The sequence below is a fragment of the Shewanella sp. SACH genome (assembly GCF_001887095.2).
Classification (GTDB): Bacteria; Pseudomonadota; Gammaproteobacteria; order Enterobacterales; family Shewanellaceae; genus Shewanella; species Shewanella baltica.
Genome location: NZ_MPDG02000012.1, coordinates 1 through 46,043, shown reverse-complemented (window position 1 = coordinate 46,043; position 46,043 = coordinate 1). Strand labels below are relative to the sequence as shown.

Here is a 46,043-nt window from a genome sequence, read left to right as displayed (position 1 = left end):
ACACTGAGCGCCGAACGCTTCCAGGTGGCTAGGGCTGCGTATTCTACGCATTTCCCGTTTCGCGTCAAGGAGTTTTTGCAAACTTTCTCAACACTCATCAATTAGTAAACTCATTGATGAACTGTCACATCAGGCTGCTTAACGCTGTCTGCCGTGTCAGTGGATGCGCATTATAGGGAGCAGGAGATTTTGTGCAAGGGCTTTTTTAATGAAAAAAGATCGCATGGCGATCTTTTAAACGATGGTGATTCTTTTACGTGCAGAGTGCCGATTAATTGGGCTTTTTACTGCCTTTATCGATAAAATCTTGGATTAGTGAGACAGCTTTGGCATCGTCCCAATCGACATAAGATCGAACAAAAGCTATCAATTGGCCCTGTTGATCAAGAATAAATGTCGCTGGAATCGTATCGAGCGGGAAAACATCCCCAAGACTTTGTGACTGATCGTAGTAAGAGTTGAAATTTGGCATACCTAACGAGTTTAAGAACGGTTGAACCTGTTGCTTACCTTCTGCATCAATAGAGATAGGTAATAGTACAAAGTCTTCAGCTTTGAACTTGGTCGCGAGTCTTTCGATTGCTGGCAGTTCCCTTACACAGGGTGGACACCAGGTCGCCCACATGTTCACCATGATGATCTTGCCTTTAAATTGACTGAAGTCGATGGCTTTACCATCGACGTCATTAAAGGCGACAGGCTCAATCGGGAAAGTCTTTGGCAAGACATTGATCAAATCAACGGTTGATTCCATCGGTTTAGTCGCCTGCTGCATGCCGGGGTACGCATGCGCGACCCCACCAGCAAGTAACGAAAAGAGGGATGACAACAATAATGCCTTTATGACTTTATGCTTCATTTAGTATTACGCTTTAGCAAGGTATCTAACTCTCGCTGATCTTCTTCGCTAATTTCGTTCGGCACATTACCGCTGATACGTTGTTTACGAATGAAGATAAAACCAATCACGAGACCCATAAGTAACAAACCGATAGGACCTAACCAAAGAATGTAGGTTTTGGTTTCCATCTTAGGGTTATAGAGTACGAACTCACCGTAACGGCTGGTCATAAACTCGATAATCTCATCATCGCCTTTACCTTCGTCTACCATCTTGAAGACTTCAAGACGCAGGTCGCGCGCAACCGGTGAGTTTGAGTCGATCAAGTTTTGATTTTGACACTGTGGGCAACGTAGCTCATGTGCTAAAGACAAACCGCGCTTTTGATTTTCAGGCGTTTTGAATTCGTAAGTATCAACCGGTGTTGCCATAACGGCGGTCGTCATGCTGAATAACAGCACTAGACCACCAATGATTTTTGTCAGCGTTCTCATGATGCGCCATCCTTCGCCGCTTCAGCTTGTAATTGTTGGATCATAGGGTAAAGGGTTTCGCTCCATACGCGTTGGTCGATTGGACCCGCATAACGGAAGCGGATAATACCGTTGTGATCAACCACAAAACTTTCAGGTGCACCATAGACGCCAAGGTCTAATCCTAAACGGCCATCTTTATCATAGATATTGACGTTATAGGGGTCGCCCTGACGCTTCAACTCTTCTAATGCGGGAGCACGCTCATCGCGATAGTTGATCCCGTAAATTGGCAGAAGATTTTTACGCTTTAGCATCACTAAGAAAGGATGCTCATATTTACAAGATGGACACCAAGTCGCCCACACATTAAGTAATGACACCTTACCTTTTAGTTGCTCATTCGTAATGATCTCAGCTGGTGTTTCTAAGCGTTCCAGTTGGAAAGCCGGAATAGGCTTTCCTTCCAGTGCCGAATCCAATTGCTGCGGATTCAGGAATAAGCCTTTATATAGAAACACCCCCATGGCGAGAAATATGACCAATGGGATAAACAGAACCAACTTCTTCATACATTCCCCAATTATTGAGCCGTTGCCAATTTTGCCTTTTCGGCCGAAGGCGCGACAGCTGCAGTGACTTTCGCACGGTAACGTTTATCCGATGCCGCGAAGAATCCACCAATCATCATGAAAATTGCCCCAAACCATAACCAACGCACGAACGGTTTGTAGTTCAAACGAACCGCAAATTCAGTGCTGGTAATTGGATCGCCCATGGTCACATATAAGTCACGGAATAGACCCCAGTCGATACCCGCTTCTGTCATGTCCATAGTACGCACATTATATTGACGACGGTCTGGCTTGAGTAATGTCAGCAGCTCATCACCTTTGTAGACTTCTATCTGTCCCTGCATTGCAGTGTAGTTAGGACCCACTACGTTTTTGGTCTCGAGATACTTAAAGGTATAACCCGCAAGCTCTTGGCTGATACCAGGTCCCATGCGAACACTTTTCTCAATCGAGTAATTCGACACCATAGTGGCACCAATCACAGACACAGCAATACCAAGATGCGCGAAGATCATGCCCAGCTGACTACGGCCCATACGGCTGATGCTGATATCACCTTCTTTCGACTTGACCATGTTATAGGCCGCTCTTGCTGTTGCTAGGATAATCCAAGAAGCCGCCGCAATACCAAAGGCAACCCAAATGTTGAATACACCATCGACGATAAATGGCGTCACAATACCGATAGCCGCAGCAACCATTGCAGGGATCAATAGCTGACGCTTAAGCTCGCCTGCTTTCGATTTTTTCCAACGGATAATTGGACCAATACCCATAAAGCCAAATAAGACTAATACGATAGGCACAAATACAGCGTTGAAGTATGGAGGTCCTACAGAAATTTTACCCATGCCGAGTGCATCGATGAGCAATGGATAGAGTGTACCCAATAGCACAGTACCTGCGGCAACAGTCAGTAACACGTTACAGACCAGTAGCATGGTTTCTTTAGACTTCAGCTCGAAACGGGCTGGACTGCTCATTTCACTGGCGCGGAAGGCAAACAGTGTTAATGAACCGCCAATCGCTAAGCCAAGTAACAACAGAATAAACATACCGCGGCTTGGATCGGCTGCGAATGAATGTACTGAGGTTAATACGCCTGAGCGAACAATAAAGGTACCAAGCAAACTTAAAGAGAAAGCGAAGATAGACAGTAATACGGTCCAGTTACGGAAAGCGCCGCGTTTCTCGGTCACAATCAAAGAGTGAACGAGCGCAGTACCCACTAACCAAGGCATGAAAGAGGCGTTCTCAACAGGATCCCAGAACCACCAACCGCCCCAGCCTAATTCATAATATGCCCACCAAGAACCTAGCGCGATACCTCCAGTTAGGAAGATCCAAGCGGCTAAGGTCCAAGGACGCGTCCAACGAGCCCATGCAGAATCGAGACGACCGCTCATCAGCGCGGCAATCGCAAATGCAAAGCTCACTGAGAAGCCCACATAACCTAAATACAGCATAGGTGGATGGAAGATTAATCCCACATCCTGCAGCATTGGGTTCAAGTCACGGCCTTCGGCAGGTATCGGGAACAAACGTTCGAATGGGCTAGAGGTGAGTAGCATGAATAAGCTAAAACCAATCACGATCAGTGCTAATACTGCCAGTACACGCGCAGTAAACACTTCCTCTAAACCTTTACTAAATAAGGCAACCGCTGCAGCCCAAGTCGATAAAGCAAACACCCAGAACAACAGTGACCCTTCATGACCGCCCCATACGGCCGAAATCTTAAAGAAGATAGGTAACTGAGAATTAGAGTGATGTGCCACATAAGCGACTGAGAAATCATCGACGGCAAAGCTATAGGCCAGCACGACAACAGATACAGTGATAAAAAAGAACATTCCGTACGTTAACGGCCAAGCATACCTAACAAGGTATTGATCTTTACGGGCAACACCTATTAGGGGGACGCTGATTAATAAGAAGGCAAAAGCCACCCCTATTATCAGCGCAAAGTGTCCAAGTTCTGGGATCATGGGTTTTCCTCAGTCTTCAATAATATGTTGATTTAGAAAGACTCTATCTCAACGCACAACATGTTATTCACGCAAATGCACGAAATGTTGCTCATTTTAGTATTTGCTATTGTTCCTGTCTGCCTCTTTCGTACAAAACTGGGTTACTTGTCTCATTCTCAATTTTAGAGGCTGATGAAAGTCACGGAAGAGGCTCAGTTCTGCATGTGACCGACAAATGACACTTAAGTTTCATACAATTTTTACAAGAAGAATCAATTTGTGAACCAGTGCCCAACTATAAGCTTTCGGTACAGGGATTACCTTATATTACTGTTCAATGAACAATCTTTACGTATAATCTTGCTTCCAAGCCTAGCGGTTACTCCGCTTTCTGCAAACTAAAGTGAATATAGAAACAATGACGACATTTTGGATTTTTATTGCGCTTGTTATGTTAGTCGGCCTGATGCTGATTTGGATCCCGCATTTCAGACAGCAGAAGTTGCTGAAAACTGAAGAAGCTGGAGTTCGTAAACAAACGAACCTTGAATTGTTCAATGAGCGCCTGGGCGTTCTTGAAAAAGAATTAAGCGAAGAGTTACTGGATCAAGCCGAATTCGATGCATTGAAAAAAGAGCTTGAAATCAGTCTACTCCAAGACATCAAAGAAGCGAGCGATGATTCACTGGTCAACCAAATCAAGCCAAAGACGATTCTGTGGCCGTCGATCATGTCAGTTTGTTTGATTGTTATCTCAGGCTATCTCTATCAGCATTTAGGTGCCTTCGAAAATATTGAAACTGCCCAACAACCTGCTAACCCACATGCGGGAATGGATACGGCTCAAATCATGGCGCAGCGCGTACAGATGATGGAAGCCCAAGTGAAAGCCGAGCCAGAGAACAGCCAAGTATGGTTCAGCTTAGGGCACGCTTATGTATCGGCAAACCAATACGACAAAGGGATTGCTGCTTTCGATAAAGTGATGGATTTAGTCGGAAAACACGCTGAATTATTAGGCCCTAAAGCAACAGCCATGTATTACAAAGCGGGTCAGCAAATGACACCGCAAATCAAAGCGATCATCGATGAGTCTTTAGCAATGGATGCTCAAGATCCTTCAACGCTATTACTTGTAGGTATGGATGCCTTCTTTACCGCTGACTACAAGCAAGCCATCGCCTCTTGGCAAACTATTCTTGATAGCGATCGTGCTGATGTTGATCGCGCAGCCCTAATGAATGCTATCGAAACGGCTAACTTACGTATGCAGTCTGAAACGGCTGGCATGCCAAATGATGATGCCCACAAGCAAGTTAAGGCGAGTGCGACTAAGTCTGTCAATGTGACTATATCTATCTCTGCAGAACTTGCCGCTAAAGCCAGCCCTGAAGACACTATCTTTATCTTTGCCCGTGCAACTGAAGGACCCAAAGTCCCATTAGCGGCAACCAAAGTCAGTGCTAAGTCGTTCCCAGTTACTGTGACATTAGATGATAGCAGCGGTATGGGTGGCGATAAGAAATTAAGTGACGCTACCAATGTGGAAGTAATTGCAGTGCTTTCTAAGCACGGTAATATCAAACCACAAGCGGGCGATCTTCAAGGTAAGATCAGCACAGTGGCTGTCGGCGATACCGCTAACCTAGTGCTTGATACCCAAGTGCAATAAACCCAGTTTATTGCAGACATAAAAAAACCGGCTTTGGCCGGTTTTTTATTAACACTGAAAAAATTACTGAGCTTTAGACATAAACTCGATAGCTGCTTTGTAATCTTCGTCAGTACAATCTGTACACATACCGCCTGGTGGCATTGCATTCAAACCAGTTTTCACACTGTGCAGTAGAGCATCAATACCCTTAGCTAAGCGTGGTTCCCATTCTGCAGCGTTATGCACTTTTGGAGCGCCAGCAACACCCATGCTGTGGCATACGGTACATGCCTTGTTGAAAATAGCTTCAGCTTCTTGAGCTGATACGTTGACTGACATAGTCAAAGCAGCGACTGCAGTCATTGCTAACAGTTTTTTCATGTTCAATGTTCCTAATGCAAATACGTACAAAGCTCGGCGCTGCCCTTACTTAGGCAGACTCATTATAGCCGACTAAGATTACTACAAACTTCAAGAAATCTCATCTTTTTGTGATTAGAATCTCAACACAAAATGAATCAGGCGACAAGGGTGACAAATTCGTTAATATATTAGCAAGTCGTAAAAAAGTTCGATAAATATTGCGGTTATTGGAACCACATCATATTGCTGACATCTAGTGCAAACCAAGGGTAAACCCCCAATAACGTTTGTGTTAGAATAACTTGTGTTTCCTTCCGGCTTGAGATAGAGGGTTCAGTGACAAATATAACTAAAGAAACCACATTAGTGTCAGCCAGCAAGCTGACCTGTATCCGCGAAGAACGCATCCTTTTTGATGAGTTAAGTTTTGATATTAATGCCGGTGATATTGTTCAAATTGAAGGCCCTAACGGCGCGGGCAAAACCAGTTTATTACGCATATTGGCAGGTCTTTCTCGCCCCTATGCCGGACAAACCTTTTACAGAAATGAAGACATAAACCGCAGCCGTGATGAATACAATGAAGATCTCTTGTATCTCGGCCATTTAGCGGGTGTGAAATGCGAGCTTACCGCCGAAGAAAACCTTAATTTCAATTTAAGAATCAGTGGCTATGATGACTTTGATACCTCAGCCATTTTAGCCAAAGTGAACTTAACTGGTTTTGAAGAGGCGCTTGCCGGACATTTATCCGCAGGCCAGCATCGCAGAACTGCGCTATCTAGATTGTGGCATAGCAATTGTAAAATTTGGATCCTTGACGAACCTTTTACCGCGATCGATAAAAAAGGCGTCGAAGAGCTGGAGCAATTATTTATTCAGCATGCGGATAATGGCGGGTGTGTGATCCTCACAACTCACCAAGATATGGGCATTATCAAAGATGATAGGCTTCGTAAAATTCGTCTAGATTATCGCTTCATATAAGGTCAGGCTAAATGAAAAGAGGCATCAGTTTTACCCAGGCATTTTTCACCTTGCTGCAGCGAGATCTTAAAATTGCCATTCGTCACCGCGGGGACATTTTTAACCCACTGCTATTTTTTATTATGGTTGTGACCTTATTCCCACTGGGGATTGGCCCAGAGCCACAGATGTTAGCCCGTGTGGCACCCGGGATAATTTGGGTTGCAGCGTTATTAGCCTCTATGTTGTCACTTGAAAGACTGTTCAAAGCGGACTTTAGTGATGGCAGCTTAGAACAAATGTTATTGAGTCCGCAGCCATTAGCCATTCTGGTATTAGCCAAAGTATTAGCCCATTGGATTTTAACCGGTGTGCCACTGATTATTATTGCGCCACTGTTAGCTGTGCTACTCAATTTAGATGGCAATAGTTATGGTGCGTTAATATCGACCCTTGCGCTAGGCACGCCAGTATTGTCGCTATTAGGTGCCATTGGCGTGGCATTAACCGTCGGCCTTAGAAAAGGTGGTGTGTTACTCAGCTTACTTATTTTGCCCTTGTATATTCCGGTTCTCATTTTTGCAACGAGCGCCATAGACGCGGCAGGAATGAATTTACCCTATGACGGTCAGCTCGCTATAATAGGCGCTATGCTGGTCGGATCGTTAACCTTAGCACCTTTTGCAATTGGTGCATCTCTGCGAGTGAGTACTAACTAAAATGTGGAAATGGTTACACCCTTACGCGGATCCTGAACGCGCATATAAGTTATCAGGAACATTATTTCCATGGTTTGCGATCTTAGCAGGTCTGTTTATTACTGTAGGCACAACATGGGGATTAGCCTTCGCGCCGACGGATTACCAACAGGGTGATAGCTATCGCATTATCTTTATCCATGTCCCCGCTGCCTCTATGTCGATGGCAGCTTACATGGGTATGGCGACAGCGGCCTTTATCGGTTTAGTGTGGCAGATCAAACTTGCCGACTGGGCTGCGGCTTCGATTGCGCCTATCGGTGCAGTAATCACCTTTATTGCCCTCTTTACCGGTGCTGCATGGGGTAAACCTATGTGGGGCGCTTGGTGGGTATGGGATGCACGCTTAACCTCAGAGCTAGTATTACTGTTCCTATATCTAGGTGTTATCTCACTCTATGCCTCATTTGAGGATAAAGTGCTCGCCGCTCGTGCTGCAGGGATCCTTGCGATCGTGGGTGTAATTAACATCCCTATTATCAAATACTCAGTTGAATGGTGGAGCTCATTGCATCAGCCATCGACTATCCGCATTACCGAGAAATCGACTATGTCGACGGAAATGCTCTATCCACTGTTAATCAATATGCTTGGCTTCGGTCTCATGATTGGTGCCATCACTATTGTGCGATTCAGAGCAGAAATTTTAGCAAGAAATGGCATGCGCCCTTGGGTGCGTGAACTAGCTAAGGCTGAGGAGGTCAAATAATGCAATTCGATTCAATCAGTGATTTTTTTAATATGGGCGGCTATGCATTTTACGTGTGGCTATCCTACGGAGTGACCTTCAGCTGCCTCTCGACGCTTATCATTACCAGCGCACGCCAAAAGCGTAAGGTGTTAATTGAAATCGCGAAGAAGATGGATAGAGAAGAACGCCTAAAAGAAACTAGGAGTACTAAATCGTGAACCCAAGACGCAAAAAAAGACTGACGTTAGCAGTGGCATTAATCGGTGGTGTTGCCGCGATTACTTCGCTTTTGCTTTATGCGCTGAACTCCAACTTAAACTTATTCTATACACCGTCTGAAATTGTCCACGGCAAAACAGATACTGGCGTCAAACCAGAAATTGGCCAACGCATTCGTGTCGGCGGCATGGTAACAGTTGGTTCTATGGTGCGAGATCCTAAGAGCTTACATGTGCAGTTCGCAGTGCATGACTCTCTAGGCGGCGAAGTACTGGTCACCTATGACGATCTACTGCCCGATCTATTCCGTGAAGGACAAGGTATTGTGGCGCAAGGCGTGCTAAGTGCTGATGGTAAGCTAGAAGCGACTGAAGTACTGGCTAAGCATGATGAAAACTACATGCCGCCAGAAGTTGCCGAAGCCATGGGCCAAAAGCACGAAAAGTTGGATTACAGCCAACAGAAGGCACCAGACACAAAGTAAGCGATTGATGAAGTAGCAACAGCATACACAATAAGCCTCCTAGCCTAATAGCTAGTGAGGCTTTTTTATTATCTCAATCTAGATAATTAAAGGTGAACTATACTCAAGGCAGCATCAAAACCTAAGACTGCGTATGATTCAAATAACATCATTAAACATAAACTTGCATTGTGTTGCCCTACTCTTATGCCTTGTGAGTCTCTCGCAGAACGCCAATGCAGCTAAAGTGATCGTGATCGAAAGCTATCACCATGGATATCAATGGGACCAAGAATACTACCGAGCGATTAATGACACGCTTAGCCCCCTGCACGATGTGAGTTATTTCGAAATGGATACCAAGCGTTTACCAAAGGAGCAATTTGCCGAAAGAGCTGATTTAGCGTGGAAGTACATCCAAAGCCAAGCACCTCAACTGGTTATTCTCGCCGATGATAATGCGGTTAACCTGTTGCATCAGCGCCTCAATGACAGCTTAATCCCAGTGGTCTATCTTGGGGTGAATATGAACCCTAGAGAGTATCATCTCAATGAGCACAAGCGCTTTACCGGTGTCATAGAAAGGCCGCTGCTACGACGCTCACTCCTCCTCATTCAACGCATACTCCCACAGACTGTGCACCGTAAAATACTAGTCCTATTTGACCAAGGAGTTACCTCAGACTCCGCTGCAGAATACATCAGCAAACAACACTCCAGTATTTTGGGCGATATCGAAGTGAATTTAGTGCAATTGTCACAGCTCACAGATTGGCAGCAACAGGTACTGACGGCGAAGGAGCAAGGCTATAACGCCATTGTCGTGGCGCTCTACCAAACAGTGAGGGATGCAGAAAATCGTTCTGTGGATGCGGATCAGCTCCTAAAATGGATATCAGAACATACACAGGTACCGAATTTCGGATTTTGGGGATTTAGCGTCTCCTCCGAGGGCAATATTGGAGGTTACGTACTCGATGGCTATCATCATGGCGAATTAGCAGCGAATATGGCGTTAAAAATACTGGCTGGCGAGAAACCCGAAAACATCTTTCCAGTGACGGATGATCTTGGGAAATACATGTTTAGTCAGCAAGGGTTGGCCAAATGGAATATTAGCCTACCGAAAGAAATCGAGAAAAATACACTCTGGGTGAAGTAACGAAAAAAAGACATAAAAAAGCCGAGCATTCGCCCGGCTTTTTAAAAGTGTAACCTTAATTACTCAGCAGCTTCAACATCAACAGCTTGAGCAGCTTCTGGACGGCCAACTAGCTCGATGTAAGCCATAGGGGCTTTATCACCAGCACGTAAACCGCACTTAAGGATACGGGTATAGCCACCAGGACGTTCCTGGTAACGTGGACCCAACTCAGTAAATAACTTACCTACGACTTCAGCGTCGCGAGTACGTGCAAACGCTAAACGACGGTTTGCAACGCTGTCACTCTTAGCAAGTGTTATCAGAGGCTCAACTACGCGACGCAGTTCTTTCGCTTTAGCCACAGTTGTCTTGATGATCTCATGACGAACTAGTGAACCGGCCATGTTGCGAAACATGGCTTGGCGATGACTGCTGTTACGGTTTAGTTGACGACCACTCTTACGATGGCGCATGACCTAATCCTTATAACCTAAATCTGTACAAACCTGAGACTTATAGGTCGTCTGCTAAACTGGCTGGAGGCCAATTTTCCAAACGCATACCTAACGACAGTCCGCGAGAAGCTAAAACGTCCTTAATTTCAGTAAGAGATTTCTTACCTAAGTTAGGGGTCTTCAGCAACTCAACTTCAGTGCGCTGTACCAGATCTCCGATGTAATGAATCGCTTCGGCTTTCAAGCAGTTAGCCGAACGTACAGTTAGCTCTAAATCGTCGACAGGACGCAGCAGAATCGGATCGAATTCCGGTTTCTCTTCTTTCAGCTCTGGCTCAGTCACGTCACGTAATTCAACAAACGCATCTAGCTGTTCAGCCAGAATAGTTGCAGAACGACGGATAGCTTCCTCAGGATCGATAGTACCGTTTGTGGTCATATCGATAACGAGTTTATCTAAGTCAGTACGCTGTTCTACACGTGCTGCTTCTACATTGTAGGCAATACGTGCAACTGGCGAGAAAGAAGCATCAACCAGCAAGCGGCCGATTGGGCGATCATCGTCTTCAGTCTGTGCACGAGCAGATGCTGGTACATAGCCACGACCACGCTCAACGCGAATACGCATGCTGATATCATTGTTACCTGTCAGGTGACAGATAATATGATCAGGATTCACGATAGTGACATCACCATCATGCGTGATATCTGCTGCGATGACAGGGCCTGCGCCGGACTTGCTCAACGTAAGCATAGCCTCGTCTTTACCCTCGATAGTCACTGCTAACCCTTTCAGGTTTAACAAGATCTCAAGGATATCTTCTTGAACGCCTTCCTTACTGCTGTATTCGTGCAGTACACCGTCAATCTCGACTTCGGTAACCGCGCAGCCGGGCATAGACGACAATAGGATGCGACGCAACGCGTTACCTAAAGTGTGGCCGAAACCACGCTCAAGTGGTTCCAATGTAACCTTGGCACGTGTTGAGTTAACCTGCTCGATATCAACGAGACGCGGTTTAAGAAATTCTGTAACAGAACCCTGCATTGTGTCCTCTCTTGTTTGTTAGCCTTACTTAGAGTAAAGCTCGACGATCAGCTGTTCGTTAATTTCCGCAGACAAATCGCTACGTTCTGGAACGCGCTTGAAAGCACCTTCCATTTTCGCATTGTCGACTTCAACCCATGTAGGCTTCTCGCGTTGAGCTGCCACTTCTAAAGCCGCTTTAATACGAGCTTGAGTACGTGACTTCTCGCGGATGCTCACAACATCATTCGCAGACACTTTGAATGATGGAATGTTAACAACACGACCGTTAACCATAATTGATTTATGGCTTACTAGCTGACGTGATTCTGCACGAGTTGCACCGAAGCCCATACGATAAACGACGTTATCAAGACGGGTTTCTAAAAGCTGAAGCAGGTTTTCACCTGTGTTGCCTTTAGTACGTGCAGCATCTTTGTAATAGTTACGGAATTGTTTTTCTAACACACCGTAAATACGACGAACTTTTTGTTTTTCGCGTAACTGAGTACCGTACTCTGACAAACGTGGCTTACGAGCGCCATGTTGTCCAGGTGCAGTTTCCAGTTTACACTTTGAATCGATTGCTCTCACACCGCTTTTTAAGAAAAGGTCTGTACCTTCTCGGCGGCTGAGCTTGAGCTTGGGACCCAAGTATCTTGCCATGATCTTTCTCCAACTATCCTAACGAAACGGCGTTATACACGACGCTTTTTAGGAGGACGACAACCATTATGAGGGATCGGCGTCACATCGGTAATGTTGGTAATTTTATAACCAACAGCGTTCAGCGCACGAATGGCTGACTCACGACCTGGACCTGGACCCTTCACAAACACTTCAAGGTTTTTTAAACCGTAGTCTTGAGCAGCAGCACCTGCACGCTCAGCAGCCACCTGTGCAGCAAATGGAGTAGATTTACGTGAACCACGGAAACCTGAACCACCTGAAGTAGCCCATGACAACGCATTACCTTGACGATCTGTAATGGTGACAATAGTGTTGTTGAAAGAAGCATGGATATGAGCCATGCCATCTGCAACCTGTTTACGTACGCGCTTACGCGGAGAACGTGACGGAACTTTAGCCATTGCTTTACCTTCCCGTTACTTTCTAATAGGTTTACGTGGACCTTTACGCGTACGCGCATTGGTCTTAGTACGTTGCCCACGGAGAGGCAGGCTACGGCGATGGCGGAGACCACGATAACAACCAAGATCCATAAGACGCTTGATGTTCATTGAAATCTCACGACGTAAGTCACCTTCTACAATGTATTTGGCGACTTCTTCGCGTAGTATATCTATTTGAGCTTCGCTCAATTCCTTGATCTTAGCAGTTTCAGCGATTGCTGTAGCCGCGCAGATTGCTCTAGCGCGAGTACGGCCGATGCCGAAAATAGCAGTCAATGCGATGACTGTATGCTTTTGATCAGGAATGTTAATGCCAGCGATACGGGCCACTATGCACTCCTTAAAGTTAAAGGCCAACTGCGAAAAGCCCGAAAGGATACTCGACAGTCAACAGATTTGCAAACTAAATTTTGTTCAGCCCAATTCATGGGCTGAACAAATTACTTTTTAGCCTTGACGCTGTTTGTGTTTTGGTTCAACACAGATAACGCGTACAACGCCACTACGCTTGACGATCTTGCAGTTACGGCAGATCTTCTTCACGGAAGCTCGAACTTTCATTTCATCACTCCGTAAAGCTACTTAGCGACCAAAGCGATCTAAATTCGCTTTGTTTACTAGGTTAGCTTTCTTCATCACAGACTCATACTGATGAGACATCATATGCGTCTGAACCTGAGCCATGAAGTCCATGATCACGACTACCATAATTAGTAGTGAAGTACCGCCAAAATAGAACTGTACTTTCCACGCGATTAACATGAACTCCGGAATTAAGCAGATAAAGGTTATGTATAACGCGCCTGCCAATGTCAAACGGGTCATAACTTTATCAATGTAACGCGAAGTCTGTTCTCCAGGACGGATCCCAGGGATGAATGCACCACTCTTCTTCAAGTTATCTGCTGTTTCGCGTGGGTTAAATACCAACGCAGTATAGAAGAAACAGAAAAAGATAATCGCTGTTGCATATAATAATGAGTAAAGCGGTTGTCCAGGTGACACAGCCAGTGAAAAATCACTTAACCATGACATGGATTCATTTTGACCGAACCACTGAGCCAGTGTTCCAGGGAACAAAATGATGCTTGACGCAAAAATTGGCGGAATAACACCTGCCATGTTTATTTTAAGCGGTAAGTGGGTGCTTTGCGCAGCGAACACCTTACGGCCCTGCTGACGCTTAGCATAGTTAACGACGATACGACGCTGACCACGTTCCACAAACACTACAAAATAAGTCACTGCAAACACAATTACCGCGAGCAACAACAATACTAACACATTCAAGTCACCTTGACGCGCCTGCTCAGCCGTTTGGCCGATAGCGGAAGGTAATCCAGCAACAATACCTGCGAAAATCAAAATCGAGATACCGTTACCTATACCACGTTCGGTAATCTGCTCACCTAGCCACATAAGGAACATGGTTCCCGTCACTAAGCTCACAACCGCAACAAAGTAGAACCCAAATCCAATGTTGACCACAAGGCCTGGCACTAAGTTTGGTAACCCGGTTGCAATACCGACCGACTGGAATGTACCCAGCACTAAGGTACCCCATCTGGTATATTGACTGATTTTCTTACGTCCTGATTCGCCTTCTTTTTTCAATTCAGCGAGTGCAGGATGTACGACAGTCAACAGTTGCATGATAATCGATGCCGAAATATACGGCATGATACCTAATGCAAAGATAGAGGCACGCGAAAGGGCGCCACCCGAGAACATGTTAAACATGCCCAGGATGGTCCCTTTTTGCTGAGCAAACAGCTCTGCTAATACAGCTGCGTCAATACCAGGAATTGGCACAAACGAACCGGCTCTAAAGACGATAATCGCACCAATCACGAACAGGAGGCGAGCTTTCAATTCTGAAAGTCCACCTTTCGCGCTTTTTAAATCAAGTCCTGGTTTTGCCATCGACGTATTATTCCTCGATCTTACCGCCGGCAGCTTCAATAGCTGCACGTGCACCTTTGGTTACCTTCAGACCTTTAACAGTCACAGGGCGCTCAATGGTACCTGAAAGAACAATTTTCGCAAACTGGATGTTGCGAGTTATAACGTTCGCATCTTTCAGAGCGTTTAAGTCGATAACATCACCGTTAACTTTTGCCAGTTCGAGTACACGAACTTCAGCTGTTACCATAGCGCGACGCGAGGTAAAACCAAATTTAGGTAAACGGATTTTAAGTGGCATTTGACCACCTTCAAATCCTGGGCGTACACCGCCACCAGAACGAGACTTTTGGCCTTTATGACCACGACCCGCTGTTTTACCTAGACCTGAGCCCATACCACGGCCTACACGCTTTGGTGCATGCTTAGAGCCTGCAGCTGGAGATAGAGTATTTAAACGCATCTATTAATCCTCCACCTTAACCATGTAGTAGACCTTGTTGATCATACCGCGAACTGAAGGAGTATCTTCTAATTCAACAGTGTGACCAATGCGACGCAAACCAAGACCCGTTAGGGTTGCACGGTGCTTCGGTAAACGACCGATACCGCTTTTAGTTTGAGTAACTTTTACAGTTTTAGTTGCCATGGTGCATTACCCCCGAATTTCGTCAACATTCAGGCCACGCTTAGCTGCGATTTGCGAAGGTGACTTCATGTGCACCAAAGCATCGACAGTCGCGCGAACGATGTTGATCGGGTTAGTAGAACCGTATGCTTTTGACAGAACGTTATGAACGCCTGCTACTTCCAATACGGCACGCATTGCGCCACCGGCAATAATACCAGTACCTTGTGATGCAGGTTGCATGTACACAAGAGAACCAGTATGACGACCTTTAACTGGGTGATGCAGAGTACCTGCATTCAACTCAACGGTCACAATGTTACGACGAGCTTTTTCCATAGCTTTTTGAATCGCTGCTGGAACTTCACGTGCTTTGCCATAGCCATAGCCAATCTTACCGTTACCGTCACCCACTACTGTCAGTGCTGTGAAGCTAAAGATACGACCGCCCTTAACTACTTTAGAAACACGATTAACTGCAATCAATTTCTCTTGCAGATCGTCTTTTTGCTGAGCTTCTAATTTAGCCATTTTATAACCCCTTAGAACTTCAGGCCAGCTTCACGAGCTGCATCTGCTAAAGCAGCTACACGACCGTGATACTTGAAACCAGAACGATCGAACGCAACTGAAGTTACGCCTTTTTCGATCGCGCGCTCAGCAACAAATTTACCTACTGCTTTCGCTGCGTCTACGTTACCGGTACTCTTCAGTAGCTCTTTAACCGCTTTTTCTACGGTTGAAGCAGCTGCCAACACCTGAGCTTCAGGATTGATCACCTGAGCATAAATGTGACGCGGTGTACGATGTACAACCAGACGGTTCACGCCCAGCTCTTGGATCTTCTTACGAGCGCGAGTAGCGCGACGTAAGCGAGATGTTTTCTTATCCATATCGCGTTACCTACTTCTTCTTAGCCTCTTTACGGCGTACTACTTCGTCGTCATAGCGAACACCCTTGCCTTTATATGGCTCTGGTGGACGGTATCCGCGAATCTCAGCAGCGACTTGGCCAATTAACTGTTTATCAACGCCACGTAGGACGATGTCAGTTTGGCTAGGGCACTCTGCAGTAACGCCTGCGGGCAGTTTGTGTACTAACGGATGAGAGAAACCTAAAGTAAGGTCAATGTCAGAACCGACGAGTTTCGCACGGTAACCAACGCCAACTAACTTTAATTTACGCTCAAAACCTTGAGATACACCAACAACCATGTTGTTTACTAATGCACGAGTTGTACCAGCCTGTGCCCAAGCGTTAGAAACGCCTTCAACAGGGAGGAACTTAACTACGCCAGCTTCAATAACAACATTGACCGCATTGTTGATCACTCGAGTCAGACTACCTTTTCCGCCTTTGACGGTAAGGGTCTGTTCGTTCAAGGTCACCTCTACGCCAGCTGGAATAGATACTGGTGCTTTTGCTACACGAGACATTCCTAGCTCCTTAAGCTACGTAGCAGATAACCTCGCCACCCATGCCTGCAAGGCGGGCGGCACGATCAGTCATCAAGCCTTTAGAAGTGGACACAATTGCGACACCCAGACCGCCCATCACCTTTGGAAGTTCGTTTTTACCTTTGTAAATACGAAGACCAGGGCGACTTACACGCTGGATAGTCTCAACGACTGGTTGGCCTTGGAAATACTTTAAAGTAACTTCCAGTTCAGGCTTGGCTTCATCTGCTACGGCGTAATCAGCGATATAACCTTCATCTTTAAGTAGTTTCGCAATTGCGACTTTCAACTTAGCTGAAGGCATCTTCACCGATACGTGGTTAGCAGCTTGGCCGTTACGAATACGGGTTAACATATCCGCAATAGGATCTTGCATGCTCATATTAGCTTACTCCGTGACAAGTGCTTACCAGCTGGCCTTACGCAGGCCAGGAACTTCACCACGCATGGTTGCTTCACGTAATTTGATACGGCTTAAGCCGAATTTACGTAAGAAGCCATGAGGGCGACCAGTTTGATTACAACGATTGCGTTGACGCGCAGCGCTGGAATCACGTGGTAGAGCTTGCAGCTTAAGTACCGCATCCCAACGATCTTCGTCAGAAGAAGCTGGACTTGCAATGATAGTCTTAAGAGCCGCACGCTTTTCAGCGTACTTGGCCACGAGCTGTGCACGTTTAGCTTCACGTGCTTTCATTGATGTTTTTGCCATTACGCTACCCTTATTTCTTGAATGGGAAGTTAAAAGCGTCTAACAAAGCACGACCTTCTTCATCATTCTTCGCAGTAGTAGTGATAACAATATCCATACCACGAATCTTATCGATTTTATCGTAATCGATTTCTGGGAAGATGATCTGCTCACGCACGCCCATTGCGTAGTTACCACGGCCGTCAAACGCTTTAGCGCTTAAGCCACGGAAGTCACGAATACGTGGGATTGCGATATCGACTAAACGCTCTAAGAATTCCCACATACGCTCACCGCGTAGGGTAACTTTACAGCCAATAGGGTAGCCTTCACGGATTTTAAAACCAGCAACTGACTTACGAGCTACAGTCACTACTGGTTTTTGACCAGCGATTGCAGTCATATCACGGACAGCATGGTCCATGATTTTCTTGTCTGCAACAGCTTCGCCAACACCCATGTTTAGGGTGATTTTCTCAATCCGAGGGACTTGCATGACACTGGTATAACCGAACTTTTTAGCAAGTTCAGCGACAACAGTCTCTTGGTATTTATCATGCAGTTTCGCCATCGTTTACTCCAATTACTTAACGAGTTCACTGTTCGATTTGAAGAAACGAACTTTTTTGCCGTCTTCAAAGCGGAAACCAACGCGATCAGCTTTGCCAGTGGCAGAGTTGAAAATCGCTACATTTGATGCTTGTATCGGTGCTTCTTTCTCAACAATACCGCCAGCTACGCCCAATTGTGGGTTTGGCTTTTGGTGTTTTTTGACAAGATTGATGCCTTCAACAATCAATTTACCAGTAGGAAGGACTTGAGAAACTTTTGCACGTTTACCCTTGTCTTTACCTGCTAATACAATCACTTCGTCTTCACGACGTATTTTAGCTGCCATTTTGAAGCTCCTTACAGTACTTCTGGTGCCAGCGAGACAATTTTCATAAATTGCTCATTACGCAATTCACGTGTCACTGGTCCAAAGATACGAGTACCAATCGGCTGCAGGTTGTTGTTCAAAAGAACAGCTGCATTCCGATCGAAGCGAATGACAGAACCGTCTGGACGACGTACGCCTTTCTTAGTACGGACTACCACCGCGTTATACACATCGCCTTTCTTCGCTTTAGCGCGAGGAATCGCTTCTTTAACAGAAACTTTGATGATGTCGCCGATACCGGCATAACGACGATGAGAGCCACCCAAGACCTTAATACACTGAACTCTGCGTGCGCCGCTGTTACAAGCAACGTCAAGAGTCGATTGCATTTGGATCATTTTAAGTGCTCCGCTATCGTTACTACACAATTCCCACTATGGGACAATAAAAACACTCATTTTTGCTATTAATTTAGTCAAAAATGGCGCGCAAATATAACACCATAAAAGTGGAATGTATAGTATTAAAAAACAAACGGCCCCACATTCTGGAGCCGTTTACCTAAATACCTAATTAACTTAGGCCTTTGATACTACTTCAACCAGGGTCCAAGACTTAGTCTTAGACAAAGGACGACATTCGCGAATCGCTACTAAATCGCCTTCATTGCACTGATTAGTTTCGTCATGTGCATGGATCTTCGTCGTACGCTTAATGTATTTCCCATAAATTGGGTGTTTCACTTGGCGTTCGATAGCAACAGTAATGGATTTGTCCATTTTGTTGCTAGTTACACGACCCTGCAAAGTACGGATTTTATCAGACATTATGCACCCGCCTTAGAAGTAATAATGGTCTTAACGCGCGCAATGTTACGGCGCACCAATTTCAGTTGATTAGTCTGAGTCAACTGACCAGTGGCGTGTTGCATACGCAGGTTAAACTGCTCACGCAGCAGACCAAGTAGTTCAGCGTTCAGTTCTTCAACGCTTTTTTCTCTCAGTTCGCTCGCTTTCATTACATCACCGTCTTAGTTACGAAGGTAGTCTTAATTGGAAGCTTGGCAGCAGCCAAAGCAAACGCTTCACGAGCGATCACTTCAGAAACACCATTCATCTCATAAAGAACCTTACCAGGTTGAATCTGACATACCCAGTATTCAACGTTACCTTTACCTTTACCCATACGCACTTCAAGAGGCTTAGAGGTAATCGGCTTGTCCGGGAAAACTCGAATCCAAATTTGTCCCTGACGCTTAATGTGACGTGTCATGGCACGACGTGCAGATTCGATCTGACGGGCAGTTAAACGGCCACGGCCGACTGCTTTCAGACCAAAAGTACCAAAGCTAACTTCGGTACCGTTCGCTAGACCGCGGTTGCGGCCTTTGAACATCTTGCGAAACTTCATACGTTTAGGTTGCAGCATTGCCGGCTCTCCTATTTACCACGAGGCTTGCGCTTAGGTTGCTGCTGCTTCGGTTCTTCAATCTGTGGCAGCATTCCATCTAGAACTTCACCTTTGAAGATCCAAACTTTAACGCCAATCACACCGTATTGGGTGTGACTTTCAGATGTAGAATAGTCGATATCAGCACGCAAAGTATGTAAAGGTACACGACCCTCACGATACCACTCGTCACGCGCAATCTCAGCTCCGCCTAAACGGCCACTAACTTGTACTTTGATACCTTGAGCACCAATACGCATTGCGTTTTGAACTGCGCGCTTCATAGCACGACGGAACATTACGCGACGCTCTAATTGCTGTGCAATTGAATCAGCAACTAATTTGGCATCTAGCTCAGGTTTACGGATCTCAGCGATGTTAATTTGAGCAGGAGTGCCAGCAAGTTTTGACACTGCAGCACGCAATACTTCAACGTCTTCACCTTTCTTACCGATCACAACACCTGGACGGGCAGTGTGAATGGTAACGCGGATGCTTTTCGCTGGACGCTCGATAACAATCTTAGATACTGAAGCAGCTTGTAATTTCTCTACAAGAAACTTACGCACTTCCCAGTCGCTGTTCAGGTTACTTGCGTAATCTGATTTATCTGCGTACCAGGTAGAGATCCAAGGCTTGGTGATACCCAGACGGATACCATTAGGATGTACTTTCTGTCCCATTGCTCTCTCCTAGCGATCTGATACAACCACAGTAATGTGGCTGGTACGCTTCATGATACGATCAGCGCGGCCTTTAGCACGTGGCATGATACGCTTCATAGTCGGGCCTTCATCTACGAAGACGGCTCCTACTTTAAGCTCATCAATATCCGCGCCTTCGTTGTGTTCGGCGTTTGCGATAGCTGAGTCAAGTACTTTTTTAACCAGTACGGCGGCTTTCTTGGGGCTGAAAGTCAAAATTTCGAGTGCCTTAGCAACAGGCAAACCACGAATTTGATCAGCAACCAGACGGGCCTTCTGCGCAGACGTACGGGCAAAACGATGTTTAGCTAAAACTTCCATCTTATTCCTCCCGTATTAACGCTTCTTCGCTTTCTTATCAGCGGCATGGCCACGATAAGTGCGAGTTGGTGAAAATTCACCAAGTTTGTGGCCGATCATTTCGTCAGTTACGAACACAGGAACGTGCTGACGACCATTATGGACAGCGATGGTCAAACCAATCATATTTGGAATGATCATAGAGCGACGTGACCAAGTCTTAATAGGCTTTTTGTCACCGGCTTCCATCGCTTTCTCTACCTTCTTCAGCAAGTGCAGGTCAATGAAGGGACCTTTCTTGAGAGAACGTGGCATGGCGAATCCTCTTACTATTTATTACGACGACGTACGATGTACTTGTCAGTGCGCTTGTTACTACGAGTCTTATAACCCTTAGTTGGCACACCCCATGGAGTCACTGGGTGACGACCACCAGAAGTACGGCCTTCACCACCACCGTGTGGATGGTCTACTGGGTTCATTGCAACACCACGTACTGTAGGGCGTATGCCTCTCCAGCGTTTAGCACCTGCTTTACCTAACTGGCGTAGCATGTGTTCGGCATTACCAACTTCACCAAATGTCGCGCGGCAATCAACTGGCACTTTACGCATTTCGCCAGAGCGAAGACGTAGAGTGGCATATGCGCCATCACGAGCAACAACTTGTACATAAGCACCTGCAGAACGAGCGATCTGAGCACCTTTACCTGGCTTCATTTCAACTGCGTGAACTACAGAACCTACTGGGATGTTGCGCAGTGGCATAGCGTTACCGGTTTTGATCTCGGCAGCAACACCAGACTGGATCTTATCGCCAGCTTGCATGCCTTTGGCAGCAAGAATATAACGACGTTCACCATCCGCATACAGTACTAACGCGATGTTAGCTGTACGGTTTGGATCGTATTCCAGACGCTCAATCTTTGCAGGGATACCATCTTTATCGCGTTTGAAGTCGATTAGACGATAATGCTGCTTATGACCACCACCTACGTGACGGACAGTGATACGGCCAGTATTGTTACGGCCACCACTTTTAGATTTTTTCGCCAACAGGCCAGCAAAGGGTTTACCCTTATGCAGGTCAGTGTTCACCACTTTAACAACGTGGCGACGACCTGGAGAGGTTGGCTTACACTTAATAACTGCCATGATAATTCTCCTTTGCTTACTCAGCGCCGCCGACGAAATCGATGTCAGCACCAGCAGCTAGAGTTACATAGGCTTTTTTCCAATCGCTACGACGACCAGTACGGCCACCAGTGCGTTTAGTTTTGCCTTTGCTTACTAAAGTGCGAACTGAATCAACTTCAACTTCAAATAGCTTAGCAACAGCAGCTTTAATTTCAGCTTTAGTTGCATCGATAGCTACGCGGAAAACAACAGTGTTGTGCTTCTCAGCGTTCACAGTGCTCTTTTCAGAGATGTGTGGAGCGAGAATAACTTTTAGCAAACGTTCTTCGCGGATCATCATGCTAGCATCTCCTCGATTTGCTTCACTGCGTCAGCAGTCACAAGCACAGTGTTGAACGCGATCAGACTAACTGGGTCAAGACCCGCTACGTCACGAACGTCAACTTTGTACAGGTTACGAGCTGCTAAGAATAAGTTCTCATCAACTTCTGCAGTCACAATTAGAACGTCTTCAAGGTTCATTGCTTTCAATTTAGCTTTCAGCTCTTTAGTTTTAGGAGCTTCAACACCGAAAGATTCAACAACAACCAGACGCTCTTGACGTACCAATTCAGACAGAATGCTTTTCAGCGCGCCGCGGTACATCTTTTTGTTAACTTTTTGGCTATGATCTTGGGTTTTAGCAGCGAATGTTACGCCACCGCCACGCCAGATTGGGCCTTTAACAGAACCAGCTCGAGCACGGCCAGTTCCTTTTTGGCGCCAAGGCTTTTTGCCTGAGCCAGTTACTTCCGCACGAGTCTTTTGAGCACGAGTGCCCTGACGCGCGTTTGCAGCGTATGCTACAACTACCTGATGAACCAGTGCCTCGTTAAAGTCACGGCCGAAGGTAGTTTCGGAAACTTCAAGAGCGCTTTGCGCGTCTTTCAATACCAATTCCATTACTATCTCCTCAGACCTTAAGCTTTAACGGCAGGCTTGATAATCAAGTCGCCATTGGTAGCGCCAGGAACAGCGCCACGGACTAGTAGCAGGTTACGCTCAACATCTACACGAACTACAACTAGATTTTGAGTAGTAACACGCTCGGCACCCATATGGCCTGACATTTTTTTGCCTTTGAATACGCGACCAGGCGTTTGGTTCTGACCGATAGAACCATTCGAGCGGTGCGACAAAGAGTTACCGTGAGTCATATCTTGAGTACGGAAGTTCCAACGCTTAACGCCGCCTTGGAAGCCTTTACCTTTTGATTGACCAGTAACATCTACTTTCGCTACGTCAGCGAAAATATCAACATTTAGCTCAGCACCAACTTCAATGCCCTCGCCTTCACCGTCTACCAAACGCATTTCCCACAAACCACGACCGGCTTCAACGCCGCTCTTGGCAAAGTGACCTGCTTCTGGTTTAGTGATGCGATTGGCTTTTTTGGTGCCAGTTGTAACTTGAAGTGCACGGTAGCCGTCAGTTTCTAAAGTTTTCACTTGAGTAACACGGTTGCCTGCAACTTCAATTACAGTAACTGGTATTGAAACACCATCTTCAGTGAAGATGCGAGTCATACCAACTTTACGACCAATAAGACCGATAGCCATCTCTCAAACCTCTTCTTACTAGGATCTCAATTAACCCAAGCTAATCTGTACGTCGACACCAGCCGCAAGATCTAAACGCATTAACGCGTCTACAGTCTTTTCAGTTGGCTCTACGATGTCAACCAGGCGCTTGTGTGTACGTAATTCGTACTGGTCACGAGCATCTTTATTAACGTGCGGAGAGATCAAAATGGTATAACGCTCTTTACGCGTAGGTAGTGGAATTGGACCACGTACTTGAGCGCCTGTACGCTTAGCAGTTTCAACGATTTCCGCTGTAGATTGATCAATTAAGCGATGATCAAATCCCTTTAAGCGGATACGGATTCTTTGGTTCTGCATTGACCAGAGCTCCTAAAATGGACATATAAAAAATCACCCTCTAGCTTCTTCTATATAGAAAAGCAGAGCGAGATGATTTAACCGTTCGACTCCCAATCGGAGCCGCTATGATAATGATTAACTTAAGTGACTAATCATTTAATTCGTCAACCTAGGTCGACGAGGGGGCCATTATACCTATCTAAATCCGGATATCAAGCCCGCTGTGTAAATAGTCATCAAATAACTATTTAACTTCAGAGTGGCGAGCATTTTACACAAATTTGTGGATAAAACCAGCCCCTAAAACAAAAAAGGAAGCCGAAGCTTCCTTTTCAAACTAATCTCTATCGCTATTAAGCAATGATTTTAGCTACTACACCAGCACCTACTGTACGACCACCTTCACGGATTGCGAAGCGTAAACCTTCGTCCATCGCGATTGGGCAAATCAGAGTAACTACCATTTTGATGTTGTCGCCAGGCATTACCATCTCTACGCCTTCTGGCAGTTCGATAGTACCGGTTACGTCAGTTGTACGGAAGTAGAACTGTGGACGGTAGCCTTTGAAGAATGGAGTGTGACGTCCGCCTTCTTCTTTTGACAGAACATAAACTTCTGATTCAAAAGTAGTGTGTGGGTTGATTGAACCTGGTTTAGCCAATACTTGACCACGTTCTACGTCATCACGCTTAGTACCACGTAATAACACACCACAGTTCTCACCTGCACGACCTTCGTCAAGCAGCTTACGGAACATTTCTACGCCAGTACACGTTGTTTTAGTCGTAGTGCGAACACCAACGATTTCAACTTCGTCACCCACTTTAACAATACCACGCTCAACACGGCCAGTTACTACAGTACCACGGCCAGAGATTGAGAATACGTCTTCGATTGGCAGTAGGAACGGCTTATCGATGTCACGTTGTGGTTCTGGAATGTAAGAATCCAGTGCAGCTGCTAATTCAAGAATCTTAGCTTCCCACTCTGGTTGGCCTTCTAGCGCCTTCAGAGCTGAACCTTGGATTACTGGTAAGTCATCACCTGGGAAATCGTATTCTGACAGAAGTTCACGAACTTCCATTTCTACCAATTCCAGTAATTCTTCGTCATCTACCATGTCACATTTGTTCATGAACACGATGATGTACGGTACGCCAACCTGACGAGAAAGCAGGATGTGCTCACGAGTCTGTGGCATTGGACCGTCTGTTGAAGCTACTACTAAAATCGCGCCGTCCATCTGTGCAGCACCAGTGATCATGTTTTTAACATAGTCAGCATGGCCTGGGCAGTCTACGTGTGCGTAGTGACGTGCTGGCGTGTCATATTCGATGTGAGAAGTATTAATTGTAATACCGCGCTCACGCTCTTCTGGAGCGTTATCGATTTGAGAGAAGTCTTTAGCTTCGCCACCGTAGGTCTTAGCCAGTACGTGAGAGATAGCTGCAGTCAGTGTGGTTTTACCATGGTCAACGTGACCAATGGTGCCCACGTTTACGTGAGGCTTAATACGTTCAAATTTAGCTTTTGCCACGATATATTCCTTTCTTTTCAGAATAGTCCAGTCAGTGCTGGACCATAATAACATTTATGTCGTAACTGGATATTAGCTACGAGATTCAATAATCGCTTTTGCAATGTTTTGCGGTGCATCAGAGTACTTCAAAAACTCCATAGAGTATGAAGCGCGACCCTGTGTAGCAGAGCGCAAATCAGTTGCATAACCAAACATTTCAGAAAGAGGCACTACAGCATGGACTATTTTGATGCCACCAAAGCCATCATCCATCCCTTCAATCAAGCCACGACGACGGTTTAAATCACCAACGACGTCACCCATATAATTTTCAGGAGTAGTTACTTCTACTTTCATGCAAGGTTCGAGCAACGCCGGATTCGCTTCAAGCGCACCCTTTTTGAAGCCCATAGAACCTGCAATTTTGAACGCCATCTCATTAGAGTCCACATCATGATATGAACCGTCGAACAGAGTGACCTTCACGTCCAACACAGGGAAGCCAGCGAGAACGCCATTCTTCATCTGTTCTTGGATACCTTTATCAACCGCAGGAATGAATTCACGAGGAATCACACCTCCCACAACTGCATTGACAAATTCGTAACCAGCGCCTTCTTCATTAGGCTCTAGTTTTAACCAAACGTGACCGAATTGTCCACGACCACCTGATTGGCGTACAAATTTACCTTCAGCTTCTACTGATGCTCGGATAGTTTCGCGGTAGGCCACTTGTGGCTTACCTACGTTACATTCAACACCGAATTCGCGACGCATACGGTCGACGATGATGTCTAAGTGTAACTCACCCATACCCGAAATCAGAGTTTGTGATGATTCTTCGTCAGTTTCAACTCGGAATGATGGATCTTCCGCTGCAAGCTTTTGCAACGCGATACCCATTTTGTCCTGGTCGGCTTTTGACTTAGGCTCAACGGCAATGGTAATTACTGGCTCTGGGAACTCCATACGTTCCAAGATCACTCTATGATCGTTATCACAAAGCGTATCACCCGTAGTCACTTCTTTTAGACCAATCGCCGCTGCGATATCACCAGCACGGACTTCTTTCAGTTCAGTACGATCGTTTGCATGCATTTGCACCATACGACCTACGCGTTCACGCTTCTGTTTCACAGAGTTGTAAACGCCCGAACCTGATTCGAGTACGCCTGAGTACACGCGAATAAAGGTCAAAGTTCCTACGAATGGATCTGTAGCAATCTTAAATGCCAATGCAGCAAAAGGCGCATTGTCATCTGATGGGCGCTCTACTTCTTGGTCGTTCTCATCGATGCCCTTAATTGGAGGCACATCAATTGGCGCTGGCAAGAATTCAATCACCGCATCAAGTACCGCTTGAACGCCTTTGTTCTTAAATGCAGAACCACAAGTCGCTAAAACGATTTCATTATTTATAGTACGCTGACGTAGCGCCTTTTTAATCTCGTCTTCTGATAGCGTGCCTTCTTCAAGGTACTTATCCATCAGTTCATCCGAGGATTCGGCGGCTACTTCAACTAGATACTCATGCATTTCAGCCGCTTTAGCCGCTAACTCTGCAGGGATCTCCTCATAAGTGAAAGTCATACCCTGGTCTGATTCATTCCAGTTAATTGCTTTCATCTTGATTAAGTCGATCACGCCTTTGAAGTTTTCTTCTGCACCAATATTCAATTGAATAGGCACACAAGTGGCTCCAAGACGAGTTCTAATTTGCTTCACTACACGTTCAAAGTCTGCACCTGCACGGTCCATCTTGTTGATAAATACTAAGCGTGGAACGCGGTATTTATCAGCTTGACGCCACACTGTTTCTGACTGAGGTTCAACACCAGATGAACCACAGAAAACGACAACAGCGCCGTCGAGGACGCGCAGAGACCGTTCAACTTCAATAGTAAAGTCAACGTGACCAGGGGTATCGATGATATTGATGCGGTGTTCAGTGAATTGAGCATCCATACCACGCCAGAATGTGGTTACCGCAGCCGAGGTGATAGTGATACCACGCTCTTGCTCTTGAACCATCCAGTCTGTGGTAGCGGCGCCGTCATGCACCTCACCGATTTTATGAGACAAACCGGTATAGAACAGAACACGTTCTGTTGTGGTGGTTTTACCTGCGTCAACATGAGCACAAATACCGATATTACGATAACGCTCAATTGGGGTTGTACGAGCCACGATTATACCCTCTCCACCAAGACCTAAGTCTTGGCAATATCAACAACTATGGTGTGGGCCTAAGCCCACACCATCATATTACCAACGGTAATGAGCAAAGGCTTTGTTAGCTTCAGCCATGCGATGCACGTCTTCACGCTTCTTAACAGCAGTACCTTTGTTTTCAGACGCATCCAGCATTTCACCTGCCAGACGTAAAGCCATAGATTTTTCACCACGCTTACGAGCAGCTTCAACTAACCAGCGCATCGCCAGTGCGTTACGACGCACAGGACGAACTTCACATGGTACCTGGTACGTAGAACCACCAACGCGACGAGATTTAACTTCGACTGATGGGCGAACGTTGTCCAGGGCTGCTTCAAGGATAGTCAGATGTGATTCGCTTTTCTTTTCAGCGACAACATCTAGTGCCTTGTAGATAATTTTTTCTGCAGTCGACTTTTTGCCGTCTTGCATAATGACGTTGATGAACTTAGCCAGCAACTCACTGTGAAACTTTGGATCTGGTAGGATTTTACGTTGTCCTACAACGCGACGTCTTGGCATAACAATTCTCCGTATGCTTCAGGGATTTCCAAAACTGGAATTCTCAAAATAAAACTAGCTTGGCCTTACTTAACGGATAAGTTAAGACTTAGGACGCTTAGCACCGTATTTAGAACGGCTTTGGCGACGTGAAGTCACGCCTGCACAGTCTAATGCGCCACGAATAGTGTGATAACGCACACCTGGTAAGTCTTTAACACGACCACCACGGATTAAGATCACGCTATGTTCCTGCAGGTTGTGGCCTTCACCGCCGATGTACGAAGTCACTTCGAAACCGTTAGTTAGACGCACACGAGCTACTTTACGTAGTGCAGAGTTAGGTTTTTTAGGGGTAGTTGTGTACACACGTGTACAAACACCACGTTTTTGCGGGCACGCATTCAACGCAGGCACGTTAGTCTTGTCGACTTTTGGCGCGCGTGGCTTACGTACCAACTGGTTTACAGTTGCCATGTATAGCTCCGAGTCAGTTGAATCAAACTCAACGATAAGGTGTGAAAAATCTATATCCCACAATGGTGGGACGCGGAATTTTAGAAAGGTAATGCCTGACTGTCAAGAAATAGCCAACTTTTGCGGCATATTACAAGAAAAAAGGCGCCATAGGCGCCTTTTTATAACAAACTGATTACTTAATCTTGGCTACCAGCCAGGTTTAAGAGATCGGCCAAGTTCTGTTCGGCTTCACTTGCAGTGATCTTATTCACTACTACAGGTTCGTTTTTCTTCGCACGCGCTTCATTACGAGTCTTGTGATAAGCGTAACCAGTACCGGCTGGGATCAGTCGGCCAACGATAACGTTTTCTTTCAGACCACGTAATTGATCGCTCTTACCACCTACGGCGGCTTCGGTCAGTACGCGCGTAGTTTCTTGGAACGATGCTGCTGAGATAAAGGATTCTGTTGCCAGAGATGCTTTAGTAATACCCAGTAGTTCACGTTCGAAGGTCGCAGGCACTTTACCTTGGGCGATCAGTTCGCGGTTAGCGATCTTCACGCGTGACACTTCAGCTTGTTCCCCTTCGAGGAAGTCAGTGTCACCGGCAGAAGTGATAAGACACTTACGCAGCATCTGACGGATGATCACTTCGATATGCTTATCATTGATCTTCACGCCTTGCAGACGGTAAACGTCCTGTACTTCGTTCACAATGTAGTTTGCTACGTTATGGATACCACGAAGACGCAGAATGTCGTGTGCCGCTTCTGGACCGTCAGCGATAACTTCACCACGTTCGACTTTTTCACCTTCGAACACGTTTAAGTTACGCCACTTAGGGATCATCTCTTCATAATGATCGCCGCCATCAGCAGGTGTAATCACCAAACGACGCTTACCTTTGGTCTCTTTACCAAACGAGATGGTACCAGAGATTTCCGCCAGAATAGCAGGCTCTTTTGGCTTACGCGCTTCGAACAAGTCAGCAACGCGTGGCAGACCACCGGTGATGTCGCGTGTTTTAGACGATTCCTGAGGAATACGAGCTAAAGCGTCACCCACGTTGATTTGCGCGTTATCTTCCAAGTTAACGATCGCACTACCTGGTAAGAAGTACTGTGCTGGTACTTCAGTACCAGGGATCATCAAGTCAGCACCATTAGCGCCAAGCAGACGGATCATTGGGCGCATTTCTTTACCCGCTGTACCACGCTGACCAACGTCAAGGATCACGATTGATGACAGACCCGTTAGTTCGTCTGTTTGACGTGTCATAGTGACACCGTCAATCATGTCTACGAACTTGATACTACCCGCCACTTCAGAAATGATTGGGTGAGTATGTGGATCCCAGTTAGCGATAACATCGCCCGCTTCAACAGCCGCTTCTTCTAGCTTCTCGAGCACAGTACCGTATGGCACTTTATAACGCTCTTTCTCACGACCCAGCTCGTCAATAACGGCCAGTTCAGAAGAACGAGAAACGATAACCAATTTGCCGTCACTGTTAGTAACATGCTTAGCATTATGCAGTTTCAATGAACCCGAGTTTTTCACTTGGACATTGTTTTCTGCAGACGCTCTTGATGCCGCACCACCGATATGGAACGTACGCATCGTTAACTGTGTACCTGGTTCACCGATAGATTGTGCTGCCACAACACCGATTGCTTCACCGTGGTTAATGATATGACCACGAGCCAAGTCACGACCGTAACAGGCTGCACACACACCGAAATCGGTATCACAAGAAATAACAGAACGTACAATCACTTCGTCGATTGAATATTCTTCTAACTTGTCACACCAGGCTTCGTCGAGTAGCGTGTTACGTGGTGCGAGTACGTCTTCAGTGCCTGGATAGAACACATCAAGCGCAACCACACGACCCAGTACGCGTTCACGTAACGGCTCAACCACATCACCACCTTCAATCAGCGGCTTCATGGTTAGACCTTCGTGAGTACCACAATCGTCTTCGATAACCACTAAATCTTGTGCAACGTCTACAAGACGACGAGTCAGGTAACCCGAGTTCGCTGTCTTCAATGCCGTATCGGCTAGACCTTTACGCGCACCGTGAGTAGAAATAAAGTACTGGAGTACGTTTAGACCTTCACGGAAGTTAGCGGTAATTGGCGTTTCGATGATTGAGCCGTCTGGCTTAGCCATCAGACCACGCATACCCGCCAACTGACGGATCTGTGCGGCACTACCACGAGCGCCTGAGTCAGCCATCATATAGATGCTGTTAAACGAGGCTTGTTTCTCTTCAACACCATCACGGTTAATCACTGTCTCAGTTGACAGGTTTTCCATCATAGCTTTAGAAACTTTTTCGTTGGCACTTGCCCAGATATCGATAACTTTGTTGTAACGCTCACCGGCTGTAACTAGACCAGATTGGAACTGCTCTTGAATTTCAAGAACTTCCGCTTCTGCATCAGCAACTAAGGTGTATTTCTCGTTTGGAATAACCATGTCATCGATACCTACAGAGGCACCAGAGATGGTTGCAAAACGGAAACCGGTATACATCAATTGGTCAGCGAAGATAACAGTATCTTTCAGACCCAGTTGACGATAACAAGTGTTCAACAATTTAGAGATCTGCTTTTTGCCCATGTTCTGGTTAACCAGATCAAATGACAAACCTGCTGGCAGAATAAGTGACAGCAGAGCACGACCCACAGTCGTATCAACGATACGGCGTTGTTCAGTACGTTCACCAGTGTCACCAATAATGGTTTCAGTGATACGTACTTTAACGCGGGCATGCAGTTCAGCAGCGCCAGTTGCGTAAGCTTTTTCAACTTCAGCAACAGACATAAATGCCATACCTTCACCACGGCCGTTAATACGTTCACGGCTGGTGTAGTACAGACCCAATACCACGTCTTGAGACGGTGTGATAACAGGCTCGCCGTTAGCTGGAGACAGGATGTTGTTGGTAGACATCATCAGGGCACGGGCTTCAAGCTGCGCTTCCAGTGTTAACGGTACGTGTACCGCCATTTGGTCACCGTCGAAGTCGGCGTTGTATGCCGCGCAAACGAGTGGGTGTAACTGGATTGCTTTACCTTCAATCAGTACTGGTTCGAACGCTTGGATACCCAGTCTGTGCAGTGTTGGTGCACGGTTGAGCATCACTGGATGTTCGCGGATCACTTCATCCAGAACGTCCCATACTTCCGCCACTTCACGCTCAACCATCTTCTTAGCTGCTTTGATGGTAGTAGCTAAGCCACGACCTTCTAGCTTGCCATAGATGAATGGCTTGAACAGTTCCAGTGCCATCTTCTTAGGAAGACCACATTGGTGCAGACGTAGAGTAGGACCTACGGTAATTACCGAACGACCAGAATAGTCGACGCGCTTACCCAATAAGTTCTGACGGAAACGACCTTGCTTACCTTTGATCATATCAGCCAAAGATTTCAGAGGACGTTTGTTAGAACCGGTAATAGCACGACCACGACGACCGTTATCTAATAGCGCATCAACAGACTCTTGTAACATACGCTTTTCGTTGCGTACGATAATGTCTGGCGCAGCTAAATCTAACAGACGCTTCAAACGGTTGTTACGGTTGATCACGCGGCGATACAGGTCGTTAAGATCTGAAGTCGCGAAGCGGCCGCCATCGAGCGGTACCAGCGGACGTAAGTCAGGTGGTAAAACAGGCAGTACTTTTAAGATCATCCACTCAGGCTTGTTGCCTGAAGTGTAGAATGCTTCCATCAGCTTAAGACGTTTAGTCACTTTCTTGCGACGAGTCTCAGAGTTGATTGAAGGTAATTCTTCACGCATTTGTTCGATTTCTTTCGCTAAATCGATAGCACGTAACAGTTCAAGCACTGCTTCGGCACCCATCTTAGCTTCGAACTCATCACCGTATTCTTCTAATGCATCCAGATAAGTTTCTTCTGTCAGCATTTGGCCACGTTCAAGGCTGGTCATGCCAGGCTCGATCACGACAAATGATTCAAAATACAGTACGCGTTCGATATCACGCAGCGTCATATCCAGCATTAAGCCAATACGTGACGGAAGTGATTTTAAGAACCAAATGTGCGCAACTGGGCTAGCCAGTTCGATGTGACCCATACGCTCACGACGTACTTTAGTTTGGGTTACTTCAACGCCACACTTTTCACAAATAACACCACGGTGCTTCAAACGTTTGTACTTACCGCACAAACATTCGTAATCTTTGACTGGGCCAAAGATACGCGCACAGAACAGACCTTCACGCTCAGGCTTGAAGGTACGGTAGTTGATGGTTTCTGGCTTCTTAACTTCACCAAAAGACCAAGAACGGATCAGATCAGGCGATGCCAGACCAATTTTGATGCCGTTAAATTCTTCAGTCTTGCTTTGCTGTTTCAGAAACTTTAATAAGTCTTTCACGTTTCTCTCCTGAAGGAGTTAAACCGGGTGCTCCGCTCGCACGGAGCACCATTCTGTTTGCCAAACGCGGCTAAAGGCCTGCGCTTATGCCTGATCCAACTCGATATTAATACCGAGTGAACGGATCTCCTTCAGTAACACGTTGAAGGACTCTGGCATGCCAGGTTGCATCTGATGGTTACCGTCGACGATGTTCTTATACATCTGAGTACGACCGTTAACGTCATCCGATTTAACAGTGAGCATTTCTTGAAGCGTATAAGCGGCACCGTATGCTTCTAGTGCCCACACTTCCATCTCACCGAAACGCTGACCACCGAACTGAGCTTTACCGCCCAGTGGTTGTTGAGTCACTAAGCTGTACGAACCGGTAGAACGGGCGTGCATCTTGTCATCAACTAAGTGGTTCAGTTTGAGCATGTACATGTAACCAACAGTTACTTGACGCTCAAATTCGTTACCGGTACGACCATCAAACAACTTCAACTGACCAGAGGTTGGCAAACCTGCAAGTTCAAGCATCTGCTTGATCTCTTTCTCTTTAGCACCATCGAATGCAGGAGTTGCAATCGGGATACCGCCTTTCAGGTTAGTCGCAAGACGTAATACTTCATCATCAGTGAATGAATCGATATCGACGCGCTGTTGCACTTCGTCACCTAATTCATAAACTTGTTTGATGTAGCCACGAACTTCAGCCAGCTCACGCTGTTCTTCAAGCATCGCAGTGATCTTGTTACCAATACCTTTGGCAGCGGCGCCCATATGGACTTCAAGTACCTGACCAATGTTCATACGTGATGGAACACCTAGTGGGTTCAATACGATGTCTACTGGGTTACCTTGTTCGTCATACGGCATGTCTTCGATTGGGCAAATCTTAGAGATAACACCCTTGTTACCGTGACGACCCGCCATCTTGTCACCAGGTTGGATAGTACGCTTAACCGCTAAGTAAACCTTAACAATCTTGAGTACGCCTGGAGCCAAGTCATCACCTTGGGTGATCTTGCGACGTTTGATTTCAAACTTCTTATCGAAGTCAGCTTTCAGCTCTTCATGCTGTTCAGCCAATTGCTCAAGTTCAGTTTGTTTAGTTTCATCGTCAATGACTTGAATCAAAACATCTTTACGTGGCAAGGCAGCAATTTGCGCGTCAGTGAAACCAGCACCGATTAACAAGTTACGCGCACGGCTCAATACACCTTCTTCAAGGATCTTGAACTCTTCACCTAAGTCTTTACGAGCTTGGGCAATGTGCATCTCTTCGATTTCAACTGCACGCTTGTCTTTCTCAACGCCGTCACGGGTAAATACCTGAACGTCGATGATAGTACCCTTAACAGAGTTAGGTACACGCAGTGAACTGTCTTTAACGTCAGACGCTTTCTCACCGAAGATAGCTCGCAATAACTTCTCTTCTGGCGTTAGCTGTGTTTCGCCTTTTGGCGTCACTTTACCAACCAGAATATCGCCGCCCTTCACTTCTGCACCAATGTAAACGATACCTGACTCGTCGAGTTTCGACAGAGCAGACTCACCTACGTTTGGAATATCAGCCGTGATTTCTTCGCTACCCAACTTAGTATCACGAGCAATACAAGACAGCTCCTGAATGTGGATAGTAGTGAAGCGGTCTTCTTGCGCTACGCGCTCAGAAATTAAGATCGAATCTTCGAAGTTGTAACCGTTCCAAGGCATGAACGCGATACGCATGTTCTGGCCAAGGGCTAAGTCACCTAAGTCAGTAGACGGACCGTCTGCTAACACGTCACCGCGAACCACTGGCTCACCAACTGAACAACAAGGACGTTGGTTGATACAAGTGTTTTGGTTAGAACGGGTGTACTTAGTCAGGTTATAAATGTCGATACCGGCTTCGCCTGGGCGTAGCTCATCTTCATTTACCTTAACAACGATTCGGCTCGCATCAACGTAGTCTACAAAACCACCACGCTTAGCAACAACCACAACACCTGAGTCAACAGCAAGAGTACGTTCAATACCAGTACCTACTAGCGGCTTTTCAGAGCGCAGTGTTGGTACGGCTTGACGTTGCATGTTCGCACCCATCAATGCACGGTTAGCATCATCGTGTTCTAAGAACGGAATGAGCGACGCAGCAACAGAAATGATCTGTTGTGGCGAAACGTCCATATACTGGATGTCAGCAGCGCGCATAAAGGTAGATTCACCTTTATGACGACAAGCAATTTGCTCTTCTGCCATACGACCGTTCGCATCAATTTCAATGTTCGCCTGTGCAATCACATAACGACCTTCTTCGATTGCTGACAAGTATTCCACTTCGTCAGTAATCACGCCGTCGATAACCTTGCGGTATGGCGTTTCAAGGAAGCCGTATGAGTTAGTACGGGCAAAGCTTGCTAATGAGTTGATTAGACCAATGTTTGGACCTTCAGGGGTCTCAATTGGACATAAACGACCATAATGCGTTGGATGTACGTCGCGGACTTCGAAGCCTGCACGTTCACGAGTCAAACCACCTGGGCCAAGAGCAGAAATACGACGCTTATGCGTTACTTCTGATAGCGGGTTGTTTTGGTCCATGAATTGTGACAGCTGAGAAGAACCGAAGAACTCTTTCACTGCAGCAGAAATTGGCTTAGCGTTGATCAAGTCTTGTGGCATCAGCTCGTTCAGATCGCCTAATGATAGACGTTCACGCACGGCGCGCTCAACACGGACCAAACCTACGCGGAATTGGTTTTCAGCCATTTCACCGACGCTACGAATACGACGGTTGCCTAAGTGATCGATATCATCGACTTCGTCGAAACCGTTACGGATATGAATGATGTTCTTCATTACCGCGACGATGTCTTCTTTAGACAATACACCGCTACCTTCGTCATCAGGAATGCTGAGACGACGGTTGAACTTCATACGACCGACTTTAGACAGGTCATAACGCTCTTCACTGAAGAACAAGTTCTGGAATAGTGCTTCGGCAGCATCTTTGGTTGGTGGCTCGCCAGGACGCATCATACGATAGATCTCAACCAGCGCTTCTAAGCGGTTAGTGGTTGAATCGATACGCAGCGTATCTGAAATATAAGCACCATGATCTAGCTCGTTGATATACAACGTGCTGAGTTCTTTAATACCGGCCAATGATAATTTAGCCAGATCTTCTAGGCTAATTTCACTGTTGGCAGAGACTAAAACTTCACCCGTGTCCGGATCGATATAATCTTGAGCAGCATACTTGCCCACGATATATTCAACTGGCACTTCGAGCTCAGTGGTATTGGTTTTTTCTAATTGGCGAATGTGGCGCGCAGTGATACGACGACCGGCTTCAACCAATACAGAACCTTCAGCATCCTTGATGTCATAGCTGGCAGTCTCGCCACGCAGACGCTCAGGAACCAAAGCCATAACCAGAGTATCTTTCTTGATCTTGAACTCAACGCGTTCAAAGAACAGATCGAGGATCTCTTGAGTAGAATATTCTAATGCACGTAACATGATGGTCGCAGGCAATTTGCGGCGACGGTCAATACGCACAAATAGTGCATCTTTAGGATCGAATTCAAAGTCAAGCCATGAACCACGGTAAGGAATAATACGTGCGTTATACAGCACCTTACCTGATGAGTGGGTTTTACCACGGTCATGATCAAAGAACACGCCTGGAGAACGATGTAATTGAGATACGATTACACGCTCAGTACCGTTGATAACAAAAGTACCGTTATCCGTCATCAATGGGATATCACCCATGTAGACTTCTTGTTCTTTAATATCTTTTACTGTGCCCGCCGCTGCTTCACGGTCATACAACACCATGCGTAATTTAACGCGTAGTGGAGCTGAGTACGTAACACCACGGATCTGACACTCTTTCACATCAAAAACAGGCTCGCCAAGCTTATAGCTGACGTATTGCAGTTCTGAATTACCAGAAAAGCTCTTGATGGGAAAAACGCTACGGAAGGCGGCTTCTAAACCGCGCTCACCGGTAGGATCTTGATCGGTGAACTTCTTAAAAGAGTCTAGCTGGATAGACAATAAATAAGGGATATCCAAAACTTTTGGACGCTTACCAAAGTCTTTGCGAATACGCTTCTTTTCAGAATAGGAGTAAACCATGGGTTTCCTCTGCTTACGAGATGTGACCAAGACTGAATAAATAACTTATGTTATTAAATTCAGCACGTTTGCCCATCACCGTTGATGGCAAGAACCTAACCAGTAATCTCTGCTAGGGACTGCAAAATTTGGCGACAAACGGTGAAAAAAAATCGCCAGCGCATATAGCGCAAAAAAGGCCGACGGTTAAAAAACCGCCAGCCTCCACCCAAGTGGCTTGGGTGAGCAAGCTAAATAATAGCTTACTTGATTTCTACAGAAGCACCAGCTTCAGTAAGTTCTTTCTTCAGAGCTTCAGCTTCTTCTTTAGAAACGCCTTCTTTAACTGCTACTGGAGCAGCTTCAGACATAGCTTTAGCTTCTTTCAGGCCTAGACCAGTTGCGCTACGGATAGCTTTAATTACTGCAACTTTGTTGTCGCCGTGAGCAGTCAGAACTACGTTGAATTCTGTTTGTTCTTCAACAACAGCAGCTTCAGCACCGCCAGAAACAACAGCAGCAGCAGCAGAAACGCCGAACTTCTCTTCCATTGCTTCAATTAGTTCAACAACTTCCATTACAGACATAGCTGCAAAGGCTTCTAAGATTTGGTCTTTAGTGATAGACATAACAAATGTTTCCTATTGTTCTGAATTCAATTTTATTAAGCAGCCAGCTTGAAATTAAGCGGCTTCTTGTTTTTGATCGCGCAGGGCGGCCAGTGTACGAACGAACTTGCCAGCAGATGCTTCTTTCATAGTCATCATTAACTGAGCTAGTGCTTCTTCGTATGTTGGCAGTTTCGCCAAACGATCAATTTCAGCTGCAGGGATGAAATTCCCTTCAAAGGCTGCGCCTTTAACTTCGAAGTTAGCTTGTTCTTTAGCAAAGTCTTTTAACAGACGTGCTGCAGCACCTGGGTGCTCTAAAGAAAAAGCGATCAAAGTTGGGCCAGTGAACGTCTCTGCTAGGCACTCAAAAGCAGTACCTTCAACAGCACGACGAGCCAATGTGTTACGTACTACACGTACATATACACCAGCTTCGCGAGCTTTTTTACGCAGACCGGTCATAGCACCTACAGTCACACCGCGAGAATCAGCGGCAACTGCAGATAGCGCACCTTTGGCAGCTTCGTTGACTTCAGCAACAATCGCTTTTTTGTCTTCGAGTCTTAATGCCATTGGCTTTACTCCTGGATTCTACCTAGGGTATTCCCTAGTATTTACCATACTAAATACTTATGTATTTAGTGACTTACGGTGCAGATTATCCAGTAAAAAAATTTAGCTGGGGCCTGACACCGTCTACGCAGGAAATTAAGTTATTTTTACAAAAAACACCTGCGGTCTTGGACGGAAACCTGAGTTAAACACCGCTAAAACGGAGGATAAAACAGGCTTCAACCCACAAAGTGCGCGCATTGTAGACTAATGCACGCGCTTTGTAAAATTATACGGTTGTTTCAAGCGTAGCTTGATCAACTGCAACACCTGCACCCATAGTGGTAGAGATGCTGATCTTTTTCACGAAAATGCCTTTAGCAACTGCAGGCTTAGCCTTTTTCAGTGCTGACACTAACGCTTCCAAGTTTTCTTTCAATTGAACTGGTGTGAAATCCACTTTACCGATAGTAGTGTGGATAATACCGTTCTTGTCGTTACGGTAACGAACTTGACCAGCCTTGGCATTCTTAACAGCTTCAGCAACGTTTGGCGTTACTGTACCTGTTTTAGGGTTAGGCATTAAACCACGTGGGCCTAAGATTTGACCTAACATACCAACAACGCGCATTGCATCTGGAGATGCGATAACCACGTCAAAGTTCATTTCACCGGCTTTGATTTTCTCAGCCAGATCATCCATACCAACTAGCTCAGCGCCAGCTGCTTTAGCAGCTTCAGCATTTGCACCTTGTGTAAATACTGCAACGCGAACGTCACGACCAGTACCGTGTGGCAACACTGTTGCACCACGAACGTTTTGGTCAGATTTACGTGGGTCGATACCCAGGTTAACTGCTACGTCTACACTTTCAACGAATTTTGCAGTTGCTAATTCTTTTAACAGAGCAACAGCTTCGTTGATATCGTAGCTTTTAGTACCGTCAACTTTCTCGCGAATTACGCGCATGCGTTTAGTTAGCTTTGCCATTATATTAATCCTCTACAACCAAACCCATTGAACGCGCAGTACCTTCGATTGAGCGAGTCATCGCTTCAATGTCAGCACCAGTCATATCGGCAGCTTTAAGTTCAGCAATTTCTTGAACTTTAGCGCGAGCGATAGTACCCACTTTCTGAGTGTTTGGACGTGGAGAACCTGATTTCAGGCCTGCAGCAGTCTTCAGTAAGTAAGACGCTGGAGAAGTCTTGGTTTCAAAAGTGAATGAACGGTCACTGTATACAGTGATCACGACTGGAATAGGCATGCCTTTTTCCATTTTTTCTGTACGGGCGTTAAACGCTTTACAGAATTCCATGATGTTCACACCTTTTTGACCCAAAGCTGGACCAACTGGTGGTGACGGGTTCGCAGAACCTGATTTTACTTGTAGCTTAATATAAGCATCAATCTTCTTTGCCATCTGACATTTCCTCAGTTTGGGTTCAAACGCGCATCAGCGACATGCTGAAGTGCTCCCCCGAAAACAACGGGGACGAATTATATAGAAATTCGCCCCCGTTGCCAAACGGATTTTGTATTTTATTTAATCAGCCTTTTTCAACTTGACTGAAATCAAGTTCAACAGGCGTAGAACGACCAAAGATCATTACTGATACTTTTACGCGGCTCTTGTCATAATCCACTTCTTCAACGGTACCGTTAAAGTCAGCAAATGGACCATCACACACACGAACCAATTCACCTGGCTCAAATATGGTTCTATGAGTCGGTGACGCTGTCGTTTCTTGTAAGCGACGCAGAATTGCATCCGCTTCTTTATCTGAAATTGGGGCAGGACGATCAGACGTTCCGCCAATAAAGCCTAAAACACGCGGGATGCTTTTGACTAAATGCCAGCTGTCATCGTTCATTTCCATCTGGACTAACACATAGCCAGGGAAAAATTTACGTTCGCTCTTGCGACGCTGACCTGCACGCATTTCAATGACTTCTTCAGTCGGAACCAATACTTCACCGAAGTATTCTTCCATGCCGTGCATCTTAATGTATTCAATCAGTGACTTACAAACTCGGCCTTCATAGCCTGAGAATGCCTGCACTACATACCATCTTTTTTTAGCTTCTTTAGCTTCAGTCATTCGAGGTGCCTATACGCCAGTGATAAAATTGACAATTCGCATTAACACAGCATCCATACCCCAAAGGATAAGAGCTAAGATACCTGTTGCTGCAAGGACAATAAAAGTGGTGTTTAGCGCTTCTTGACGCGTCGGCCATACAACCTTGCGCACTTCGATATGCGCTTCACGGGCAAAAGCTAACGCTTTTTTACCTTTTACAGTCTGGAGCGCAATAAAACCAGCAATAGCGAATGCAACGATAACACTAAGCGCACGTATGACGGCACTGGCTTCGCTATACATTTGATTGCCAATAACAGCAGCGGCTAGCAATACAATCACTAAACCCCACTTCACGATATCCAGAGAATTGTTCTGGTTTTCAGTATTTGTTGTCATCGGTTTTTCCGTTACTCAATACGGCCTGAGCTTAGAGCACATTAATTGACGGGCATAATTCCCACATCATACTCTGCATTTCCGAACACCCTTAGAAACGCAAAATAGCATAAGCTCAGGGTCAAAAATCGGCCATAGATTGTATTCTTATTCGACTTTGTAAGCAAGGATGCGAATCCCATGCAAACCACAAAACCTATGAAATAATCCACTTAAACAAAAAAGGAAGCCGAAGCTTCCTTTTCAAACTAATCTCTATCGCTATTAAGCAATGATTTTAGCTACTACACCAGCACCTACTGTACGACCACCTTCACGGATTGCGAAGCGTAAACCTTCGTCCATCGCGATTGGGCAAATCAGAGTAACTACCATTTTGATGTTGTCGCCAGGCATTACCATCTCTACGCCTTCTGGCAGTTCGATAGTACCGGTTACGTCAGTTGTACGGAAGTAGAACTGTGGACGGTAGCCTTTGAAGAATGGAGTGTGACGTCCGCCTTCTTCTTTTGACAGAACATAAACTTCTGATTCAAAAGTAGTGTGTGGGTTGATTGAACCTGGTTTAGCCAATACTTGACCACGTTCTACGTCATCACGCTTAGTACCACGTAATAACACACCACAGTTCTCACCTGCACGACCTTCGTCAAGCAGCTTACGGAACATTTCTACGCCAGTACACGTTGTTTTAGTCGTAGTGCGAACACCAACGATTTCAACTTCGTCACCCACTTTAACAATACCACGCTCAACACGGCCAGTTACTACAGTACCACGGCCAGAGATTGAGAATACGTCTTCGATTGGCAGTAGGAACGGCTTATCGATGTCACGTTGTGGTTCTGGAATGTAAGAATCCAGTGCAGCTGCTAATTCAAGAATCTTAGCTTCCCACTCTGGTTGGCCTTCTAGCGCCTTCAGAGCTGAACCTTGGATTACTGGTAAGTCATCACCTGGGAAATCGTATTCTGACAGAAGTTCACGAACTTCCATTTCTACCAATTCCAGTAATTCTTCGTCATCTACCATGTCACATTTGTTCATGAACACGATGATGTACGGTACGCCAACCTGACGAGAAAGCAGGATGTGCTCACGAGTCTGTGGCATTGGACCGTCTGTTGAAGCTACTACTAAAATCGCGCCGTCCATCTGTGCAGCACCAGTGATCATGTTTTTAACATAGTCAGCATGGCCTGGGCAGTCTACGTGTGCGTAGTGACGTGAAGGCGTGTCATATTCGATATGAGAGGTATTGATTGTAATACCGCGCTCACGCTCTTCTGGAGCGTTATCGATTTGAGAGAAGTCTTTAGCTTCGCCACCGTAGGTCTTAGCCAGTACGTGAGAGATAGCTGCAGTCAGTGTGGTTTTACCATGGTCAACGTGACCAATGGTGCCCACGTTTACATGGGGCTTAATACGTTCAAATTTAGCTTTAGCCATGGTAATGCCTCAGTCCAAGAATCTTGGTGATGAAAACTAACATATAGAAAAAATCCGATGCATTAAAATGACATCGAACCGATTATGTTTAGGCGTAGGAGCTAAATTTAGAGAGGCTGGTGCTGATAGGCAGATTCGAACTGCCGACCTCACCCTTACCAAGGGTGTGCTCTACCAACTGAGCCATATCAGCAACTAATTTGGAGCGGACAGCGGGAATCGAACCCGCGTTATCAGCTTGGAAGGCTGGAGTAATACCATTATACGATGTCCGCGCAACCTAACTAAGGCTACCTAACTACCTAGAAAAAAGTGGTGGAGGGAGAAGGATTCGAACCTTCGAAGGCTGAGCCGTCAGATTTACAGTCTGATCCCTTTGGCCACTCGGGAACCCCTCCACAGAAAATGGTGCCGGCACCAAGAGTCGAACTCGGGACCTACTGATTACAAGTCAGTTGCTCTACCAACTGAGCTATGCCGGCATATCATTTCGGAACGGGATATTAGGTAAATGCGCTCTCAAGTGCAAGTAAAAAACGTCCATTTACGTAAAAAAAGCGCTTGAACGGTGTTTTTTTACACGTTATCCAACTTTGACGACCAATTAAACAGCGAATACATCAAACGACGACGGAAACACGACTGCAATCACCCATTTAGTATTGTTCCGAATAATCTCATAGTGTACTGTGCCTTTCCTAAGCTGAGGAAAGCCAATGACTTCTAAAAATTCAATTCAAAAAGCACTCTATCTCGCCTTTGAGCGCCTGCAATGGTCTGAGTTACGAGATTCAGTGCCGCTGACGCTGAGTGAGCAAGACTTGGAAAACCTTAGAGGCATAAATGAGAAGATTTCCTTATCGGAAGTCACTGATATTTATCTCCCCCTTAGCCGGCTACTCAATTTGATCGTCAAAGCTAAACAGCAACGTGGCTTAGTGGTTGATGAGTTCCTTGGCCAAAAGCCATCAAGAAGCCCTTACATCATTAGTATTGCCGGCAGTGTCGCCGTCGGTAAAAGTACCACAGCGCGTATCTTGCAAGCCTTGCTACAGCATTGGCCTGAGCACCCTAAGGTCGATCTCGTCACAACGGATGGCTTTTTGTATCCGCTGGCAGACTTGAAACGTAAAGGTTTGTTACAACGTAAGGGATTTCCGGAAAGCTACGATATGAAAATGCTGGTTGAGTTTATCTCAGCAGTAAAATCTGGCCAACCCCATGTGAAAGCCCCTATCTATTCACATGTCACCTATGACCGAGTGAAGAATCAGCACCAAACCGTTTCTCAGCCAGACATCTTAATTTTGGAAGGCTTGAATGTATTGCAGACTGGGCTAGACTCCCCCGTCGATACCCGTCGTCCTTTTGTCTCCGATTTTGTCGACTTTTCTATTTATGTCGATGCGGAAGAGCCGTTACTCAAACAATGGTACAAAGAACGCTTCTTGCAATTCCGCTCTGGCGCCTTCAGTGACAAGAAATCCTATTTCCATCACTATTCGTCGCTAACCGATGATGAAGCCAATACCATTGCCGCCAATATTTGGGACACGATTAACGGTCCCAACCTGCAATTGAATATTCAGCCGACCCGTGAAAGGGCGCATTTGATCCTACAGAAAGGTCAGGATCATTTGATGTCCCACGTACTGATGCGCAAATAGTCTTCTGTAAAATAGTCTCTTGGGTGCTTAGCGTGCCCTTAAGCTAATTTCGCCGCCGATAAATGCTTGCACACCGTCGGCGGTTTCGAGCAATACCGCACCCTGCTCATCAACACCGCGACAAATCCCTTCGACAGACTTTTCACCCATAAGCAAACGTATTTCACGGCCATAAAATAAGTCTGCCGCTTGCCAACGAGCCTTGAATGTAGCTAATCCTTCACGTTCAAATAGCTGGATATCGCGCTTCAGTTGCTTCTGTAATTCGATAACAAGCGCAGTCTTATCTGGCATATCGACCAACTCTGACAGGTCACTCCAAGGCTGATCGATACCTTTGCCTTGCTCCTCTGACATCGCCATATTAACGCCAACACCAATGATCAGCTGGCACTGACTATCCGCCTGTCCCGACATTTCAATCAAGATCCCAGCAAGCTTCTTGTTATCCAAATAGATATCATTCGGCCACTTAACCCCAATATTCTCGACCCCAAACGATTTAAGCACTTCAACGAGAGTGCACGCCACCACTAAACTTAGACCCATGGCCTGTGCCATTCCCTGCGGGAATGTCCAAAAAAATGAGAAGTACAAGTGATGCCCATAGGGTGACACCCAAGTTCGACCTCGGCGACCGCGACCTGCAGATTGATACTCTGCCACGCACACATCGCCATTTTTTAGCTCAGTGGTATGGCTAAGCATAAAGCCGTTGGTACTTGCTATCTCATCAAAATAAAAACAACGGTTATCAATTGACTGCACTAAACGTGAAGCATCAATCAAAGAGATGGGATTGGCTAACTTATAGCCGCGACCTTTAACGCTATAAATTGCTACGCCATAGGTTTCTAACGCATCAATGTGCTTATTTACAGCGGCGCGCGAAATCCCAAGTTCAGTGGCTAACTGCTCGCCTGAAACAAATTGACCGCTAGACAATAACGCTAATATCTGGCGCTTTCTTCCCCAATTATCAGACATACAAATCTCCTTCACCGTTAGCGCCCATGATTCTAGGTTCCGCTTCTAGCACAACACCAAATTTATCCTGTACTTGCGCAATAACATGCAGCGCTAAGCGACAAATATCGCGCCCCGTTGCCCCGCCTCGATTCACTAATACCAAAGCTTGTTTGTCATGCACAGCCGCATTACCAAGCACAAAACCTTTCAGTCCCGCTTGTTCAATCAACCAACCTGCCGCCAATTTCACCGTCGCATCCGCTTGTGCGTAACCCACTATCGTCGGAAAACGCTGTGCTAAATCTAGATAACAGGCCGCGCTAACAATAGGATTTTTAAAGAAACTGCCTGCATTGCCGAGCACAGCAGGATCGGGGAGCTTTTCACTGCGCACTTGGCATACGCGATTAAAAATTTCACGCGCAGTGACGGTTGCAGCATCAAACGATTGCAATGGGCCATAGGCCAAACGCGGTTGCCACCTTTTAACTAAGCGCAGTCCGACAGCTGTCACTACGGCAAGATTGCGCAATTTGTCTTTGAAAATAGACTCACGGTAAGCAAATTGACACTCAGCTGTACTTATACGCACAAACTCACCTGAGGGTAAATCAAGATACTCAACCCAATCACACACATCACAGAGTTCAACACCATAAGCGCCAATATTCTGGATAGGTGCTGCGCCAACCGTTCCAGGAATTAACGCCATATTTTCCAGCCCAAACATGCCATGCTCGAGCGTAAACTGAATTAACTCGTGCCAATTCTCACCCGCCTCAACCTCGAGATAAAATGCTTCTCCGTCTTCAGATACTTTTATCCCCTTCGATAAAATCCTGACAACTGTACCGTTAAAGTCCTCTGTGAAGACCAGATTGCTACCGCCACCAAGCACCAACATAGGCAATTGCTGTTGCCATAGTGGCAAACACATCGCCTGAACAGTTTCTTTTGAGTGCGCCTCAACAAGATCGGCGCAAGACTGGGCTAAACCAAAGGAATTAAACGATTTAAGGCTATGAGATAGAGACATGTGTTTGATCAATGACGACAAAAACACATTGTAACTGCTAAAAGCGAGGATTGCAGCTAACGCGGAGGACACGTATTGATGAAATAGTCATCGTGGAGTGGGTATTTAGGCGAAAAATCACGCTGAATTTCACAAATTGCAGACGCAAAAAATCCAGCTTATTCAGCTGGCTTCGTTACATCTCAATGAGATAATTAGGCGCTTGGCGATGACCTACTCTCACATGGGGAGACCCCACACTACCATCGGCGCGTTTGCGTTTCACTTCT

General features: G+C 46.0%; 56 protein-coding genes and 4 tRNA genes. 8 read left to right on the top strand and 52 right to left on the bottom strand.

Annotated elements, in window-relative coordinates; translation table 11 throughout:
• Positions 1-271: 271 nt before the first annotated feature.
• Genes BM607_RS21505 through BM607_RS21490 form a run of 4 tightly spaced genes read right to left on the bottom strand, consistent with a single transcriptional unit; the run spans position 272 to position 3,877 of the window.
• Complete coding sequence (locus BM607_RS21505; protein WP_071940706.1) at positions 272-859, bottom strand: TlpA disulfide reductase family protein; 588 nt, start codon at positions 857-859, stop codon at positions 272-274.
• Positions 856-1,335, bottom strand: a complete 480-nt coding sequence (gene nrfF, locus BM607_RS21500) for a heme lyase NrfEFG subunit NrfF (protein ID WP_006079712.1) — start codon at positions 1,333-1,335, stop codon at positions 856-858. Before nrfF ends, BM607_RS21505 begins: the two co-directional genes overlap by 4 nt.
• Positions 1,332-1,886, bottom strand: coding sequence for a DsbE family thiol:disulfide interchange protein (locus BM607_RS21495; protein ID WP_006079711.1), 555 nt, complete (start codon positions 1,884-1,886; stop codon positions 1,332-1,334). Before BM607_RS21495 ends, nrfF begins: the two co-directional genes overlap by 4 nt.
• 11 nt (positions 1,887-1,897) lie before the next feature.
• The gene (locus BM607_RS21490; protein WP_071940705.1) at positions 1,898-3,877 is read right to left on the bottom strand and encodes a heme lyase CcmF/NrfE family subunit; all 1,980 of its coding nucleotides are present in this window, start codon (positions 3,875-3,877) and stop codon (positions 1,898-1,900) included.
• A 400-nt stretch (positions 3,878-4,277) separates the two neighbouring features.
• Here BM607_RS21490 and ccmI point away from each other — a divergent pair, with 400 nt between their 5' ends.
• Complete coding sequence (ccmI, locus tag BM607_RS21485; protein WP_071940704.1) at positions 4,278-5,531, top strand: c-type cytochrome biogenesis protein CcmI; 1,254 nt, start codon at positions 4,278-4,280, stop codon at positions 5,529-5,531.
• Positions 5,532-5,594: 63 nt separating this feature from the next.
• Here ccmI and BM607_RS21480 read toward each other — a convergent pair whose 3' ends face one another.
• A complete protein-coding gene (locus BM607_RS21480; RefSeq protein ID WP_006079708.1) occupies positions 5,595-5,894 on the bottom strand; it encodes a c-type cytochrome in 300 nt (99 codons plus the stop codon).
• Positions 5,895-6,212: 318 nt separating this feature from the next.
• On the opposite strand from BM607_RS21480, the gene ccmA reads away from it, so the two are divergent.
• The 6 genes from ccmA to BM607_RS21450 all read left to right on the top strand — a co-directional run bounded on the left by ccmA (position 6,213) and on the right by BM607_RS21450 (position 10,135).
• Positions 6,213-6,863, top strand: coding sequence for a cytochrome c biogenesis heme-transporting ATPase CcmA (gene ccmA / locus BM607_RS21475; RefSeq protein WP_071940703.1), 651 nt, complete (start codon positions 6,213-6,215; stop codon positions 6,861-6,863).
• Between the two features lie 11 nt (positions 6,864-6,874).
• Positions 6,875-7,561 carry a heme exporter protein CcmB gene (gene ccmB, locus BM607_RS21470; protein ID WP_006079706.1) on the top strand — a complete coding sequence of 229 codons (687 nt, stop codon included), beginning with the start codon at positions 6,875-6,877 and terminating at the stop codon, positions 7,559-7,561.
• A gap of 1 nt (position 7,562) precedes the next feature.
• A complete protein-coding gene (locus BM607_RS21465) occupies positions 7,563-8,309 on the top strand; it encodes a heme ABC transporter permease (RefSeq protein ID WP_071940702.1) in 747 nt (248 codons plus the stop codon).
• Positions 8,309-8,509, top strand: coding sequence for a heme exporter protein CcmD (ccmD, locus tag BM607_RS21460; protein WP_071940701.1), 201 nt, complete (start codon positions 8,309-8,311; stop codon positions 8,507-8,509). The genes BM607_RS21465 and ccmD overlap by 1 nt, the downstream gene beginning before the upstream one ends.
• Positions 8,506-8,994, top strand: a complete 489-nt coding sequence (gene ccmE / locus BM607_RS21455) for a cytochrome c maturation protein CcmE (protein WP_006079699.1) — start codon at positions 8,506-8,508, stop codon at positions 8,992-8,994. The genes ccmD and ccmE overlap by 4 nt, the downstream gene beginning before the upstream one ends.
• A gap of 226 nt (positions 8,995-9,220) precedes the next feature.
• Positions 9,221-10,135, top strand: a complete 915-nt coding sequence (locus BM607_RS21450) for an ABC transporter substrate binding protein (RefSeq protein ID WP_249269622.1) — start codon at positions 9,221-9,223, stop codon at positions 10,133-10,135.
• 59 nt (positions 10,136-10,194) lie between these two features.
• On the opposite strand, the gene rplQ is transcribed toward BM607_RS21450, so the two are convergent.
• From rplQ to BM607_RS21225, 45 genes are all read right to left on the bottom strand, one after another.
• A complete protein-coding gene (gene rplQ, locus BM607_RS21445) occupies positions 10,195-10,590 on the bottom strand; it encodes a 50S ribosomal protein L17 (RefSeq protein ID WP_006083573.1) in 396 nt (131 codons plus the stop codon).
• A 40-nt stretch (positions 10,591-10,630) separates the two neighbouring features.
• On the bottom strand, positions 10,631-11,620 hold the full coding sequence (gene rpoA / locus BM607_RS21440) for a DNA-directed RNA polymerase subunit alpha (protein WP_006083574.1): 990 nt from the start codon (positions 11,618-11,620) through the stop codon (positions 10,631-10,633).
• Between the two features lie 24 nt (positions 11,621-11,644).
• The gene (rpsD, locus tag BM607_RS21435) at positions 11,645-12,265 is read right to left on the bottom strand and encodes a 30S ribosomal protein S4 (RefSeq protein ID WP_006083575.1); all 621 of its coding nucleotides are present in this window, start codon (positions 12,263-12,265) and stop codon (positions 11,645-11,647) included.
• A gap of 32 nt (positions 12,266-12,297) precedes the next feature.
• Positions 12,298-12,690, bottom strand: coding sequence for a 30S ribosomal protein S11 (gene rpsK, locus BM607_RS21430; protein WP_006083577.1), 393 nt, complete (start codon positions 12,688-12,690; stop codon positions 12,298-12,300).
• 15 nt (positions 12,691-12,705) lie between these two features.
• On the bottom strand, positions 12,706-13,062 hold the full coding sequence (gene rpsM, locus BM607_RS21425; RefSeq protein ID WP_006083578.1) for a 30S ribosomal protein S13: 357 nt from the start codon (positions 13,060-13,062) through the stop codon (positions 12,706-12,708).
• 117 nt (positions 13,063-13,179) lie between these two features.
• Positions 13,180-13,293, bottom strand: a complete 114-nt coding sequence (rpmJ, locus tag BM607_RS21420; RefSeq protein ID WP_006083579.1) for a 50S ribosomal protein L36 — start codon at positions 13,291-13,293, stop codon at positions 13,180-13,182.
• Positions 13,294-13,314: 21 nt separating this feature from the next.
• Complete coding sequence (gene secY / locus BM607_RS21415) at positions 13,315-14,655, bottom strand: preprotein translocase subunit SecY (RefSeq protein ID WP_006083580.1); 1,341 nt, start codon at positions 14,653-14,655, stop codon at positions 13,315-13,317.
• Between the two features lie 7 nt (positions 14,656-14,662).
• Positions 14,663-15,097 carry a 50S ribosomal protein L15 gene (gene rplO, locus BM607_RS21410; RefSeq protein WP_006083581.1) on the bottom strand — a complete coding sequence of 145 codons (435 nt, stop codon included), beginning with the start codon at positions 15,095-15,097 and terminating at the stop codon, positions 14,663-14,665.
• Between the two features lie 3 nt (positions 15,098-15,100).
• On the bottom strand, positions 15,101-15,283 hold the full coding sequence (rpmD, locus tag BM607_RS21405; RefSeq protein ID WP_006083582.1) for a 50S ribosomal protein L30: 183 nt from the start codon (positions 15,281-15,283) through the stop codon (positions 15,101-15,103).
• A 6-nt stretch (positions 15,284-15,289) separates the two neighbouring features.
• Positions 15,290-15,793 (bottom strand): 30S ribosomal protein S5, encoded by a 504-nt coding sequence (gene rpsE / locus BM607_RS21400; RefSeq protein ID WP_006083583.1) that lies wholly within the window; start codon positions 15,791-15,793, stop codon positions 15,290-15,292.
• Between the two features lie 11 nt (positions 15,794-15,804).
• On the bottom strand, positions 15,805-16,155 hold the full coding sequence (gene rplR, locus BM607_RS21395) for a 50S ribosomal protein L18 (protein ID WP_006083584.1): 351 nt from the start codon (positions 16,153-16,155) through the stop codon (positions 15,805-15,807).
• Between the two features lie 10 nt (positions 16,156-16,165).
• Complete coding sequence (gene rplF / locus BM607_RS21390) at positions 16,166-16,699, bottom strand: 50S ribosomal protein L6 (RefSeq protein ID WP_006083585.1); 534 nt, start codon at positions 16,697-16,699, stop codon at positions 16,166-16,168.
• Between the two features lie 10 nt (positions 16,700-16,709).
• A complete protein-coding gene (gene rpsH / locus BM607_RS21385; RefSeq protein WP_006083586.1) occupies positions 16,710-17,102 on the bottom strand; it encodes a 30S ribosomal protein S8 in 393 nt (130 codons plus the stop codon).
• A 24-nt stretch (positions 17,103-17,126) separates the two neighbouring features.
• The gene (gene rpsN / locus BM607_RS21380; RefSeq protein ID WP_006083587.1) at positions 17,127-17,432 is read right to left on the bottom strand and encodes a 30S ribosomal protein S14; all 306 of its coding nucleotides are present in this window, start codon (positions 17,430-17,432) and stop codon (positions 17,127-17,129) included.
• Between the two features lie 10 nt (positions 17,433-17,442).
• Complete coding sequence (gene rplE, locus BM607_RS21375) at positions 17,443-17,982, bottom strand: 50S ribosomal protein L5 (protein WP_006083588.1); 540 nt, start codon at positions 17,980-17,982, stop codon at positions 17,443-17,445.
• Positions 17,983-17,994: 12 nt separating this feature from the next.
• Positions 17,995-18,309 (bottom strand): 50S ribosomal protein L24, encoded by a 315-nt coding sequence (gene rplX / locus BM607_RS21370; RefSeq protein ID WP_006083589.1) that lies wholly within the window; start codon positions 18,307-18,309, stop codon positions 17,995-17,997.
• An 11-nt stretch (positions 18,310-18,320) separates the two neighbouring features.
• A complete protein-coding gene (gene rplN, locus BM607_RS21365) occupies positions 18,321-18,689 on the bottom strand; it encodes a 50S ribosomal protein L14 (RefSeq protein WP_006083590.1) in 369 nt (122 codons plus the stop codon).
• Positions 18,690-18,869: 180 nt separating this feature from the next.
• Positions 18,870-19,118 (bottom strand): 30S ribosomal protein S17, encoded by a 249-nt coding sequence (gene rpsQ, locus BM607_RS21360; RefSeq protein WP_006083591.1) that lies wholly within the window; start codon positions 19,116-19,118, stop codon positions 18,870-18,872.
• Positions 19,118-19,309, bottom strand: coding sequence for a 50S ribosomal protein L29 (gene rpmC, locus BM607_RS21355; protein ID WP_006083592.1), 192 nt, complete (start codon positions 19,307-19,309; stop codon positions 19,118-19,120). Before rpmC ends, rpsQ begins: the two co-directional genes overlap by 1 nt.
• A complete protein-coding gene (rplP, locus tag BM607_RS21350; RefSeq protein WP_006083593.1) occupies positions 19,309-19,719 on the bottom strand; it encodes a 50S ribosomal protein L16 in 411 nt (136 codons plus the stop codon). The genes rpmC and rplP overlap by 1 nt, the downstream gene beginning before the upstream one ends.
• Positions 19,720-19,730: 11 nt before the next feature.
• On the bottom strand, positions 19,731-20,423 hold the full coding sequence (gene rpsC, locus BM607_RS21345; protein WP_006083594.1) for a 30S ribosomal protein S3: 693 nt from the start codon (positions 20,421-20,423) through the stop codon (positions 19,731-19,733).
• A 9-nt stretch (positions 20,424-20,432) separates the two neighbouring features.
• Entirely contained in the window at positions 20,433-20,765 is a 333-nt protein-coding gene (gene rplV / locus BM607_RS21340) for a 50S ribosomal protein L22 (protein WP_006083595.1), read from the bottom strand.
• A gap of 15 nt (positions 20,766-20,780) precedes the next feature.
• Positions 20,781-21,059 carry a 30S ribosomal protein S19 gene (rpsS, locus tag BM607_RS21335; protein ID WP_006083596.1) on the bottom strand — a complete coding sequence of 93 codons (279 nt, stop codon included), beginning with the start codon at positions 21,057-21,059 and terminating at the stop codon, positions 20,781-20,783.
• A gap of 14 nt (positions 21,060-21,073) precedes the next feature.
• Positions 21,074-21,898, bottom strand: coding sequence for a 50S ribosomal protein L2 (rplB, locus tag BM607_RS21330; protein WP_006083597.1), 825 nt, complete (start codon positions 21,896-21,898; stop codon positions 21,074-21,076).
• A 16-nt stretch (positions 21,899-21,914) separates the two neighbouring features.
• Positions 21,915-22,217 (bottom strand): 50S ribosomal protein L23, encoded by a 303-nt coding sequence (rplW, locus tag BM607_RS21325; RefSeq protein ID WP_025008843.1) that lies wholly within the window; start codon positions 22,215-22,217, stop codon positions 21,915-21,917.
• Positions 22,217-22,822, bottom strand: coding sequence for a 50S ribosomal protein L4 (gene rplD / locus BM607_RS21320; RefSeq protein ID WP_006083599.1), 606 nt, complete (start codon positions 22,820-22,822; stop codon positions 22,217-22,219). The genes rplW and rplD overlap by 1 nt, the downstream gene beginning before the upstream one ends.
• Positions 22,823-22,839: 17 nt before the next feature.
• Positions 22,840-23,478 (bottom strand): 50S ribosomal protein L3, encoded by a 639-nt coding sequence (gene rplC, locus BM607_RS21315; protein WP_006083600.1) that lies wholly within the window; start codon positions 23,476-23,478, stop codon positions 22,840-22,842.
• A 30-nt stretch (positions 23,479-23,508) separates the two neighbouring features.
• Positions 23,509-23,820: a 30S ribosomal protein S10 gene (gene rpsJ, locus BM607_RS21310; protein ID WP_006083601.1), complete on the bottom strand. Its 312-nt coding sequence runs from the start codon at positions 23,818-23,820 to the stop codon at positions 23,509-23,511.
• Between the two features lie 335 nt (positions 23,821-24,155).
• Positions 24,156-25,340: an elongation factor Tu gene (gene tuf / locus BM607_RS21305; RefSeq protein ID WP_087486593.1), complete on the bottom strand. Its 1,185-nt coding sequence runs from the start codon at positions 25,338-25,340 to the stop codon at positions 24,156-24,158.
• Positions 25,341-25,412: 72 nt separating this feature from the next.
• Positions 25,413-27,509 carry an elongation factor G gene (fusA, locus tag BM607_RS21300; RefSeq protein WP_006083603.1) on the bottom strand — a complete coding sequence of 699 codons (2,097 nt, stop codon included), beginning with the start codon at positions 27,507-27,509 and terminating at the stop codon, positions 25,413-25,415.
• A gap of 78 nt (positions 27,510-27,587) precedes the next feature.
• A complete protein-coding gene (gene rpsG / locus BM607_RS21295) occupies positions 27,588-28,058 on the bottom strand; it encodes a 30S ribosomal protein S7 (RefSeq protein WP_006083604.1) in 471 nt (156 codons plus the stop codon).
• Positions 28,059-28,139: 81 nt separating this feature from the next.
• Positions 28,140-28,514, bottom strand: a complete 375-nt coding sequence (gene rpsL / locus BM607_RS21290) for a 30S ribosomal protein S12 (RefSeq protein ID WP_006083605.1) — start codon at positions 28,512-28,514, stop codon at positions 28,140-28,142.
• Positions 28,515-28,693: 179 nt separating this feature from the next.
• Positions 28,694-32,911, bottom strand: coding sequence for a DNA-directed RNA polymerase subunit beta' (gene rpoC, locus BM607_RS21285; protein ID WP_071940699.1), 4,218 nt, complete (start codon positions 32,909-32,911; stop codon positions 28,694-28,696).
• A gap of 84 nt (positions 32,912-32,995) precedes the next feature.
• On the bottom strand, positions 32,996-37,027 hold the full coding sequence (rpoB, locus tag BM607_RS21280; protein ID WP_006083607.1) for a DNA-directed RNA polymerase subunit beta: 4,032 nt from the start codon (positions 37,025-37,027) through the stop codon (positions 32,996-32,998).
• Between the two features lie 242 nt (positions 37,028-37,269).
• The gene (gene rplL, locus BM607_RS21275) at positions 37,270-37,635 is read right to left on the bottom strand and encodes a 50S ribosomal protein L7/L12 (protein WP_012588809.1); all 366 of its coding nucleotides are present in this window, start codon (positions 37,633-37,635) and stop codon (positions 37,270-37,272) included.
• A gap of 54 nt (positions 37,636-37,689) precedes the next feature.
• Positions 37,690-38,190, bottom strand: coding sequence for a 50S ribosomal protein L10 (gene rplJ / locus BM607_RS21270; protein WP_006083609.1), 501 nt, complete (start codon positions 38,188-38,190; stop codon positions 37,690-37,692).
• Between the two features lie 268 nt (positions 38,191-38,458).
• Positions 38,459-39,160 (bottom strand): 50S ribosomal protein L1, encoded by a 702-nt coding sequence (rplA, locus tag BM607_RS21265; RefSeq protein ID WP_006083610.1) that lies wholly within the window; start codon positions 39,158-39,160, stop codon positions 38,459-38,461.
• Positions 39,161-39,164: 4 nt separating this feature from the next.
• Positions 39,165-39,593, bottom strand: a complete 429-nt coding sequence (gene rplK, locus BM607_RS21260) for a 50S ribosomal protein L11 (protein ID WP_006083611.1) — start codon at positions 39,591-39,593, stop codon at positions 39,165-39,167.
• A gap of 127 nt (positions 39,594-39,720) precedes the next feature.
• Positions 39,721-40,272: a transcription termination/antitermination protein NusG gene (nusG, locus tag BM607_RS21255; protein ID WP_006083612.1), complete on the bottom strand. Its 552-nt coding sequence runs from the start codon at positions 40,270-40,272 to the stop codon at positions 39,721-39,723.
• 9 nt (positions 40,273-40,281) lie between these two features.
• On the bottom strand, positions 40,282-40,653 hold the full coding sequence (secE, locus tag BM607_RS21250) for a preprotein translocase subunit SecE (RefSeq protein ID WP_006083613.1): 372 nt from the start codon (positions 40,651-40,653) through the stop codon (positions 40,282-40,284).
• A gap of 264 nt (positions 40,654-40,917) precedes the next feature.
• The gene (tuf, locus tag BM607_RS21245; protein ID WP_071940698.1) at positions 40,918-42,102 is read right to left on the bottom strand and encodes an elongation factor Tu; all 1,185 of its coding nucleotides are present in this window, start codon (positions 42,100-42,102) and stop codon (positions 40,918-40,920) included.
• A gap of 117 nt (positions 42,103-42,219) precedes the next feature.
• Positions 42,220-42,295, bottom strand: a tRNA-Thr gene (locus tag BM607_RS21240).
• A gap of 8 nt (positions 42,296-42,303) precedes the next feature.
• Positions 42,304-42,377, bottom strand: a tRNA-Gly gene (locus tag BM607_RS21235).
• A 38-nt stretch (positions 42,378-42,415) separates the two neighbouring features.
• A tRNA-Tyr gene (locus tag BM607_RS21230) sits at positions 42,416-42,500 on the bottom strand.
• Between the two features lie 8 nt (positions 42,501-42,508).
• A tRNA-Thr gene (locus BM607_RS21225) sits at positions 42,509-42,584 on the bottom strand.
• Positions 42,585-42,818: 234 nt separating this feature from the next.
• Between BM607_RS21225 and coaA the strand changes: the two genes are divergently transcribed.
• Positions 42,819-43,769, top strand: coding sequence for a type I pantothenate kinase (gene coaA, locus BM607_RS21220; RefSeq protein WP_071940711.1), 951 nt, complete (start codon positions 42,819-42,821; stop codon positions 43,767-43,769).
• 27 nt (positions 43,770-43,796) lie between these two features.
• On the opposite strand, the gene birA is transcribed toward coaA, so the two are convergent.
• Positions 43,797-44,756 carry a bifunctional biotin--[acetyl-CoA-carboxylase] ligase/biotin operon repressor BirA gene (gene birA, locus BM607_RS21215; protein WP_071940712.1) on the bottom strand — a complete coding sequence of 320 codons (960 nt, stop codon included), beginning with the start codon at positions 44,754-44,756 and terminating at the stop codon, positions 43,797-43,799.
• Positions 44,749-45,774, bottom strand: coding sequence for a UDP-N-acetylmuramate dehydrogenase (gene murB, locus BM607_RS21210; protein ID WP_071940713.1), 1,026 nt, complete (start codon positions 45,772-45,774; stop codon positions 44,749-44,751). Before murB ends, birA begins: the two co-directional genes overlap by 8 nt.
• Positions 45,775-46,043 lie beyond the last annotated feature (269 nt).

What these genes read in the sequence shown, in the direction of transcription:
- rpsQ (WP_006083591.1), bottom strand. Translation starts at nt 19,118, where the DNA reads ATGTCTGATAAAATCCGTACTTTGCAGGGTCGTGTAACTAGCAACAAA.
- BM607_RS21480 (WP_006079708.1), bottom strand. Translation starts at nt 5,894, where the DNA reads ATGAAAAAACTGTTAGCAATGACTGCAGTCGCTGCTTTGACTATGTCA.
- murB (WP_071940713.1), bottom strand. Translation starts at nt 45,774, where the DNA reads ATGTCTCTATCTCATAGCCTTAAATCGTTTAATTCCTTTGGTTTAGCC.
- rplB (WP_006083597.1), bottom strand. Translation starts at nt 21,898, where the DNA reads ATGGCAGTTATTAAGTGTAAGCCAACCTCTCCAGGTCGTCGCCACGTT.
- rplK (WP_006083611.1), bottom strand. Translation starts at nt 39,593, where the DNA reads ATGGCAAAGAAGATTGATGCTTATATTAAGCTACAAGTAAAATCAGGT.
- rplC (WP_006083600.1), bottom strand. Translation starts at nt 23,478, where the DNA reads ATGGCTATCGGTCTTATTGGTCGTAAAGTTGGTATGACTCGCATCTTC.
- coaA (WP_071940711.1), top strand. Translation starts at nt 42,819, where the DNA reads ATGACTTCTAAAAATTCAATTCAAAAAGCACTCTATCTCGCCTTTGAG.
- rplN (WP_006083590.1), bottom strand. Translation starts at nt 18,689, where the DNA reads ATGATCCAAATGCAATCGACTCTTGACGTTGCTTGTAACAGCGGCGCA.
- secE (WP_006083613.1), bottom strand. Translation starts at nt 40,653, where the DNA reads ATGACAACAAATACTGAAAACCAGAACAATTCTCTGGATATCGTGAAG.
- rplJ (WP_006083609.1), bottom strand. Translation starts at nt 38,190, where the DNA reads ATGGCATTAAGACTCGAAGACAAAAAAGCGATTGTTGCTGAAGTCAAC.
- ccmI (WP_071940704.1), top strand. Translation starts at nt 4,278, where the DNA reads ATGACGACATTTTGGATTTTTATTGCGCTTGTTATGTTAGTCGGCCTG.
- rpsC (WP_006083594.1), bottom strand. Translation starts at nt 20,423, where the DNA reads ATGGGACAGAAAGTACATCCTAATGGTATCCGTCTGGGTATCACCAAG.
- rplV (WP_006083595.1), bottom strand. Translation starts at nt 20,765, where the DNA reads ATGGAAGTTTTAGCTAAACATCGTTTTGCCCGTACGTCTGCGCAGAAG.
- nusG (WP_006083612.1), bottom strand. Translation starts at nt 40,272, where the DNA reads ATGACTGAAGCTAAAGAAGCTAAAAAAAGATGGTATGTAGTGCAGGCA.
- ccmD (WP_071940701.1), top strand. Translation starts at nt 8,309, where the DNA reads ATGCAATTCGATTCAATCAGTGATTTTTTTAATATGGGCGGCTATGCA.
- rplF (WP_006083585.1), bottom strand. Translation starts at nt 16,699, where the DNA reads ATGTCTCGTGTAGCAAAAGCACCAGTATCTATTCCAGCTGGCGTAGAG.
- rplP (WP_006083593.1), bottom strand. Translation starts at nt 19,719, where the DNA reads ATGCTGCAACCTAAACGTATGAAGTTTCGCAAGATGTTCAAAGGCCGC.
- rpsK (WP_006083577.1), bottom strand. Translation starts at nt 12,690, where the DNA reads ATGGCTAAAGTTCCGTCACGTTCTCCGCGTAAGCGCGTACGTAAACAG.
- rplE (WP_006083588.1), bottom strand. Translation starts at nt 17,982, where the DNA reads ATGGCGAAACTGCATGATAAATACCAAGAGACTGTTGTCGCTGAACTT.
- rpsH (WP_006083586.1), bottom strand. Translation starts at nt 17,102, where the DNA reads ATGAGCATGCAAGATCCTATTGCGGATATGTTAACCCGTATTCGTAAC.
- rpsJ (WP_006083601.1), bottom strand. Translation starts at nt 23,820, where the DNA reads ATGCAGAACCAAAGAATCCGTATCCGCTTAAAGGGATTTGATCATCGC.
- rpsS (WP_006083596.1), bottom strand. Translation starts at nt 21,059, where the DNA reads ATGCCACGTTCTCTCAAGAAAGGTCCCTTCATTGACCTGCACTTGCTG.
- rpsE (WP_006083583.1), bottom strand. Translation starts at nt 15,793, where the DNA reads ATGGCTAAATTAGAAGCTCAGCAAAAAGACGATCTGCAAGAGAAATTG.
- rplW (WP_025008843.1), bottom strand. Translation starts at nt 22,217, where the DNA reads ATGATCCGCGAAGAACGTTTGCTAAAAGTTATTCTCGCTCCACACATC.
- birA (WP_071940712.1), bottom strand. Translation starts at nt 44,756, where the DNA reads ATGTCTGATAATTGGGGAAGAAAGCGCCAGATATTAGCGTTATTGTCT.
- rpoA (WP_006083574.1), bottom strand. Translation starts at nt 11,620, where the DNA reads ATGCAGGGTTCTGTTACAGAATTTCTTAAACCGCGTCTCGTTGATATC.
- rplR (WP_006083584.1), bottom strand. Translation starts at nt 16,155, where the DNA reads ATGGATAAGAAAACATCTCGCTTACGTCGCGCTACTCGCGCTCGTAAG.
- BM607_RS21495 (WP_006079711.1), bottom strand. Translation starts at nt 1,886, where the DNA reads ATGAAGAAGTTGGTTCTGTTTATCCCATTGGTCATATTTCTCGCCATG.
- rpsL (WP_006083605.1), bottom strand. Translation starts at nt 28,514, where the DNA reads ATGGCAACTGTAAACCAGTTGGTACGTAAGCCACGCGCGCCAAAAGTC.
- rpmJ (WP_006083579.1), bottom strand. Translation starts at nt 13,293, where the DNA reads ATGAAAGTTCGAGCTTCCGTGAAGAAGATCTGCCGTAACTGCAAGATC.
- rplA (WP_006083610.1), bottom strand. Translation starts at nt 39,160, where the DNA reads ATGGCAAAGCTAACTAAACGCATGCGCGTAATTCGCGAGAAAGTTGAC.
- BM607_RS21505 (WP_071940706.1), bottom strand. Translation starts at nt 859, where the DNA reads ATGAAGCATAAAGTCATAAAGGCATTATTGTTGTCATCCCTCTTTTCG.
- rpsN (WP_006083587.1), bottom strand. Translation starts at nt 17,432, where the DNA reads ATGGCAAAAACATCAATGAAAGCACGTGAAGCTAAACGTGCACAGCTC.
- BM607_RS21490 (WP_071940705.1), bottom strand. Translation starts at nt 3,877, where the DNA reads ATGATCCCAGAACTTGGACACTTTGCGCTGATAATAGGGGTGGCTTTT.
- rpmD (WP_006083582.1), bottom strand. Translation starts at nt 15,283, where the DNA reads ATGGCAACTAAAACTGTAAAAGTTACTCAAACTAAAAGCGGTATCGGT.
- rpsG (WP_006083604.1), bottom strand. Translation starts at nt 28,058, where the DNA reads ATGCCAAGACGTCGCGTTGTAGGACAACGTAAAATCCTACCAGATCCA.
- nrfF (WP_006079712.1), bottom strand. Translation starts at nt 1,335, where the DNA reads ATGAGAACGCTGACAAAAATCATTGGTGGTCTAGTGCTGTTATTCAGC.
- ccmB (WP_006079706.1), top strand. Translation starts at nt 6,875, where the DNA reads ATGAAAAGAGGCATCAGTTTTACCCAGGCATTTTTCACCTTGCTGCAG.
- rpmC (WP_006083592.1), bottom strand. Translation starts at nt 19,309, where the DNA reads ATGAAAGCGAGCGAACTGAGAGAAAAAAGCGTTGAAGAACTGAACGCT.
- rplX (WP_006083589.1), bottom strand. Translation starts at nt 18,309, where the DNA reads ATGGCAGCTAAAATACGTCGTGAAGACGAAGTGATTGTATTAGCAGGT.
- tuf (WP_071940698.1), bottom strand. Translation starts at nt 42,102, where the DNA reads ATGGCTAAAGCTAAATTTGAACGTATTAAGCCCCATGTAAACGTGGGC.
- rpoB (WP_006083607.1), bottom strand. Translation starts at nt 37,027, where the DNA reads ATGGTTTACTCCTATTCTGAAAAGAAGCGTATTCGCAAAGACTTTGGT.
- rplQ (WP_006083573.1), bottom strand. Translation starts at nt 10,590, where the DNA reads ATGCGCCATCGTAAGAGTGGTCGTCAACTAAACCGTAACAGCAGTCAT.
- rplL (WP_012588809.1), bottom strand. Translation starts at nt 37,635, where the DNA reads ATGTCTATCACTAAAGACCAAATCTTAGAAGCCTTTGCAGCTATGTCT.
- rplD (WP_006083599.1), bottom strand. Translation starts at nt 22,822, where the DNA reads ATGGAATTGGTATTGAAAGACGCGCAAAGCGCTCTTGAAGTTTCCGAA.
- rplO (WP_006083581.1), bottom strand. Translation starts at nt 15,097, where the DNA reads ATGCGTTTAAATACTCTATCTCCAGCTGCAGGCTCTAAGCATGCACCA.
- secY (WP_006083580.1), bottom strand. Translation starts at nt 14,655, where the DNA reads ATGGCAAAACCAGGACTTGATTTAAAAAGCGCGAAAGGTGGACTTTCA.
- BM607_RS21465 (WP_071940702.1), top strand. Translation starts at nt 7,563, where the DNA reads ATGTGGAAATGGTTACACCCTTACGCGGATCCTGAACGCGCATATAAG.
- rpsD (WP_006083575.1), bottom strand. Translation starts at nt 12,265, where the DNA reads ATGGCAAGATACTTGGGTCCCAAGCTCAAGCTCAGCCGCCGAGAAGGT.